The following is a 57,075-nucleotide window of genomic DNA, read 5'->3' on the forward strand; positions in this document are numbered from 1 at the left end:
TGTGGCAGCGCGCCTGCTCGCGAAAGCGTTCTGTCAGTCACTGAAATCGTGACTGAACTGACGCCTTCGCGAGCAGGCTCGCTCCCACAGGGTTTGGTATTTCGTTTGATCAGGCGTAGTAGTCGACGGCGCTGGAACCGATCACGCTGGTCACCGGAGCGGCCACCTCGGCAACGCCAGGGGTGAGCTCGTCATCCATTGAGTCGAGGCGGCCACCACGGGCGCTGGTGCGCCCGCTCTGGTTCTGCTGCGCCTGCTCTTGTCCCTGCTGCGAACCTCGGGACTGGTCGGATACGTTGACGTCGACCTGGCCCATGCCCTGCTGCGCGAACATGTCACGCAAGCGATGCATCTGCCCGTCCAGCGCTTCGCGAACACTGGGGTGAGCGCTCATGAACGTCACTTGGGTCTGCTGGTCGGGCACCATGTTCACCCGAATGTCGAGACGCCCCAGTTCAGCGGGTTGCAACTGGATGTCAGCCGCCTTGAGATTGGCGCTGGACAGGTACATGACCCGATTCACCACCTCCTCGGTCCAGCCACTCTGATGCATGGCGATCGGCTGGTTGACCGGTAAGGCATTGGCGGTTTTCGGCGTGGCGGCTTGCGTCAATGCCGCCAGACGGTTGGCGAAATCATCAACGCGGGTATCACTGCTGGCCGATTTCAGATCCTTGAGGCCGTCATCGATCAGGCCGCTGAACGCCTTCTCTCCACCCTGACTGGTGCTGTCCTTGCTGGTCTGCACATCGAGCATGTTGGCCATGCCGGCGGCAAAATTCTGCGCCAGGGTCTGCTCGCCATCAGCCTGAGCCTGGGCAGGCGTCGGTGCGGCTTTAGGCTGTGACTGGCTGGAGGCCGAAACGTGACCGCTCTGCTCCATGGCCATGCGCACGGCGGGCAGTGCATCAAGAGGATCGGCTTCAGGATCGAAATCGGTGTCGGCTGCAGCGACGGCCGCAGTCGCGGTCGATGCTGTTGTGACGATTGCGGCAACCGGTGCTTCGACTGGCGGTTGCGCGGGATCCGCGACGGGTGGCGTGGTCGGCGTGGTCGGCGCAGGCGCAATGACCGCGGGCTGCATCGCCTGCAGCAAGGCAGGATCGAGCGCCGGATCGACCGGCGCCGTCTCGGCAACCGGCGTCTGCGCGGTATCCGCCGTATCGTCGCTGGCGGCCTTGTCGTCGGTCTGTGCCGGTTTATCGGCGGGCAAGGATTTGCCGCTATCGGCAACCGCCGGTTCCGGGGCGGCAGATTTGTCGTCGGCTACATCTTTATTGCCGGCGCCATCCTGGGTCTTGTCCCGTACCGGTTTGACCGAACCATCAGCCATCCCTGCAGGCTTGTTCTGCGCCTGCTTGGCGTACACCTGGGAGAAGCTCGCGGCCTTGTCCCCGGGCTCAGCGGTCAGCGCCGTGGTTTTGGCGGAGGCGGCTTGAGTCTTGGCCTGCGTGGCGGCCTGAAGAAGCGAATTGGGGGTAACGGGCATTTAACGGTCTCCGCTGCACTGGGATCGTAGGTACAGTTGGGAGAGTTGACTGCAAAGGTCGCGCCAGTTTTGCCCGTTTGCAGTTAATAAGGCCGAACGGTCGCGATCGCAGAGAGCGCGCGCTGTCGCTCTTCTTCGTAAAGTGGCCGGACAAACGCGAATTCGCGGGTGATTTCAGCCATCAGCGTTTCAATGCCGGAAAGGTTTCGCGCTTTGGCCCGTTGTTCGAGGTCATGACACAGCTCAGCCAGGCGAATGGCGCCCATGTTGCTGCTGCTGCCCTTGAAACTATGGGCAGTCTCGAGAATTCGCGCGGCGTCGGTGACCACGGATAATTGCTGCAACCGCTCTTCGGAGTCTGCGAGGAAGGTATCGATCAATGTCGAAAACTCGTCCTCCATGACATCCCGCAACGCGCAGAGCACGTCCGGGTCAAGATGTAGGTCAGTCACTTGCTCACTCCTTGATCAAGAATGCGCGGATTATGCCAGAGCCTCCCAGAAAAACTCCACGCGGGCACTTCGACCATCGTCGGACCAATTGGCGTTACGCCCCAACTGGCGGATCAGACTGACCCCGCGACCCGACAAACGGACAGGATCCATGGGACGCTCCATCACTCGTTCAACATCGAATCCCTTGCCGCTGTCCTCCACGCGAATCACCAGGCGACCACCCTCGCCTTGCGGCGTGACCTGCAAATGCACCCGGACATAGCCCTCCTGCAGCTCGGCCAGGCGGGTATTTCGCTGCTGGTAATAACGGGCAAAACCCGCGACGTCGCGCTTGAGGCTGGAATCGAGCCCCAGCACGCCATGCTCAAGGGCATTGGAGTACAGCTCGGCCAGAACACTGTAGAGCGCCCCGCTCTGGGCCCTCAGACCGTGAACCTCCAGCAGCAGCTGCAACAGGTACGGCAGCGGATTGAACCGCTTGAGCGTGGCGGCGCGAAACTCGAAACTCAGCGACCAATCCAGCGGGCAGGACTGTCCGCTATCGGAATAGACCAGAGCGGGAGGACTCAGTTGAACGGGATCGAGCAAGCTGATCTCGACCATGCTGACATCGTCCCGGGCTTCGCCGCGAAAATCCCGCAGCGCCTGGTCGATTTCTTCGAATAACGCATCCGGCTGGCGATTGGCGGCAAAAACCTGCTGCAACCGCTGCACACCAAACAGCTGATCGCTGGCATCGCAGGTATCGATCACTCCGTCAGACAGCAGAAACACCCGATCCCCTAGCGCCATCGGAAACACTTCGGTGCTGTCATCAAATGTTTGCGGGCTCAACACACCCAGCGGCAGATGCCGCGCCGTCAGCGGCGTGCGCTCTCCGGTGGCCATGCTGTGCAGGTAACCGTCCGGCATGCCGCCGTTCCAGACCTCCACCGAGCGACGCTGAAAACTCAGGCACAGCAGCGTCGCACAACAGAACATGTCCACCGGCAGGATGCGCTTGAGCTTGGCATTCATCTCGCGCAGGGTTTCCGCCAGGCCATAGCCCTTGGCGGTCATGCCGTAAAAGACTTCGGCCAGGGGCATCGCACCGACCGCGGCCGGCAACCCATGGCCGGTGAAATCGCCGAGCAGCACATGCATGTCACCGGCCGGGGTGAACGCGGCCAGCAGCAGATCGCCGTTGAACAGCGCGTAAGGCGATTGCAGGTAACGGATATTGGGCGCATTCAGGCAGCCGGAGTGGGCCACCTTATCGAAAACGGCCTTGGCCACACGCTGTTCGTTGAGCAAATAGTCGTGATGCCGGACAATCTGGTCACGTTGCTGCAACACGGTTGCCTGCAACCGTCGCAGACGGTCCATCGCCTTGATCTTGGCGCCGAGGATCACCTGGTTGTACGGCTTCGCCAAAAAGTCGTCGCCCCCAACTTCCAGGCAGCGGGCCAAGGCTTCGCTTTCGGACAAAGAGGTCAGGAAGATAATCGGCACCAGGGTTTCCCCGGCCAGCTCCTTGATTTGCCGGGCGGCTTCGAAGCCATCCATCACCGGCATCATCGCGTCCATCAACACCAGTTGCGGACGTTGCCGGGCAAAGGCCTCGACCGCTTCGGCACCGTTGGCCGCCGTCAGCACCTGATGCCCCTGGCGCCGGACAATACTCGACAACAGCATGCGATCAGCCGCGCTGTCTTCAGCGATCAATATCGTCAGCGGTTCGAGTGCAGATTGCACGGCGTTCAACTGATGTCGAACAGTTTGTCGAAATTGGAGATGGCGAGGATTTTCCTCACGTCGGAACTGCTGTTGACCACGCGTATGTCGGAGTCGTCGCCGCCGGCGTGATCACGTAACAGGAGCAGCATGCCCAGTGCGGAACTGTCGAGGTAGGTCGCTTCTTTCAGGTCGATCACCACTTCGGCGAGATCCTTGTGCTCGTAGGATTCCCGAAACTCCTGATGCTTGGCGAAATCGAATCGTCCCTTGACCGATATCGTCAGTTTTTGTCCATCCGCAGAGACTTCTGTAACGACTGACATGTCATGGCTTCCTTGTCATTGGTAAACCTGCTTGTACAAGGTTTAGCATTTGGTAGAGGTTGGGGCAAGGCAGGAAATTTGTGGGAGCCTTGAGGGCCTCTTCGCGAGCAGGCTCGCTCCCACAGGTAACACGGCCGAATGGATTCAATACTGATCCTGCCGCGGCAGCCGCTGGGACAATTCATCCAGCAGCTTCTGCTCGCGCTTGTCCTCCAGCGCCCGCGCTTCGTCCATGTATCGTTGAACCAGTTTGCGCAAGCCTTCGACCCGGGCGAACGCCTGCTGCCAGGTGTCCCGCGCCTTGTTCAGGTTGTTCTGGTGCCAGGCCAGGCTTTGCCGCTGCTGATCGATGGCCGTGCCCAACTGCGCCAGGAAGCCTTGATAGCCCAGCAGCCATTGGCCTGATACGCCGCCGCTGCCGCGCACAATCCACTGCTCCTGATAATCGAGACGAAAGGCTTCGAGGTCGGCAAGCTTGCTCTCGGCCAGCCGCACCTGCCCCTGAAAGTGCCCCAGGCGCTGGACCGCGGTTTTCTCGGCTTTTTCGGCCATTTCCACCACGGGGGCCAGGCGCCCTGCCCGAGTCTGCGCCATGACCGGTTAACCGCCCGCCGCGGGCGCGAAGATCGACGCAAGGTACGCTTCGCTTTCGCCCAGGCTGATGCTGTCGTTCAGGCCCTGACGCAGGTATTTGACCAACTGCGGCTGCAGGGAGATCGCCAGGTCGGTCTCGCGATCACCACCGGCCACGTAGGCACCGACACTGATCAGATCCCGGCTCTGCTGATAGCGCGACCACAATTGCTTGAAATACTGTGCGCGGGTCATGTGCTCCGGCGACACCACCGCCGGCATGACCCGGCTGATGGACGCCTCGATATCGATGGCCGGGTAGTGACCTTCCTCGGCCAGTCGCCGCGACAAGACGATGTGCCCGTCGAGCACGCCTCGCGCCGAGTCGGCAATCGGGTCCTGCTGGTCGTCGCCTTCGGACAGCACGGTATAGAACGCTGTAATCGACCCGCCGCCCTTCTCGGCATTACCGGCCCGCTCCACCAGTTTCGGCAACTTGGCGAATACCGACGGCGGGTAGCCCTTGGTCGCCGGCGGCTCGCCGATGGCCAAGGCGATTTCCCGCTGGGCCTGGGCGAATCGGGTCAACGAATCCATCAGCAACAGGACATTCTTACCCTTGTCGCGGAAATACTCGGCGATGCGCGTGCAGTACATGGCCGCGCGCAGGCGCATCAGTGGCGCATCGTCCGCTGGCGACGCCACCACCACGGAACGCTTGAGGCCTTCTTCACCGAGAATGTGCTCGATGAATTCCTTAACTTCACGACCCCGCTCGCCGATCAGGCCGACGACGATAATGTCGGCCTCGGTGAAGCGGGTCATCATGCCCAGCAACACGGATTTACCCACGCCGGTACCGGCAAACAGCCCGAGCCGCTGGCCGCGACCGACCGTCAACATACCGTTGATGGAGCGGATGCCCACGTCGAGCGGCTCGCTGATCGGTTCACGCTTGAGGGGGTTGATGGTCGGACCATCCATCGGCACCCAGTCCTCGGCCTTCATTCCGCCCTTGCCATCGAGCGCGCGGCCCGCGCCATCCAGCACCCGCCCGAGCATGCTCATGCCCATTGGCAAGCGACCACTGTCCGACAGAGGAACGACGCGAGCGCCAGGGGCAATGCCAGCGACACTGCCGACCGGCATCAGAAAGACTTTGCTGCCGGAGAAGCCCATGACTTCGGCTTCGACCTGCACCGGGTGATAGCTGTCGTCGTTGATGACCATGCAGCGACTGCCCATGGCGGCACGCAAGCCCTCGGCTTCGAGGGTCAGGCCGACCATGCGCAGCAGGCGGCCTTCGAGGATCGGTGCGCCAGCCAGTTGCGTGGCCTCGGCATAACTGCCCAGGCGCTTGGCGAAACTGGTGCGTTCAAGGCGCATCGGGAACGTCCGGAGCCGCAGGTTTGCCATCGACCGGCAACTCAAGGCTCATGTCTGGCGCGGCCGGGTGCAAGGCCTGCTCGTGCAACTGGTCGAACAACTTGTCCATTACCTGTTTGACGCGGGTTTCGACCGTGGCATCGATACGGCTGTGTTCGGTCTCGACCCGGCAACCGCCCGGCAACAGCGACTCATCCTCGACGATGCGCCAGGTTTCTTCATGGCGTTCGCGCAGGGCTTTGACCTGTTCGAAATCCTGCGGATTGATGTACAGCCGCACATTGTTCACGCCCAACGGCAGCAGCTTGAGGGCTTCGCGCATGACGTGTTCGATCTGCGTGGAATCGATGGCCAGTTCGCGCTGAATCACCTGGCGGGTGATGTGCTGCACGAGGTCGACCAGGGATTTTTCAATCAGGGTGTCCTGCTCGGCGATGGGCTCGAACAGGTGTGTCATCAGCTGCTCCAGCCCCGCAATCTTGGGTGCCAGCGCTGCTTCGGCTTCCTGGCGAACCTTGAGCGTGGTGCTGTGGAAACCTTCACGTTCACCCACCGCGAAGCCTTCGTTGTAGGCTTCCTGGCGAATGCTTTCGAGCTCTTCGAGCGTCAGTGGCTGGACTTCCTCCAGCGGCACTTCTTCCATTTCCGGCGGTTCGGGTTCCGGCTCCGGCTCAGGCTCGGGTTCCGGCGGATCGAAGCTGGGCAGCGCCCAGGTATCGAACCCACTGACTTCCCCGGCCCGGATCAGGTCAGTGGGTTCATCGTCATGCTTGGCCATGGCGTTAGATCATTTCCTCGCCGCCCTTGCCGCCGAGCACGATTTCTCCGGCTTCGGCCATACGGCGGGCGATGGTGAGGATTTCCTTCTGCGCGGTTTCCACGTCGCTGACGCGCACCGGGCCCTTGGCTTCGAGGTCGTCGCGCAGCAGCTCGGCCGCACGCTTGGACATGTTCTTGAAGATCTTCTCCTTGACGTTTTCGTCCGAACCCTTGAGGGCCAACACCAGCACGTCGGAGGACACTTCGCGCAACAGAGCCTGGATACCGCGGTCGTCGACATCGGCCAGGTTGTTGAACACGAACATGAGGTCTTCGATCTGACCGGACAGGTCTTCGTCGACTTCGCGAATCGAATCCATGAGCTGGCCTTCGATCGAACTGTCGAGGAAGTTCATGATGTCGGCCGCGCGCTTGATGCCACCCAGAGTGGTGCGCGAGGCATTGGAATTGCCGGAGAACTGCTTCTCGAGAATCTGGTTGAGTTCTTTCAGGGCCGCTGGCTGCACGGTGTTCAGCGAGGAAACCCGCAGAATGATGTCCAGTCGCACCTTGTGGTCGAAGTTGCCGAGCACTTCGCCGGCCTGGTCCGGATCGAGGTACGCCACCACGATCGCCTGGATCTGCGGGTGCTCGTAACGGATGACGTCGGCGACCGCGCGCGGCTCCATCCACTTCAGGCTGTCGAGGCCGCTGGTGTTGCCACCCAGCAGGATGCGGTCGATCAGACCGTTGGCCTTGTCTTCGCCCAGGGCCTGGGTGAGCATTTTTCGCACGTAGTCGTCGGAGCCGACGCCCAGGCTGGTCTGGTCGCCGACGATGTCGACGAACTCGCTCATCACCTGCTCGACCTGCTCGCGGTGCACGTTACCCATCTGGGCCATGGCCACGCCCACACGCTGGACCTCTTTGGGCCCCATGTGGCGCAGCACCTGGGCGGCGTCGGTAGACCCCAGGGACAGCAGCAGGATCGCGGCTTTGTCGACCTTGGTCAGTTTGGCGGCAACGGCTCGGTTATCACTCATCTGCGTTAATCCACTCTTTCACGACCTGAGCCACACGACCCGGGTCTTCTGCCACCAGACTCTTGATTGCGTTCAACTGTGCATCATAGCCCTCGCTCGGGCTCGGCAGCAGGATGCTGGTCGGACCGCCGAGGCTGACCCGATCGTTGGCCAGTTCGCCGTCCAGGCCGCCCATGCCGCCCAGCTCGGCGTCGCTGCCAATGCCGGCCAGCTGCTTGTCTTTGCCGCCACCGGTGATGTTGTTGAGCACCGGACGCAGCACACCGAACACCAGCACCAGAATGAACAAGACACCCATCACTTGCTTGACGATGTCCCAGAACCACGGCTGGGAATAGAACGGAATGTCGGCAATCACTTCGCCACGGTCGGCGGAGAACGGCATGTTGATCACGCTGACGCTGTCGCCACGGCTGGCGTCGAAACCGACCGCGTCCTGAACCAGACGGGTGAAACGTGCCAATTCATCGGCGCTCCACGGCGCGCGAGTCGTTTCGCCATTGGCCGGGTTGACCTTGACCTGATCGTCCACCACCACCGACACCGACAGGCGATTCAGACGCCCCTGCTGCTGCTTGGTGTGGCTGATGGAGCGGTCGAGCTCGAAGTTCTTGGTCGATTGTTGACGCTTGTCCGCCGGGTATGGCGCCAGCATCGGCTGACCGGTGGCCGGGTCCATGATTTGCTGGCCGTTGGCATCGATCAAAGGCTGGCCGGGCTGCACCATGCCCGCCGACGCGGTGGCGCCGCCAGTGGTCTGCGGTGCGGACGCCGGCGAAGGTGGCTGGTTGCTCAAGGCACCCGGTACACCCTGCGGGCCATTGCTGGCGGTACGTTGTTCGTTGACCGACTGCTCGCTGCGCAGCGCCGGTTGGTCCGGGTTGAACTGCTCGGAGGTCGACTCGACGGCACTGAAGTCCACGTCGGCCGAGACTTCGGCCTTGTAGCGATCATTGCCCAGCACCGGTTGCAGGATGTTGTGCACACGCTGGGTGAGCATGCTTTCCATGCGGCGGCTGTAATCGAATTGCTTGCCGGCCATGGTCAGTTCGGAGTTCTCCGCCTGATCGGACAGCAGGTTGCCCTTCTGGTCGACCACAGTGATCTGCGATTTGCTGAGTTCGGGAACACTGGTCGCCACCAGGTTGATGATGGCCACGACCTGGCCAGGCTCCAGCGAGCGACCGGAATAGAGTTCAACCAGAACCGAAGCACTCGGCTTGCGCTCATCGCGCACAAACACCGAACTCTTCGGAATCGCCAGGTGCACGCGGGCACCCTTGACGTTGTTCAGGCTGGAAATGGTCCGGGCCAGTTCGCCTTCGAGTCCGCGACGGTAACGGGTGGCTTCCATGAACTGGCTGGTACCCAGGCCCTGTTCCTTGTCGAGGATCTCGAAGCCGATATTGCCGTCGCTGGGAGTAACACCAGCGGCCGCCAGTTTCAGGCGCGCACGGGACAGGTCGTCGGCCTTGACCAGCAAGGCACCGGAATTGGGTTCAACGTTGTAGGGAATATCGGCGGAGGCCAGGGTATCCATGACCTGCTTGGCGTCCATCCCGGCAAGGCTGCCGTACAGCGGACGGTAGTCCGGCTGCTGGGACCACAACACCACGGCAAAACCAATCGCCACGCTCGCGGCCAGGCCGACCAACAGGCCCACCTGACGCAACATGGTCATCTCGGAAAGGTTTTCCAGGAAGGACAATCCGAACAGCGGCGGTTTGCCCTCTGTCGGCGTGGTCTTGGCCGGAACGTTATCGGCGACTGCATCTGCCATGACTTATATCTCGCCCTTAAACCGGCATCTGCATGATGTCTTGGTAGGCCTGGACCAGTTTGTTACGCACTTGGGTCAATGCCTGAAAAGACACGCTGGCCTTCTGCGAGGAAATCATCACGTCCGTCAGGTCGACGCCGCTCTTGCCGATTTCGAAGGCATTGGCCAACTGACTGGAAGCCTGCTGGGTATCGTTCACTTTATTGACGGCCTGACCGAGCATGTCGGAAAAGCTGCTGCCATTCAGTTCAGGGACGGCGGCAGTCGATTTCGGCGCAGACATGGCATCCATTTGCATGGCGCGCATGTCCAGCATCAATCGATTGAATTCAATACCTTGGCTCATGGTCTCTCTCTTTGACGAAGCACGTCGTTGGCGGCACGCAATTTTTTGACACTAATCAACGGATACTGAGGTGTTAGCAACAAGGGTGCCAGCTCGCAGGCACCTTTTCAGAAAAGCCTTACAAACGTTTGCGCTATCGTTTACGTGGCAAACAGATAGCCTTCCACATCCATCCCGGCATCGCGCATTTGCGCCAGCTTGTAGCGCAAGGTACGCGGGCTGATGCCCAGCTTTTCCGCCGCCTCCTTGCGTCGCCCCCTCTCCGCGCGCAAGGTGTCGATGATCATCTGGAACTCGCGACGACGCAGGTCATCACCCAAGGCTCCCGCGGATTCGGCTTCGACCTCCACGGCTCGCACAGGCGCACTCGCTGGCGCCGATACCGGCAATGGCGCAAAGGTGACTGGCCCGGCCAGACAGAAGTCCCGGGGCTGGATCAAACCGCCCTGTTGCAGGATCAACGCACGCTGAATCGCGTTATCCAGCTCACGCACATTCCCCGGCCACGGGTAACCGATCAGGCACGCCTGTGCCTCGGGCGACAAGCGCGCCGCGGCATGCTTCATTTTATTGACGTGTTTGGTCAGCAGACGCTCGGCCAGTGGCAGGATATCGGCGGTACGTTCGCGCAACGGACGCCACGCCAGCGGAAACACTGACAGGCGATAGTAGAGGTCTTCACGGAAACGCCCCGCCGCCACTTCCCCGGCCAGGTCACGGTTGGTGGTCGCGACCACGCGAATGTCCAGGGTGATCGGCTTGCGCGCACCGACCCGCTCGACCTCGCGCTCTTGCAGCACCCGCAGCAACTTGGCTTGCAGGCCGAGGGGCATCTCGGAAATTTCGTCGAGCAGGATGGTCCCGCCATCGGCCTGCTCGAATTTACCGGCCTGCGCCGCGATGGCGCCGGTGAACGAGCCTTTTTCATGGCCGAACAGGGTGGCTTCCAGCATGTTGTCCGGGATCGCCGCACAGTTGATCGCAATGAACGGCTGACTGGCGCGATGAGAGTGCTGGTGAATGTAGCGCGCCAGCACCTCCTTGCCCGTCCCGGACTCACCGGAGATCAGCACCGTGGAGTCACTGCGGGCAACCCGGGCGGCCAGTTCCAGCAATTGGGCACTGGCCGGTTCGAAGGCCACCGGCCCCTCGTTGTCAACGGCGCCGAGACTGCCCAAGGCATGCCGGGCGACCAGATCGAGCAATGCCCTGGGCTCAAATGGCTTGACCAAATAGTCCGCTGCGCCCTGGCGCATCGCATCCACTGCCCGCTCCACGGCACCGTGCGCCGTCATCAGCAAAACCGGCAGCTGCGGCTGACGCGCCCGCAGCAAGCCGAGCAACTGATGGCCATCCATGCCCGGCATATTGACGTCGCTGACCACCAGATTGAACGCCTCGACGTCGACCGCAGTCAGGGCCTCCTCCGCCGAACCGACAGCTTTGTAATCGTGCCCGGCGAGCAACAGTGTGTCGGCCAATGCTTCGCGTAAAGCGCGGTCATCCTCGACCAGTAAAACCTTGATGCTCATGACGTTGACTCCACTCCCTGAGCGCTGCGTTTTTCATCGGAAAAAAGCGGCAGAATCACCTGCGCACAGGTGCCGCGCCCCAGTCGCGAACGCAACTGCAATTGTCCCTGATGGGCACGGGCTACCGCCTTGACCACGGTGAGCCCGAGTCCGGTTCCGGTGGCCTTGGTGGTGAAAAACGGCTCGCCCAGGCGCGCCAGTACGACGCCGTCGATACCGCTGCCGCTATCACTGACACACACACGCAAATGGCTGTCGCGGGTATACAGATGAACCTTCAGACGCGCATCACCGGCACTGGCCTGAATTGCGTTCTCGATGAGATTGAGGAGGGCTCCGACCAGCGTGTCGCGACTGCAGAGCAGCTCGCCGGCATGGCTGTCGCACTGCCAGCGAATGGGCAGGTCCTGCACGTGGGTCAGGGCCGCCGCCTGCAACGCCTGCATAAGCTGTCCAGGGGTTACCCGATCGGTCAGGGGCAGCTCGCCACGAGCGAATACCAGCATGTCCCGCACCTGATGTTCCAGCTCGTGCAAACGCTCCTTGAGGCGCCCGGCAAAACGCTGCTGGGTCTCCACCGGCAATTGCTGCTCAGTCAAATGACTGGCGTAGAGCAAGGCGGCAGACAACGGTGTGCGAATCTGATGGGCAAGCGACGCCACCATGCGGCCCAGGGAAGACAAACGCTCGTGGCGGGCCAGCTGATCCTGCAGGTGACGGGTTTCAGTCAGGTCATTCAAAAGCACCAGCTGACCCGGCTCGGCATCCAGCGAACGCGTGGCGATCGACAGGCGCCGACCATCCTTGAGGGAGACTTCATGACCATCGTCTTCGCGAGGCGCAAAACAGCGGGCAATGACGTGGCGCCACAACTCGCCTTCGAGCGGCAGGCCAAGCAACTCACAGGCCGCCGGGTTGGCTTCGCGCACGATGCCCTGGGCGTCGATGACGATGACGCCACCGGGCAACAGATCCAGGAGGTTTTGCAGACGGTTGGCCAGGCGTTCTTTTTCCGCCAGCTCCTGCATGCGCTGGGCACTGACCACGGCCAGCTCACCCTTGAGCTCGGTGACCCGGGCTTCGAGCATGCTGTAGGAACTGGTCAACTGGCTGGACATCTGGTTGAACAGGGCGAAAGCCTGCTCGAGGCCAAGCCGGCTTGCCTGCTCTACGGACGACGGTTGCCCCAGGGCATCCCCCAAGAAATCTGGAGCAGGAGACATCTGGGCGGATGGGGGCATGTTGTGCTCTCTCGCTTGGCTGACCGTCAGTGAAACGGAACGTTGCGAGGGATGTAGCAATACCCGTGCCTAAAAAAAACTGCTTACAAATGAATAGGTTGAAAAACAGGCGTCAATCATCCGCCTGTTCATCTCCGTCACGACGACTCATGCCGTACTTGCGCATCTTTTCCACCAGCGTGGTACGACGGATACGCAGCCGTTCGGCAGCGCGCGCCACAATGCCATTGGCATCATCCAGTGCCTGCTGGATCAACCCCTGCTCCAGACCACCGAGGTAGTCTTTGAGGTCGAGGCCTTCCGGCGGCAGCATGGCGCCAGCGGTGAAGTCCGGGGTATGGCCATTAATGGCCACGCGCTCTTCGAGATCACTGCGCAGGCTGTCGACCATTTGCTCGTCTTCGTCGTCGACGTAGCGGAATTTCTTCGGCAATTCGACCACGCCAATCACGCCGTACGGATGCATGATCGCCATGCGCTCCACCAGGTTCGCCAGCTCGCGGACGTTACCCGGCCAGCCGTGACGGCACAGGGACATGATCGCCGCGGAATTGAAACGGATCGAACCCCGCTTCTCGTGCTCCATGCGCGAGATCAACTCGTTCATGAGCAATGGAATGTCTTCAACGCGCTCGCGTAGCGGCGCCATCTCGATCGGGAAAACGTTCAGGCGGTAGTACAGGTCTTCGCGGAACGTGCCGATCTCGATCATGCTTTCGAGATTCTTGTGGGTCGCCGCAATGATGCGCACATCGACGCTTTGCGTCTTGTTGCTGCCCACGCGCTCGAAGGTGCGCTCCTGCAGCACGCGCAGCAACTTCACCTGCATCGGCAGTGGCATGTCGCCGATTTCATCGAGGAACAGGGTGCCACCGTTGGCCAGTTCGAAACGCCAGGCGCGACTGGTGATCGCCCCGGTGAACGCGCCCTTCTCGTGACCGAACAATTCGCTTTCCAGCAGCTCGGCCGGGATCGCCCCGCAGTTCACCGGTACGAACGGTGCCTCACGGCGCTTGGAATGGTAGTGCAGGTTGCGCGCAACGACTTCCTTGCCGGTCCCGGACTCTCCCAGGATCAACACGCTGGCGTCGGTGTCGGCGACTTGCTGCATCATCTGGCGGACATGCTGGATCGCACGGCTGGTGCCGACAAGGCTGCGGAAAAGATTGGGTTCGCGATGACGGCCGCGCTCGCGGGCCTGGTCGTACATCTCGCGATAGACCTGGGCACGGTGCAGCGAGTCGAGCAATTTGCTGTAGCTGGGTGGCATTTCGAGGGTCGAGAGCACCCGACGACGCTGGTCTTCCGGCAGGTCAATGGAAGAATTATCGCCCATTAGCAAAACCGGAAGGAACTCATCCCATGTCGAGAGTGTCTTTAACAAGCCCAGAAGTGCACCAGGAGCATTGACCGTCCCGATGAGGACACAGATTACTTCGCGACTAGATGACAATGAGCCGACAGCCTGCTGCCAGTCGTGGCTACCGCAGGGCAAATTTTCTTCGCCGAGAAAATTTAAAATCACCGCTAAATCGCGGCGACGGACGCTATCGTCATCTATCAGCAGAATTTTGGTTTCACGCCACATGCAATAGCAACTTCCCTAGTCAACTCAATGCCCAAAATGCGGGGGCAAGCTATACGCTTGCAGGCAGGATATGCCTGAAGACGACTGAAATCTGGAACCAGCCACTAGTTAAGTCAAAAAACCGTGCACAGTCAAATTTATGGCGCACTATGTTTGGATTAACTGGCGTCAATTAACCAAACAGATGGTAAACCTTTGATGCCTTTTGTGCATGATTGATCTGCGACATCTCGTCGACTATCGCCTGCCGCTCCCCCATCGTCGCCGTCAGCAACTCTTTGTAAACGGCCAGCAACCCTTCCAGATTAGTCCGCACCGCCTCTTCGTCGATCGGTGCTTCGGCGAGCACTTCATCGACGCATTCACGGCAGGTCGTATCCAACTCACCAATCGCGTCCCAATTGCGTGCTGCCAAGGCGTCGACCAAGGCTTCGCGGGTTTCTTCTATGCGTCGCAGTGCTTGACTCATGATGTCATCCTCGGCCATCAGGCCTGTGGGGTGGTGCCGGCGATAGCATCCCAACCGCTTTTCAGGGTTTCGAGCAGACCCGATACTTCGTCGATGATTTCGGCGTTGTTATCGCGATTGGCTTCCATCAGACGCGTCGTCATGTAGGCGTACAGATTATCGAGCTGCTGCAGCGAAGCCGGATCCTCGGTCTTTTCCGGGTTCAAGCCATCGCGCAGGCCGATGATGATGTCCACGGCCTTGCCCAGCATCAACCCCTTGAGTGCGACGTCGCCCCGCTCCAACGCGCCCTTGGCCTGGGCCATGCGGTCCAGCCCGCCCTCCATCAGCATCTGCACCAGGCGATGGGGGTTGGCTTCAGAGATCTGGGCATGGGAATTGACCTTCTGGTATTGGCGAAGGGCTCTCATGGGGTTCATGTTTCTACCTCGTGACAGACAACAGCTGAAAATTGGAATGCTCTGATCTTTATGTCGACTGAGCGACACATAACTTTAACGCGGACACCCCACCAATGAAAAAACCCAGGCGCTGTCTGACAGACGACCTGGGTTTTTTATGCCTGATGCGGATCAGTCCGACTTAGGATTATTCAGCGCATTGAGCGTGGTCATGATGCTGTCGCTCTGGGCGCGCAACCTGGCCACCAGGGAGTCCATCGCCGTGTACTTGGCGGTCAGGCTCGTCTGCAGGCTCACCATCCGCGCATCGAGAGCGTCCTGCTGCTTTTTCAGGTCAGTCAGGCTGTCGCTCAAGCTCGCCGAACGCGCGGCAAAAACCCCGGTGGTTTTCTGCGCGAAGGTGTCCGTGGCGGTCTTCATGCGCGCCAGCAAACCGGTATCGCCGGCAAAGATGCCGTTGATGTCGGCGGCATTGGTGAGCGCCGCAGCATCAAACACTTTGTCGTTGATCGACAGCAATCCGGTCTTCTGATCGGTCTGGACACCAAACTGAGCAAGGGACTTCATATCACCTGTGCCGCCCATGGCGTTCAACTCGGTACGTACCGACGACAACAGCGAACGCAGTGACGCGTCACCTGTCAGAGCACCCGCCGTCATTGTACCGTCGGCGTTGGTGGTGACCTGGGTCTCAGCGTTGGCAGCCTTGATCAGCGCGTTGTAGGTGTCGACAAAACCCTTGACCGACGACTTGAGCGTCGCCTTGTCGGCAGCTACGGTGATAGTGGCTGGCGTCGCCGCACCACCACCGGACGGCGTCGGAGAAACGCCTGTCAGCTTGAGGGTGATTCCGCTTACCGCATCGGCAATGGTATTGCTCTTGGACTCCATCGCCACGCCATCGAGCTTGTAGAGGGCATTCTGCGGTGTGGCGAGAACGGAGGTGCCAGTCTCCAGACCAGAGTTACCCGACAAAGTCAGGTCCGAACCGACACCGGTCTTGCTGGAGGTCAGCACCATCCGGGAACCGTTGGCATCGGTCAGGATGTTGGCGCTCAAGCCCTGGTTCGCGTACTGGGAGTTGATCGAGTCACGGACCTGCTGCAACGTCGCGCCGGCAGGAATGCTGACGTCGAAGGTGTCGCTGCCCTGCTTGATGCTCAGCGTGGTCGGCGACGCACCGGCGTTGATCACCGAAGAGGCGCCGTCGGCGTAGACCTTGGTGGAAATTTTCGATGAGGTCGCTAACTGGGTCACCAGCAGCGAGAAGCTGCCCGCTGCCGCACCGTTACTGGTGGTCACGGTGGCGACTTTTTCATCGGAAGACGTACCGTTCAACCCGCTGAAGCTGGAGGCGGTCTTCATGTTTTCCAACGCGCCACGGAAGGCATCCAGTGCCGCCTGGATTTTGCCGATCGACGACAGCGAGGTGGTTGCTTTCAGCGTCTGATTGTTGATTTGCGTCTGTTTTGGTGCTCTCTCGGAGTCCACCAAAGACTTCACAATCGCTTGGGTATCGATGTTCGAACCAATACCGCTAACCGATGTACCCGCCATCCTCTCTCTCCTTATCCAGTGGCTGCCGTTTTCTTGACCGCAATCGCGTTAAACGGCTACAGCAACAAAATTCATGCCAGCTCAGACTTTGTCGTCAAACAACAAACTGCTGGCGTCCGACAGGCTTTGGGCCAGTTTCAGTGCAGCTTCCGACGGGATCTGGCGAATCACGAGCCCCGTTTCGGTGGCGATGACCTTGACCACAACGCGGCCAGTGGAGTCATCAATGGAAAAATCCAGATTGCGCTGGGCAGCCTGGACGAACTCCTGAATATCGGTCACGGCCTTTTCAAGTTCGTCGCGCTTGGGCTCGGAACCCGGCTTAGCGACGTTTTCAGTCTTGGGCTGATCCTGTTTGGCAGTGACGGTCGGCGTTGCGCCCTGAGGGGCAACGGCAGGATAAGACAGGTTCAACTTGACGCTCATGTCCATGTTAAATCTCCTCATCGCTCAAAAGACAAAAGGGCACGTAAACGCGCCCTTCCGTCATTCACAAAGTGCCGGAATTAACCGAGCAGCTTCAGCACAGCCGATGGCAGCTGGTTAGCCTGGGACAGGATCGCGGTGGAAGCCTGTTGCAGGGTTTGCTGCTTGGTCAGCTGAGCGGTTTCAGCGGCGAAGTCAACGTCCTGGATCACGCCACGAGCAGAAGTGGAGTTGTCCGAGATGGAGCGCAGGTTGGCCACGGTGCTGTCGAAACGGTTTTGTACCGCACCGAGGTCAGCACGCTGGGAGTCGATAGCCGAGATCGCCTGGCTGATCACGTCGATGGCGTTCTGAGCGTTGGCTGCAGTAGTCACGTCAGTGGCGGCAACAGTGGTTTTGGCCGAGCTGGCAGTAGTAGCGGCACCGAACAGACCGGTCACACCAGCGCCGCTCATCGAGTAGCTGTTGGCGGAGTTCAGGGAAACAGCACCAGTCACCTGGATAGCGGTTGCAGCGGCAGCAACGCCAGCACCGAAGTTACCGGCACCGTCTTTGGCAGCAACAGTGATACCAGCGATTGCGCCAGCGTCACCACCGTTCAGGGTGATGTTCTCACCGGTGTCGGATTTAACCGACAGGGAACCTGCCTTGGCATCGTAGTTAACGCTGATGCCCAGTTTGGCGGCGTTGGATTTCAGTTGGTCAGCCAGTTCAGCGGTGGTGGTAACACCTACCATGCTTACTGCGGTACCGGTACCGACTTGAACGGTGAAGTTGGCGCTGGCTGGAGTAGCGGCCAGGATGGCTGCAGTGTTGACAGCAAATTTAGCTTCAGTGCTGGCGCTGGCAGTAACACCGCCAACGGCTGCGGTATTGATCTGTGCAGCGGTAGCCTTAGCCGAAGAACCTGCAGCAACGGTGAAGGTAGCGGTCTGGCCACCACCAACGAGCGTCAGGGCACCACCAGCGACACCAGTGGCGCTTGGCGCGATTGCCATGCTTTTCACTTGCTGGGAGCCAATGTTGTTAGCCGATACGTCGCCCAGAGTCATGTTGATGGTCTGGTTGGCGTTGGCGCCTACCTGGAACTGGGTAGTACCGAAAGAACCGTCCAGCAGGTTACGACCACCGAAGGTAGTGGTGGTGGAGATACGGGTCAGTTCGGCAGTCAGAGCAGCGTATTCAGCGTTGTTCGACTTACGGTCGTCATCGCTTGGCGAGCCGTTGGCGGAAGCCAGGGCCAGGGTACGCATTTTCTGCAGGATGTTGGTGGATTCTTGCATCGCGCCTTCAGCAGTTTGCGCGATGGAGATACCGTCACCGGCGTTCTTGATGGCTGCGCCCAGGCCGTTGATTTGGCTGGTCAGACGGTTGGAAATCTGCAGGCCAGCGGCGTCGTCTTTAGCGCTGTTGATACGCAGGCCGGAGGACAGGCGCTGCATCGAAGTTTGCAGATTGCCGGAAGCTTTGTTCAGGTTGTTCTGAACGGTCAAGGAAGCAAGGTTGGTGTTTACGGTTAAAGCCATGACGAAATCCTCGTTGGATGGATACTGCGGCTTCCGGCCCTGGCAACCGCCGGGTGTGGCCTAGAGAACCTACGTAATAGTTATCGTCGTGGGACCCGTTTGCTTGAGGGGTTTTTTTGAATTTTTTAGTGGCAGGGTGCCAGCCCTTTATTTTCAAGGGTTTAGAGCCAGAAAGCCGGCGCCAGAAAAACGAAAAACGCCCGGAAGCTTGAATTTCCGGGCGTTTTTTTTTGCCGTTCCGATCGAGTGGATCAGCCGCGATAGAGAATCGCCGAACCCCACGACAGGCCTACGCCAAAGCCGCTGATGGCCACACGTGTCCACTTCGAATCGAACACATGATTCTGCAACAGCAGCGGAATGCTCGACGACACCGTGTTACCGGTTTCCAGCATGTCCTTGACGAACTTCTCCGGCTCGCCTTCTTCGAAACGGCGCGCCACCGCATCGACGATGGCCGCACTGCCCTGGTGAATGCAGAAGGCGTCGATATCACTGGCCTGCAGATGCGATTCGTCCAGCAGCTCATGCAAATGCGCCGGGACTTTGAGCAAGGCAAAGTTGAAGACCTGGCGGCCATTCATGAAGAACACACCGTCGGTGACCTTCAGGTGCGGAGCACCGGAGCCATCAGTGCCGAACTTCGACTTGCCCAGTTGCCAGATCGGGTCTTCGCCCATCCAGGTCGCGGTGGCGGCATCGCCGAACAGCATGGTGGTATTGCGGTCTTCCGGATCGACGATCTTCGAATAAGGATCAGCGGTGATCAGCAGGCCGTTCTTCAGCCCTGCCGCTTCCATGAAGCCTTTGATCGCATAGATGCCATAGACATAACCGGAACAGCCCAGGGAAATATCGAACGCGGCAACGTGAGTCGGCAAGCCCAGCTTGTCCTGCACGATCGCAGCGGTGTGCGGCAATCCTTCTTCGTCACCGTTCTGGGTGACGACGATCAGGCAGTCGATGGATTCACGCTTGAGTTCGGGACTGGCGGCGAACAGCGCATTGGCGGCTTCGACACACAGATCGGAGGTTTCCTGATCGGCATCCATGCGCGGCAAAAACGCCGAACCGATCTTGCCAAGGATGAAGGTTTCGTCCTTGTCGAACTTTGCACCCTGGGCGTAGTTATCAACCCCGGCTGTCGGCACGTAACTCGCTATATTTTTTATGCCAATCATTATGGCTTCCCAATAATAAACAGCTGAACATCGCCGCTCGCTGAATCGAGGGCGTCTACAGTCGGGGCCAGGCCCCAGAAGAGCAAACGTCGGGATCCAAGCAAACACCTTGAACAGCCCGCCACCTTCACCGCCCGCAGACAGGATACAGTGAAGATGCGCGTTTTGACTGGCGGGTCACTCAGAGATCGGCGCTTTATTTGATTTTGTGGTCCGGATCCTGCCCGGCCCTGCCCTGCTTAATACAAAAAAAAGGCAAAAAAAAGCCAGCCCCCTATACCGGGGACTGGCTGCGAGCGGTCAGGACCGACTCAAAGCTTGTTGAACAGGCTCAGCTGGGAAACCTTGGCGAACGCCAGTTGCGCGGCCTGCAGCATGGTCTGCTGAAGGGTCAGGCGCGTCAGCACTTCCGCCGGGTCGATATCCCTGATTCCGCTCGTGGTCGACTCGTTGATCAGGCCGGTGCTCGTGTTCTGCTCGCTCTGCATATCCATCACATTACCCCGGGCACCGATCGCACCACGCGCCAGGTCGACCTGGTTCTTGGAGTTGTTCAGGTTGGCAATGGACGAAGCGATCGCGTCTGACAGAAAACGCTGTGCAGCCGGATTGCCATCGGTCGGCGCATCAAGTGCCGAACGCAGCTGGCTGATGGTGTCGAGGACGTTCTGGGTCTGGTGGGTATTAACAGCGATATCGAATTGATCACCCGCCGCCGGCGTCGGTGGCGTGCCGCCGAGGGTAAAGCTGACACCCGCCGCCGTTGCCACACCGGCCGTCACGGTTCCGGTGGTGACCGGTGTGCTGGTGCTGGTCAACGGGCGCGCATACAGCTCAAAGGTCCCGGGACCGGTGAACTTCAGGACCGCCCCGCCTTCCGGGAAGAAGCTTTTGTAATCGGCGGCGTTGGTTACTGCTGTCTGGCTGATGATGGCCGTCGATGTGTTGCTCGGCGCACGGTTGCTGACGAAGCTGTCCGGCTTGGCTGTCAGCTGGAAGCTGTGACCGGCGATCACGGCATCGGCACTGGCGGTGTCGGCTGGGTTGTCACCCGGCTGGAAAGTGATATCCAGCTTAAAAGTCACGCCACGGAAATTGATGTCGGAACCGCCTTTGGCGTTCGGGTCAAACGTGCCGCCCTGGGTCGATTCGGCGGTCACGTCGTTACCCAGGGCATCCGTGATCACATACTGGGTGCTGCTGGAAAATGACAGGGTGTAAGGCTGACCGTTGCGGAAGTTCGCATCGAAGTCCGGACCGGAGCTCACCAGGCCAGGCGACAGGGCAACACGCCCGTCATCGACGGCCGGCGCGGTCATGGTGGTCGAACTGCGGGCGGCATTGATTGCCTGCTGGAACACATCCCAACCGGTATCGTTCAGGCCCAGCGACATCGAGTCACCGATCTTCAGCTCCAGCTGGGTCTGGTCACCCTGGTAGCTGTAGGTGCCATCGCTGTTTTTCACAAAAGGCTGGGTGTTGTTGCTGGCGCCGGAGAAGATGTACTTGCCGTTGGCGTCCTTGCTGTTCATCAGGCTCAGCAATTGCTCTTCCGATTGCTTGAGCTCGGCCGCAATGGATTTACGGTCATCGTCGTTCAACGAACCGCCACCGGCACGCACGGCCAGTTCACTGACTTTCTGCAGCGTGTTGTTAATGGCGTCCAGCACGCTTTCTTCCTGCGCCTGGGCGGTGTTCAACGCGTTGATGTTGGTGGTGTACTGGCCCAACATGGCCTTTTGCTGGTCCAGTTGCAGCAACCGGGCCGCACCCACCGGATCATCCGAGGCGGTCGTGACCTTAAGGTTGCTGCTGGCCTGCTCGGCCGTTTTCATCACGTTATTGAGGTTGCGCGAATAGTTGGCAGCCGTCGTTGCGTAATACTGTGCGGTAGAAATGCGCATGTTCTACGGCTCCTTAAAGGGCATTGATCAGAGTGCTGAAAATTTCCTGCGCAGTCTTGATGATCTGCGAAGAGGCCGTGTAGTACTGCTGATACTTGGTCAGGTTGCCCGCCTCTTCATCGAGATCGACACCCGACAGCGAGTCACGGGCATTGCGTGCGCCGGTCACGATGGTGTCGGTAGCCGTGGCATCCATCTGACCCTGCTTGGTCAGGGAACCCACGGTTGTCACCAGACCACCGTAAGCCTCGGTAAAGCTCACGCCCGGACTGGTGGCGCTGGCACCGACCGTGGCTTTGGATTGCAGACCGAGCAGCGCCTGGGCGTTGCGGTTGTCGGTACTGCTGGCCGAGGTCATGCCGATGTTGAAGCTGTCACCCGATGCCGGGCTGCCGCTGACGGTCATCGCCACATTGAAGCTTTTGGCGTTGCCGCCGGCATCGGTGTAAGGCACGGCGATGTTCAGATCGTTGTTCTGGCCAGGCACGATGCTGCCGGTACCAATGCTGGTGCCCTTGGAGTCGAATACTTCATAGGCGTTGGCACTGGTCATCACCAGCCGAACCGGCATCGACGCCTTGACAGCCGATTGCAACTCCAGACGTTGAACTGGATCGTAGATATCCAAAGCCGTGCTGAGGTTCGGTTGGCTGACCGCACCGGTACCGTCGTTGCCCGAGGCTTTGGTCGACGTCAGCGGAGCGGCCGTGGCCAGGGTCTTGGTGTCGGTCATGACCGTGGCCATGTCCGCGGCAGCACTGCGGGTCGGGGTAATTTTGAACGTGTCGCCGGCGGCAACCGGACCGGCGTTCAGGCTCAGGCTGAAGCCATCGATGACCGGCGCAGGCGTCGCACCCAACGTGAAAGTGCCCATATCGGTGTTATCCGACAGGCGCTTCACGCTGTAACCGGTGGCACTGGTGAATGTCACCTGGTAATCGCTGCCCGCCAGCTTGCTGGTATCGCTGATGGTGACGTTCAGGTTGCCGGAGGCCGGGTTGTTGCTGGCGTTGGCAATGCTGCGCTGACTGATGGCCGCCGCACTGTTGATGTTATTGAACAGCGCTGCGCCGAAATTGCCGTTCTGGTCCAGACCCTGGCCCAACTGCTTGTTGACCTGATCGGCCACGACCATGGCGATGCGCCCCAGGCCATTGACCGCAGGCGTCAGCACTTCGTTGCGATAACGCACCAGGCCGCCCATCTCGCCACCGCTCATCACGCTGGTGATGTCGATCGACGAACCGTTGCGATCCATGATGATAGTGGAACGGGTCGGGTCGGCCGGGTCGGGGGCGACGCGCAATTTATTGACGACATCGCCCACGACCAGCGGCTGGCCACTGCCCAGGTAAATGTCGAGACGCCCCTCGGTTTCGGTCACCTGCGTACCAACCAGCTCGCTGAGCTGGCGAACGGTTTCGTTGCGCTGGTCCAGCAGTTCGTTGGGCGTGCCACCCGAACCGCTGACTTCGGCGATTTTTTTGTTGTACGCCGCAACGGTCGATGCCAGTTTGTTGACCTGATCGGCCATCGAACCCAACTGATCGTTGATGTAGGTGTTTTGCTGCGACAACTGCTGGGAGATGGCATTGAAGCGGCTGCTCAAGCCCTGGGCATTGGTCAGCAATGCCTGACGCGCGGCATTGTCGTTGGAGTTGCCGGCCAGGGTTTGCAAGGACGAGAAGAACGCCTGCAGTGATTTGGTTACGCCGGTACCACTGTCGGACAGCAACTTGTCGACCTGGGTGGCCTGGCCCAGATAAGCCTGCGCGTCGCTGTTGAGCGAGGTGGTGGTCTGCAACTGCGCATCGAGGTAGCTGTTGTACACCCGACGCACATCGGCCAGCGTGGTGCCGGTGCCGATGAACACATTGCCATACTGAATAGAATTCTTGCTGTTCTGTACAGTTTGTTGGCGCGAGTACCCGACGGTATCGACGTTGGAAATGTTATTACCGGTCGTCACCAGGGACGCGTGACTGGCGGACAATCCCGACATTCCGATGTTGAGCAAACTCATGGTTCAGTCCTTAAATATTCGTGGTAGCGCCCGCCGCGGCGTAGTTCTGGTAACTCGTCATCTGCCGGGCTATCTGCGAAATCTTGCTGGCGTAGTGCGGATCGGTTGCGTAACCGGCTTTTTGCAACTCGCGTACAAACTGTTCCGGGTTATCGGCTGACTTCACGACATCTTGATAGCGATCGTTGGATTGAAGCAGCGTCACCAGATCGTGGAAGCTGTCTTTATAAGAGGCGTAGGAACGGAACTCGGCCGTCTCCTTGACCATCGCGCCATTTCTGAATTCGCTGGTGATCGCCCGCGCCGAATCGCCCTTCCAACTGCTGCCGGTCTTGATGCCGAACAGGTTGTGACTGCTGCTGCCATCCTGAGCGCGCATGACCGATTTGCCCCAACCGGTTTCCAAAGCTGCCTGAGCCACCAGATAACGCGGATCGACGCCGATGCGGTCGGCAGCTTCCTTGGCCATCGGCAGCATGGTGTTGATGAATTCGTCGGCGGAGCTGAAGGCTTTTTTCGCGGGTGCCAGAGGAATCTGGGCGATGGCACGGCCATGAATCTGCAGGCCGGCGTTGCCAGTGGCCTGCGCATTGGCCAGCCAGTCGCCATTGAACAGCGGGCCCGCCCCCGACGAAACCGATGCGGCGCGCTCTGGCAATGGCGTCTTGTCGGCTGCCACAGCCGTTGTCGCATTGGTCGTCGTAGCGGAAGGCACCAGGCCGGCCAGTAACCGATCAGCCAGTTTCGGCGGCAACGCCAGCCGACGCTGATTGATCAGCGCCATGTCATTACGATGTGCGCCCTCGCCTGTCGGTGCCTTGACCGAGCGCGACGCCCACAACGGACGCTCGCCATTGACCCGCGACAACGGCCCGTTGAGCGCCGTCGTGCCAGCGGCCACTGGCGTCTGCACGGCGGCTTTCGCGGCCTCCTGCTTGGCAGCGGACAACGCCGCCGCCTCTCCCGGTGCCAGCGGTTTGTTCTTCGACATCTGCCGCATCAGCACGTCCGCCAGACCAATACCACCCCCTTCACGGGACATGGAAACGGCCAACTGCTGGTCGTACATTTCCTGGTATTGCTTGGCTTCAGGTGTATTGAGCGGGTTGTCCTTTCCCAGCGCTTCGGTGGCCGAACGCATGGACTTGAGCATCTCGCCAAGGAACAGCGATTCGAATTCCTGCGCAACCTTGCGCATGTTCGCGTCACTGTTCTTGTCGCCGACCTTGAGCTGGTTCAGCCGGTTCAGGTCGGAAAACGATCCGGAATCGCTGCTGCTGATCCGCCCGCTCTTGTACATATCCATGGTCGCCGTCCTCAGATCACGATCAGGTCGGCCTGCAAGGCGCCGGCCTGTTTCAATGCTTCGAGGATGGCCATCAAGTCACCCGGCGCCGCGCCGACCTGGTTCACCGCACGCACGATTTCGTCGAGGGTGGTGCCCGGGCCGAACTTGAACATTGGCTTGGCTTCCTGCTGGGCGTTGACCCGCGAGCGTGGCACGACTGCCGTCTGGCCATTGGACAAAGGACCGGGCTGACTGACGATCGGGTCTTCAGTGATGGTCACGGTCAGGCTGCCGTGCGTAACGGCGGCCGGGGAAACCTTGACGTTCTGACCGATCACGATGGTGCCGGTACGGGAGTTGATGATGACTTTCGCCACCGCCTGGCCCGGATCGATTTCGAGGTTTTCGAGGATCGACAGGTAGTCGACACGCTGGCTCGGGTCCAGTGGCGCCGTCACGCGAATCGAACCGCCATCGATGGCCTGGGCCACACCCGGGCCGAGCATGTCGTTGATCTTGTCGACGATGCGCTTGGCCGTGGTGAAGTCGGAACGGTTGAGGTTCAGGGTCAGGCTGTTGCCCTGGTTGAAACCACTCGGCACCGCCCGTTCGACCGACGCACCGCCAGGAATGCGCCCGGCCGACGGAACGTTGACGGTGATCTTCGAACCGTCACGACCTTCGGCATCGAAACCGCCGACCACCAGGTTACCCTGGGCCACCGCGTAGACGTTGCCGTCGATACCCTTGAGCGGTGTCAGCAGCAGCGTACCGCCACGCAAACTCTTGGAGTTACCAATCGACGAAACCGTGATATCGACCTGCTGACCCGGCTTGGCGAACGCCGGCAATTCTGCACTGATCGATACGGCCGCGACGTTCTTCAACTGCACGTTACCCGATCCCGGCGGTACCTTGATGCCGAACTGCGAGAGCATGTTGTTGAAGGTTTGCAGGGTGAATGGTGTCTGGGTCGTCTGGTCGCCGGTGCCATTAAGCCCGACCACCAGGCCGTAACCGATCAATTGGTTGGAACGTACGCCGGAAATGCTGGCGATGTCCTTCAGGCGCTCGGCTTGAACGCTGAAGGCTGCCGACATCATCAGGGCAGCAACGATGAGACTTTTGAAGTTCAACATGCTCAACTGGAAAGCCACCTAGAAAGGGAACAGCGGGCTGAGGAAGAAACGGTCGAACCAGCCTGGCTGACTCGCATCGGCAAACGAACCGGTGCCCGAATAGGTGATGCGCGCATCGGCGACCCGGGTCGACGACACGGTGTTATCGGTCGAGATATCGTCGGCGCGAACCAGCCCGGCAATCCGCACCAGCTCGTCACCGGTGTTGAGGGTCATCCACTTCTCGCCGCGCACCGCAATGATGCCGTTGGGCAGCACGTCGGCGACGGTCACGGTGATCGAACCGGTCAGGGTGTTGCCCTGGGCGGCCTTGCTGTCGCCCTTGGTCGCGCGATCGCCTTCATAGCTGGCGTCCAAACTCAGATCGCCACTGCCAAACGGGTTGTTGGTATTCGGGGTAGAGCCGAACAGCGAGCTCAGGCCGATACTGGCCTTGCTGTTCTTGCCGATTTGCGAGTTGGCATTCTTGCTGGCCTGGGTCTTCTCGTTCAGGGTGATGGTGATGATGTCACCGACCCGGAACGCCTTGCGGTCGCTGTAGAGGTTCTGTTCGAAACCTGCCTGATAGATCGAACCATTGTTCGCGGCCGCCGGCAGCGGCGTGCGCGGCAACACCGGAGCGTAATAAGGGTCATTGGGTTTGGGCGTCGCAGGCACACAGCCTGCGAGCGCGGTGATCCCACTCAGTGCCAGAACAGAGACGAAGCGTTTCATGACCCTTACCTCACGGTGTAGCAGGCGGTCACATGACCGCCACATAGACTTGATTACAGATTCTGCGTTACGAACGAGAGCATCTGGTCGGCGGTGGAGATCACCTTGGAGTTCATCTCGTAGGCACGCTGGGTGGTGATCATGTTGACCATCTCCTCAACGGTGCTGACGTTGGACGTTTCCAGGGTGTTCTGCAGCGTGGTACCGAAACCGGCCAGGCCCGGGGTGCCGACTTGCGGCGCGCCACTGGCGGCGGTTTCCAGGAACAGGTTGCTACCCACCGCTTGCAAGCCGGCCGGGTTGATGAAGTCGGCGGTTTGCAGGTTGCCGATCACCTGGGAAGCCGGGTTGCCGGCCACGGTGATGGACACGGTGCCATCCTTGCCCACGGTGAAGGTCTGGGCGTCGTTCGGAATGACGATGGCCGGCTCCAGGGCAAAGCCGCTGGCGTTGACGATCTGGCCGTTGGAGTCCAGGTGGAACGTACCGTCACGGGTGTAGGCCGTGGTGCCGTCCGGTTGCAGGATCTGGAAGAAACCACGACCGTCGATGGCCATGTCCAGCGGCTGCTCGGTGGTTTGCAGGCTACCGGCGTTGAAGTTTTTCTGGGTGCCGACGATGCGCACACCGGTACCCAGCTGCAGACCGGACGGCAGTTCGCTGTCCTGGGTCGACTGGGCGCCTGGCTGACGCTTGATCTGGTAGAGCAGGTCCTGGAACTCGGCGCGGTCACGTTTGAAACCCGTGGTCGACACGTTGGCCAGGTTGTTGGAAATGGTGGTCAGGTTGGTGTCCTGGGCGGACAGACCGGTTTTGGCAACCCATAGAGCCGGAAGCATTCGATTCTCCTCGTGCGCCTGTTTTACGGCGCGACGTTCTGATAATTAGCTGATCTGCAAGACCCGAGCCATGGCCTGGTCGTCTTCTTTGGCGGTGTTCATCATCTTGATGTGCAGCTCGAACTGCTTGGACAGGGCCAGCACCGAAGTCATCTCGTCCACGGCATTGACGTTGCTCGACTCAAGAAATCCCGATACCAGCTTGACGTTGGCATCGGCTTGCGCAGGCTGGCCGTCCTTGGTGTGGATCGAACCGTCCAGGCCCTTGGTCATGTTCTTGATGTCCGGGTTGACCAGCTTGATGCGATCGACTTCCGCCATGACGCGGGGTCCCTCGCCCATCGCACGAATGCTGATGGTGCCGTCCTCGCCCACTTCGATCTGCTGCTCGGGCGGCACGGCGATCGGGCCGCCATTGCCGATCACCGGCATGCCGTTGCCGGCGCGCAGCACACCCAGGGCGTCAACCACCAGGCTGCCGGTGCGCACATAGCTTTCACCGCCGTCAGGGTTCTGCACCGCCAGCCAACCGTTGCCTTGCACGGCCACATCGAGGTCGCGGCCGGTTTCCACCAGGGCGCCCGGGGAGAAGTCGGTGGCCGGGCGTTCCGACATCGCAAAGGCACGCGCCGGAAAGCTGTCACCGAACACCGGCATCGAACGTGCCTGCTCCAGATCTTTCTGGAAACCGTTGGTAGAGATGTTCGCCAGGTTGTTGGCATGAGCCTTTTGCGCCAGTGCATTCTGGCTGGCGCCGGTCATTGCCACATAAAGGTACTTGTCCACGCTCTTTCCTCTGCCTGCCGGACGTTTGCCGCCCACTGCTGTACTGATGAGCCATAAGCAATTTGCAGACCAACTTGATTTTGGCGGCGCAAGGCCCGGTAAACAAAGGACTTGAGGGAGTTGGAGAGGATTTTGGAAATGTGTCGGAGACGAAAAACCGGCGGTGTCATGCCGGTTGGTGGCAAGGCTTGACCTGGGTGCTGGCAGTGCTGGCCTCATCGCGGGCAAGCCCGCTCCCACAGTTTTTTGGGGGTCCACAAAATGCGTGGCCACTGAAGATCCCTGTGGGAGCGGGCTTGCCCGCGATGAGGCCGGTATAAACACAGCAAGCCTTCGCTAAGTCTCCGTCTTGCCAACCTCATACTCACGCAACTTGTTGGCAATGGTGGTGTGCGAAACCCCCAGCCGCTTGCCCAGTTGCCGGCTGCTTGGATGCTCGGAATACAACCGCTCCAGCACCGCTTTCTCGAAGCGCCCGACAATCTCGTCCAGCCCACCCTCCAGGGAAAAATCCCCCAGCGGCTGTCGCACGCCATAATCCGGCAAGCGAATATGCTCGGCCTTGACCGTCCCGCCGTCGCACAGGGAAACCGCCTGGAACAGCACGTTCTCCAACTGCCGGACATTGCCCGGCCAATGGTAATGACTGAGCCGATCCATGGCCGCCGGCGCCAGCTTGGGCAAGGGGCAACCGATCTGTCGGCTGGCCTGGTCGAGAAAGTGCTCCACCAGCGGCGGTAAACCGTCGAGGCATTCGCGCAACGGCGGGATATGCAGCGACAGCACATTCAAGCGGTGATACAGGTCCTGGCGAAACTCGCCGCGTGCGCACAGCTCGGACAGGTCGACCTGGGTCGCGCAGATCACCCGCACATCGAGATAAACCTCCTCATCGCTGCCGACACGCCGGAAGCAGCCGTCCTGCAAAAAGCGCAGCAACTTCACCTGCAAGCGCGGGCTCATTTCCCCGACACCGTCGAGAAACAGCGTCCCGCCCGCGGTCAGTTCCAGCAGCCCGAGCTTGCCTTCGGCCCGCGCCCCTTCGAAGGCACCGGGGCCGTAGCCGAACAGCTCGGTCTCGGCCATGGATTCGGGCAGGCCGGCGCAATTGAGCGCCATCAACGGCGATTGCCCACGCGGACTGGCCAAATGGCAGGCACGCGCCAACAGCTCCTTGCCCGTGCCCGTTTCGCCTTCTATTAATAGGGGCGCATCCAGCGGTGCCATGCGCCGGGCTTCTCGCACCACCGCCGCCATCACTTTCGAGCTTTGAAAGATGCTGTCAAAGCCACGCAACTCCTGCTTGCGCACGTTGTAGATGCGCTCGCCAACCCGATCGGCGCGGTGCAGCGTCAGCACGGCACCGGCCATGGCTTCGCTGTCGTCATGCTCCGATTGCAGCGGCGCGATGTCGGCCAGAAACACGTCACCCTTGACCTTGACCCGCAGCCCGTTGATCCGCGACTTGTTGGCGCGCACCAGTTCCGGCAAGTCAAAATCTTCGGCATAGCGCGACAGGGGAATTCCCGGCACTTCATCGACACGCACACCCAGCAACTGCGCCGCCGCGCGGTTGGCCGCAACAATGGATCCGCCCATGTCGATCGACAGCACCGGAAACTCCAGGGCGCCGAGCAAGGCATTGAGTTCCATGTGCCGACGCTCGCTGGGCATCAGTCCTACGCGCTTGACGCCGAAGACTCCGCCAATCGCCTCGAATTTCGGACGCAACGCCTGGAACTGAATGTTGATCAGGTTTGGACAGTGCAGGTAGATCGCATTGCCGTGCTCACCGCCCACCTCACCGCGAGCGACGTTGATGCCGTACTCCACCAGCAAATTGAGAATGTCGCGCAGGATGCCGATGCGGTTCTGGCAGTGGACTTTGATACGCATATAAGGGCCCGAAAAAACGGTGAATGAGGTGCGCAACCTGTGGGAGCGGGCTTGCTCGCGAAGAGGTATGTCAGTCGACATTTGTGATGTCTGGCACACCGCCTTCGCGAGCAAGCCCGCTCCCACAGGTGAATTGCAGTGCCTTCAGGGATTATTTTCTGCTGAAGCGCTCAGATAGTCGTCAAGATTATGTGACAGGCACGAGGCTTTTCAAACAAGGAAAACACAGCACCTGCGCCACAAAGGCCAATCCGTAACGTATTCTTTACAAAAATAATCAAGTTTTCCTGCGCATCACCGCAATCCCCTGCTGCAAAGGCGCAATCCTTGGGGTATTCCTAGGTCCATAGCAGCACATAACAAGAACGAATCCCCCTCGCAGGAGAGCAGCATGAAGCAGACGCAATACGTGGCTCGCGAGCCCGATGCGCAAGGTTTTATCGACTACACCGCTGAAGAACACGCGGTGTGGAACACGCTGATCACTCGCCAACTGAAAGTGATCGAAGGGCGTGCGTGCCAGGAATACCTGGACGGCATCGAAAAACTCGGTCTGCCCCACGACCGCATTCCGCAACTGGGCGAGATCAACAAAGTCCTCGGTGAAACCACCGGCTGGCAAGTCGCTCGCGTTCCCGCGCTGATTCCCTTCCAGACCTTTTTCGAATTGCTCGCCAGCAAGCAATTTCCAGTGGCGACCTTTATTCGCACCCGCGAAGAGCTGGATTACCTGCAAGAGCCGGACATCTTCCATGAGATCTTTGGCCACTGCCCTTTGCTGACCAACCCCTGGTTCGCCGAATTCACCCACACCTACGGCAAACTTGGCCTGCAGGCTTCCAAGGAAGAACGCGTGTACCTGGCGCGCCTGTACTGGATGACCATTGAGTTCGGCCTGCTGGAGACCCCGCAAGGCCGGCGCATCTACGGTGGCGGCATCCTGTCCTCACCAAAAGAAACTGTGTACTGCCTGTCGGACGAACCTGAGCATCAGGCATTCGATCCCTTGGAATGCATGCGCACGCCTTACCGCATCGACATCCTGCAGCCGCTGTACTTCGTCCTGCCGGACCTCAAGCGTCTGTTCGACCTGGCCCACGAAGACATCATGGGCATGGTCAAGCAAGCCATGCAGATGGGTCTGCACGCCCCCAAGTTTCCGCCAAAACCCAAAGCCGCCTGACCCGCTGCTTTTACGATCAAGTGAGTCTGTCAGAAAGCCACGCTTTGCTTTAGCGTGGTCACACTGACAGCTGATTTCCATTTATTCGATTTCAGGAATCCATCATGTCCACATTGAACCAAGCCCACTGCGAAGCCTGCCGCGCCGATGCCCCACAAGTCAGCGACGAAGAGCTGCCGATCCTGATCAAGCAGATCCCGGACTGGAACATCGAAGTACGCGACAGCATCATGCAGCTGGAAAAAGTCTTCCTGTTCAAGAATTTCAAACACGCCCTTGCGTTCACCAACGCGGTTGGCGAGATCTCCGAGGCCGAAGGTCACCACCCGGGCCTGCTGACCGAGTGGGGCAAAGTCACCGTGACCTGGTGGAGCCACTCGATCAAAGGCCTGCACCGCAACGACTTCATCATGGCCGCGCGCACTGACGAAGTGGCCAAGACTGCAGAAGGACGCAAGTAATGCACTTCGACGCCATTGGCCGGGTGCCCGGCGATCCGATCCTCGGCCTGATGGAGGCCTATGCGCAGGATCCGAACCCGCGCAAGTTCGACCTTGGCGTCGGTGTTTATAAAGACGCGCAGGGCCTGACGCCGATCCTTGAGTCGGTGAAGCTGGCCGAGGCGCGCCTGGTGGATGGCCAAAGCACCAAGACCTACATCGGAGGTCACGGCGAGCCCGCGTTCGGCAAGGTGATCAATGAGCTGGTGCTCGGTGCCAACTCGAAGCTGATCAGCGAGAAACGCGCCGGCGCCACCCAAACCCCGGGCGGCACCGGTGCGTTGCGCTTGAGCGCCGACTTCATCGCCCAGTGCCTGCCGGGCCGTGGCGTGTGGCTGAGCAATCCGACCTGGCCGATCCATGAAACCATTTTCGCCACGGCCGGGGTCAAGGTCAGTCACTACCCGTACGTGGGCAGCGACAACCGTCTCGACGTCGAGGCGATGCTGGCGGTGCTCAATGAAGTGCCCAAGGGCGATGTGGTGCTGCTGCACGCCTGCTGCCACAACCCCACCGGGTTCGATCTGTCCCATGAGGACTGGCGTCGGGTGCTGGAGGTGGTGCGTCGACGCGAGTTGCTGCCACTGATCGACTTCGCCTACCAGGGCTTTGGCGATGGCCTGGAACAGGACGCCTGGTCAACCCGGCTGTTCGCCGCCGAGTTGCCGGAAGTGCTGATCACCAGTTCCTGCTCGAAGAACTTCGGCCTGTATCGCGACCGCACCGGTGCACTGATCGTCTGCGCGAAAACTGCGGACAAATTGGTGGATATCCGCAGCCAACTGGCCAACATCGCCCGCAACCTGTGGTCGACCCCACCTGATCATGGCGCTGCCGTGGTGGCGACCATCCTTGGCGATCCGGCGCTCAAACAGCTTTGGAGCGACGAAGTGGAAGGCATGCGCCTGCGGATTGCCCAATTGCGCAGCGGCCTGCTGGAAGCACTGGAGCCTCACGGCTTGCGCGAGCGCTTTGCGCACATGGGGGTACAACGCGGGATGTTTTCCTACACCGGGTTGACGCCGGATCAGGTCAAGCAACTGCGCGATCATCACAGCGTTTACATGGTGGGCACCGGCCGGGCGAACGTGGCGGGGATTGATGCGACGCGTCTGGATTTGTTGGCTGAGGCAATCGCCAAAGTCTGCAAGTAACCTCTAGTACGCTGTAGACCCCTTGTGGGAGCGAGCGTGCTCGCGAAAGCGGTATTTCAGTCACATCGATGCTGGATGTGCTATCGCTTTCGCGAGCAGGCTCGTTCCCACAATTGTTTCGTCCTTCCCCATACAAACCTGTCTAGACAACCCCACTCGTCGAAACAAATGGATATAAAAGTCTGTTTGTCATTTCCCGTGCTGTATCCTGCCCAGGCTTTTTTAAAAGCGCGGATCTACCAGATCTATCAACAGACTTAGCGAGGAGCGCGACTATGCACGAGATTCCTAATCTCCCCTTCCCAAGCCTGCACGTACCTGAGCAGACGACCACGCAGCAAGCCGGTGCCCAACAGCCCGAGCGAAAAGAAGCCACTGACAGCCGCCAGGCTGACAGCGAAGACTGAAACACCCGCCGTACAGACCGTGTGGAAAGCGCTAACATGCGCTTTCCACACTGCCTGAACCGAGCCCCTCCCCATGACCGACGACTTTAGCGAAGCGCAAGCCAGCGTTCTGATCGGCACCACCGAAAAAATGATCGACATCTGGAATCGCCTCTCTCCCGAGAAACAAGCCACTTTGCTCGCCCGCTTCGGCAGTCAGGAGAATGCGTTGGCCGCCTTGGTCACCACGCAGCTGGTGGCACCCGCCAAGTCCTGACGAGCCCGTCTGGCAAATAGTTTTACTTTTTCACCATCCACGAACGCTGGCACCGTTATCATAAGCAGCCTATCTAATCCTGCTTTCCCGTGGACCTTTACCCATGTCTGAAAACCAGCGCCCCCTGGCGGTCACGCTGCAAGTTGTTTCCATCGTCCTGTTTACCTTTATCGGCTACCTGAATATCGGCATTCCCCTGGCGGTATTGCCGGGCTACGTCCACAGCGACCTGGGCTTCGGCGCGGTGATCGCGGGGCTGGTGATCAGCGTGCAATACCTGGCCACCCTGCTCAGCCGTCCCTATGCCGGGAAAATCATCGACAACAAGGGCAGCAAACTGGCGGTGATGTATGGCCTGGCCGGATGCGGCTTGAGCGGCGTGTTCATGCTGATTTCGGCGTGGACCCAGAGCCTGCCGATGCTGAGCCTGATCAGCCTGTTCATCGGCCGCCTGGTGCTCGGCAGCGCGGAAAGCCTGGTGGGTTCCGGTTCCATTGGCTGGGGGATTGGCCGGGTCGGCGCGGCGAACACCGCCAAGGTTATCTCCTGGAACGGCATCGCCAGTTACGGCGCACTGGCGGTCGGTGCGCCGCTGGGTGTGTGGCTGGTCAGTCAGTTGGGCTTGTGGAGCATGGGGGTGAGCATTGTGCTGCTGGCGGCTTTTGGCCTGATGCTGGCCTGGCCAAAGACCGCCGCACCGATCGTGGTCGGTGAACGCCTGCCATTCATGCACGTGCTCGGGCGGGTGCTGCCCCACGGTTGTGGCCTGGCATTAGGCTCTATCGGCTTTGGCACCATCGCCACGTTTATCACCCTGTATTACGCCACCCAGCACTGGGATAACGCGGTGTTGTGCCTGAGCCTGTTCGGCGCCAGCTTCATCGGTGCGCGACTGTTGTTCGGCAACCTGATCAATCGCCTGGGCGGCTTTCGCGTGGCGATTGCCTGCCTGTCGGTGGAAACCCTGGGCCTGTTGCTGCTGTGGCTGGCACCGGACGCGCATTGGGCGCTGGCGGGCGCGGCGTTGAGCGGTTTCGGTTTCTCGCTGGTGTTCCCGGCGCTGGGGGTTGAAGCCGTCAACCTGGTGCCGGCTTCCAGTCGCGGCGCAGCCGTCGGCGCTTACTCGCTGTTCATCGATCTGTCGCTGGGGATCACCGGGCCATTGGCCGGTGCGGTGGCCGCAGGGTTCGGTTTTGCGTCGATCTTCCTGTTCGCCGCATTGGCCGCCATCAGCAGCTTGCTGCTGTGCATTTATCTGTACCGGCAAGCACCGAAGCACCGCCAAGCCCGGGGCTAGAAATCCACCTTGCCGCGCCCGGCCTTGATGTTGCCGCGCTTGCTCTTGGATTCAAGCCTGCGGGTCTTGGAGCCGAGGGTCGGCTTGGTCGGGCGGCGTTTCTTCTCGACCTTGGTGGCACTGAGGATCAGTTCGGTCAGGCGCGCCAGCGCATCGGCGCGATTCTGCTCCTGGGTCCGATACTGCTGGGCCTTGATGATCAACACGCCTTCGCTGGTGATGCGACTATCGCGCAGCGCCAACAGCCGCTCCTTGTAGAACTCGGGCAAGGACGAGGCTGGAATGTCGAAGCGCAAATGCACGGCGCTGGAGACCTTGTTGACGTTCTGCCCACCCGCGCCCTGGGCGCGAATGGCGGTCAATTCGATCTCGGCATCGGGTAGATGCACGTTGTTGGAAATCACCAGCATGGAAAATCACTACCTCAGGTCTATGCGACATCTAAACAAAAATGCCCGTATCTGGCGATACGGGCATTTTTTGTTCAGCCAGGGCGCTTATTCAGCAGCCGGGGCCTCTGGCTTGCGGCGCTTGAGCGGGGCCATGCCGTCCTTGCTGACCAGGGAGTCGCTCTTCGGTCGATTGACGCTCTTGCGCTTGGTCGGGGTCTTGGCGGCGACTTTTTTCTTGTCGCCCTTGGCGTCGGTCTTTTTCTTCTTCACACCGACAGCCTTGCCCGAGGCCTTGACCTTTTTCGGTCCGCCGTAGGTGCCTTTGACTTCCTTGATGGTGCGGCGCTCGAAGCTCTGCTTGAGGTAGCGCTCGATGCTCGACATCAGGTTCCAGTCGCCGTGGCAGATCAGCGAGATGGCCAGGCCATCGTTGCCGGCACGACCGGTACGACCGATGCGGTGAACGTATTCGTCACCGCTGCGTGGCATGTCGAAGTTGATCACCAGGTCCAGGCCGTCGACGTCCAGGCCGCGCGCGGCCACGTCGGTCGCCACGAGGATTTTCACCCCGCCCTGCTTCAGACGATCGATCGCCAGCTTGCGATCCTTCTGGTCCTTGTCGCCGTGCAGCACGAACGCCTTGTATTCCTGCGCCACCAGGCGGCCGTAGATACGGTCGGCCATGGCCCGGGTGTTGGTGAAGACGATGGCCTTCTGATAGGTCTCGTTGGCCAACAGCCAGTTGACGATCTGCTCTTTGTGCTGGTTGTGGTCGGCGGTGATGATCTGCTGACGGGTGGTCTCGTTCAGCTGGCTGACCGCATTGAGCTGCAAGTGCTCAGGGTTGTTCAACACCTTGGCAACCATTTCGCGCAGACCCGAACCACCGGTGGTGGCCGAGAACAGCATGGTCTGCTGGCGGTTGGTGCACTCATCCACCAGACGCTGTACGTCTTCGGCGAAACCCATGTCGAGCATGCGGTCGGCTTCGTCCAGCACCAGCACTTCGACTTCCTTGAGGTCGAGGTTGCCGGCGTTGAGTTGCTCGATCATCCGGCCCGGTGTACCGATCAGGATGTCCGGCACCTTGCGCAGCATGGCGGCCTGGACCTTGAAGTCTTCACCACCGGTGATCAGGCCGGACTTGATGAAGGTGAACTGCGAGAAGCGTTCAACTTCTTTCAAGGTCTGCTGGGCCAGTTCGCGGGTCGGCAGCAGGATCAGGGTCTTGATGCTGACGCGGATCTTGGCCGGCCCGATCAGGCGATTGAGGATCGGCAAGACGAAGGCGGCGGTTTTGCCGCTGCCGGTTTGCGCCGTCACCCGCAGGTCACGCCCCTGGAGCGCCAGCGGAATGGCCGCTGCTTGCACAGGCGTTGGCTCGACAAATTTCAGTTCGGCCACGGCTTTGAGCAGGCGTTCGTGCAGGGCGAATTCGGAAAACACGGGTGCTACCTCGAAGAAATACAAAAAATCAGCTGCATAGGGTAACGGTTTCGAGCGCGAAGGCCGAGTTTCTTTATGCAATCGACCGCAAACAGTGGCTTTTTTATTGCCTGATTTGTCCCTGTCCGTAATACAAAGCGTCTTAAATGCTCTAATCGCCCGTCGCGTCTTACAGAAGAATCGTTTCTACCCATGGATATCAAACAGCTCTGGCTCAATGCCCAAGACCTTTGGGGCGCCCTCGATCAGCACCCGCTCCTGCATGCCAGCCTCGCCTTGACGCTGCTGTTGGTGATCGCCCTGCTGCTCGGACGAGTGGCACGCTACCTGATTCTGCATGCCAGCCGAATGCTCGGCCGCCAACCGGCCTTGCACTGGATCAACGACTTCCGCCACAACAAAGTGTTTCAACGCCTGGCACAGATGACGCCGTCGCTGGTGATCCAGTTCGGCCTGCACCTGGTGCCGGAGCTGAGTAAAACCGCGCTGGTGTTTCTCGGCAACGTGGCGCTGGCGTTCACCATCCTGTTCCTGATGCTGGCGGTCAGCGCCCTGCTCAATGCCCTGCTCGACATCTATGCCCGCACGGAGCACGCCCGCACCCGCTCGATCAAAGGCTACGTGCAACTGGCGAAAATGGTCTTGTACGTGTTTGGCGCGATCATCATCGTCGCCACCCTGATCGACCGTTCGCCACTGTTGCTGCTGTCGGGTCTGGGTGCCATGTCGGCGGTGATTCTGTTGGTCTACAAGGACACGTTGCTGTCGTTTGTCGCCAGCGTGCAGCTGACCAGCAACGACATGTTGAGGGTTGGCGACTGGATCGAGATGCCGCAGGTCGGCGCCGATGGCGATGTGGTGGACATCACCCTGCACACGGTCAAGGTGCAGAACTTCGACAAGACCATCGTTTCCATTCCGACCTGGCGCCTGATGTCCGAGTCGTTCAAGAACTGGCGCGGCATGCAGCAGTCCGGTGGCCGACGGATCAAGCGCAGCCTGTTCATTGACGCCAGCGGCGTGCGCTTCATCCGCGATGACGAAGAGCAAAAACTGTCCCAGGTGCATCTGCTGACTGACTACATCAGCCGCAAACAAGCCGAACTCAAGGCCTGGAATGAAGCCCAGGGCAACGTCGCGGCCATGTCGGCCAACCGTCGACGCATGACCAATATCGGGACGTTCCGCGCCTATGCACTGGCGTACCTCAAGAGCCACCCGGAGGTCCAGCCGAACATGACCTGCATGGTTCGGCAGATGCAGACCACGGCCCAGGGCATTCCGCTGGAAATCTACTGCTTCACCCGCACCACGGCGTGGGGTGATTACGAGCGGATCCAGGGGGATATTTTCGATTACTTGCTGGCGGTGCTGCCGGAGTTCGGGTTGAACCTTTATCAGCAGCCGAGCGGTACGGATCTGCGCGCCGGATTGTTGCCGGCGGTGCTGGGTGCGAGCCATATCCCAGAGCCGGAAAAACACATCATGTAACCCCTGAATCTCCTACTGTGGGAGCGAGCCTGCTCGCGAAGACGGAGTGTCAGGCAACAATTAAGTCGGCTGAAGCACCGCCTTCGCGAGCAGGCTCGCTCCCACAAGGGTTTAGTGTGCGACTGCCGGTTGGCGTATACCCAGCCGACTGATCCACACCGCCAGCAGAATCACCGACCCACCCAGCAGCAACCGCCCAAGCTCTTCATGCTGATTCCAGATCAGCAGATTGACCAGCAATCCCACTGGCACATGCAGGTTGTTCATCACCGCCAGTGTCCCGCCGTTGACCAGGCAGGCGCCTTTGTTCCACCAGTACAACCCCAACGCCGTCGAGACCAGCCCGAGGAACAGCAACACGCCCCACTGCAGTGGCGCTTCCGGCAGGAAGTTCTGTTTGCCAAACAGCAGGAATGCCGGCAATGCCACTGCCAACGCGCCTAGATAGAAATAGCCGAAACGCCGGTAATGCGGCATGTCGCTCGGATGTCGCGCCACCAGGTGCTTGTAGAGCACTTGTCCGGCGGCATAGGTGAAGTTGGCCAGTTGTAGCAACAGGAACCCCATGAAGAAGTCCGGGTTGATGCGGTCGAAGCGAATCACCGCCGCACCCGCCACCGCCACCAGTGCCGCGATCAATGCCCACGGATTGAAACGACGGTTCAGCGCATCTTCGATCAGGGTCACGTGCAACGGCGTGAGGATGGTGAACAGCAACACCTCCGGTACCGTCAGCACGCGAAAGCTCAAGTACAGGCAGACATAGGTCACGCCAAACTGCAAGGCGCCGATCAACAACATGCCGCGCATGAAGGCCGGTTCCACCGAGCGCCAGCGCGTCAACGGAATGAACACAAGACCCGCCAGCAACACGCGCACCAGCACCGCGAAGTAACTGTCGACATGACCGGCCAGGTATTCGCCGATCAAACTGAAGGAAAACGCCTGGATCAGCGTGACAAAAAGTAGATAGCCCATGCTCGCCTCGTTTCGAATGGCGGCGACGATAGCGGGTTTTGTCCTTTATCGCTAACCGTGAAACAACGCAAAACCTGTGGGAGCGGGCTTGCCCGCGAAGAGGCCGTATCAGTCGACATCAATGTTGAATGACAAACCGCAATCGCGGGCAAGCCCGCTCCCACAGGGTTTTGTGAAGACTTGGCAAATCCCGGGCAAAAAAAAGCCCGATCTCGCTAAGGCGTTCAATCGGGCTACGGCACTCAGGAGCAATAAGTGCAAAGGGAGGTCGATGCGCGTACAGGCTTGAAGGGTTGCGCCAGGTCACTAGACCATCCAGTGATTATCTGGCGATTAACATCAGGCCACCTGCGAAAGGCGGGCGTTAGCCTGGTTCAGGCCTTTCTCCTGGAAGCCGCCACCCAGGTTCATGCCTTCGGCGTGAATGAATGTCACATCATGGATGCCGATGAAGCCCATGACCTGACGCAGGTACGGTTCCTGGTGATCCGACGGGGCTCCTGCGTGGATACCGCCGCGAGCCGTCAGCACGTAGGCGCGCTTGCCACTGAGCAAACCCTGCGGGCCGGTTTCGGTGTATTTGAAGGTCACGCCAGCCCGCAGCACATGGTCGAGCCAGGCTTTCAAAGTGCTCGGGATCGCGAAGTTGTACATGGGCGCGGCCATCACCAGTACATCGGCGGCCAGCAATTCATCGGTCAACTGGTTGGAACGTTCCAGGGACAGCTGTTCGAGGTCGCTGCGTTGATCGGCGGGTTTCATCCAGCCGCCCAACAGGTTGACGTCCAGATGCGGCACCGGGTTGACGGCCACGTCACGGACGGTGATTTCGTCCTTCGGGTGAGCGGCTTTCCACTGGTTGATGAAGGTTTGGGTCAGTTGACGGGAAACCGAGTCTTGCTGACGGGCACTGCTTTCGATGATCAGAACGCGGGACATGGGATGTAGGCTCCATCTGAGAATGCTGTAAGGCGATGGAGTGAAGATTAAACATCATCGTATCGATCAAAAAGCGCAAATAACTGCTATAACCGATCAATAAATTCGTTTATAAGCGGAGCATGGCTCGTTGGCCTGCTCCGCTGGAAGTCATTTCGGCTTGCAGGTCATGCTGATGTACAGCTTGATGATTTTGCGATTGAACTTGGCTGATAGGTCGGCGCTTTTGCCGGCATCCAGATTGATCCTGCGGGTCTTGGGGGATTCAGGACCATTGCGAAACACCACCGCGCACTCGGCGGCGGTGTCACCGTAGTTGTTTACGGTAATCGAACCCATGTCGTAATCGGAGGCGTAGGTGGTGTAGTCGATCTTCAGGCCATTGAGTTCTTTTTGTACGTCGATCGGGTAAGCAAACGCAGTCAGCGGCAACATCGCCAGCAGCACAACACAGACTTTTTTCATTCAGCAGTCTCCAATAAGAACTGCGCAGCTTAGGACAACAGGAGCCCATCATGAAAGCGCCCCGCGTGACCCTTGATCAATGGCGAACGCTTCAGGCCGTGGTCGACCACGGCGGTTTCGCCCAGGCCGCCGAAGCGCTGCACCGCTCGCAATCGTCAGTCAGCTACACCGTGGCGCGCATGCAGGACCAGCTCGGCGTGCCGCTTTTGCGCATCGACGGCCGCAAAGCGGTATTGACCGAAGCCGGTGGCGTGCTGTTGCGCCGGTCCCGGCAACTGGTGAAACAAGCCAGTCAGCTGGAAGACCTGGCCCACCACATGGAACAGGGCTGGGAGGCCGAAGTACGCCTGGTGGTCGATGCCGCTTACCCCAGCGCCCGCCTCGTCCGCGCCCTGACCGCGTTCATGCCGCAAAGCCGCGGCTGCCGGGTGCGTCTGCGCGAGGAAGTGTTATCGGGCGTGGAAGAAGTGCTGCTCGAAGGCGTGGCCGACCTGGCCATCAGCGGATTCAGCATTCCCGGCTATCTGGGCGCCGAATTGAGTGACGTCGAGTTCGTCGCGGTCGCCCACCCCGAACACGCCTTGCACCGTCTCAACCGCGAACTGAATTTCCAGGACCTCGAAAGCCAGCTGCAAGTGGTTATCCGCGACTCCGGCCGCCAGCAGCCACGGGATGTCGGCTGGCTCGGTGCCGAACAACGCTGGACCGTCGGCAGCCTGGCCACCGCCGCCACTTTCGTCAGCAGCGGCCTGGGTTTCGCCTGGTTGCCCAGGCACATGATCGAACGGGAATTGCGGGAAGGCACGCTCAAACTGCTACCGTTGGACCAGGGCGGCAGCCGTAACCCGAGTTTTTTCCTGTACTCGAACAAGGACAAACCCCTGGGCCCGGCGACGCAGATTCTCGTCGAGTTGCTGCGCACCTTCGACACCGCGCCGCTGGACGCACCTTTCGCCGCCCCTGAACAAGCCTGACACGGAGTGTATGCATGGCCTATTTCGAACACGAAGGTTGCAACCTGCACTATGAGGAATATGGCCACGGCACGCCGCTGCTGCTGGTCCACGGCCTGGGCTCCAGCACGCTGGACTGGGAGAAGCAGATCCCCGCGCTGGCGGCCCGCTACCGGGTGATCGTCCCCGATGTACGGGGCCACGGGCGTTCCGACAAACCCCGCGAGCGTTACAGCATCGCAGGGTTCAGCGCCGATCTGGTCGCACTGATCGAGCACCTTAACCTCGGTCCGACCCATTATGTGGGCTTGTCCATGGGCGGCATGATCGGCTTTCAATTGGCTGTGGATCAGCCACATCTGCTCAAAAGCCTGTGCATCGTCAACAGCGCGCCGGAGGTGAAACTGCGCAACCGTGACGACTACTGGCAGTGGTTCAAGCGCTGGAGCCTGATGCACATCCTCAGCCTGCGCACCATTGGCAAGGCCCTGGGCGGCAAATTGTTTCCCAAACCCGAGCAGGCAGATTTGCGTCAAAAGATGGCCGAGCGCTGGGCAAAAAACGACAAACATGCTTATCTCGCCAGCTTCAATGCCATCGTTGGCTGGGGCGTTCAGGAACGACTTTCGAGAGTGTCCTGTCCAACCCTCATCGTCAGCGCCGACCGTGACTACACGCCGGTCTCGCTGAAAGAAAACTACGTAAAACTGCTGCCCGATGCGCGGCTGGTAGTGATCGCGGACTCGCGACATGCCACCCCGCTGGATCAGCCCGAACACTTCAACCAGACACTGCTCGAGTTTCTCACTGCAGTTGATACCACCCCACTCAGGATCACTGACCCATGCTGAAAAAAATCGCCCTCGCCGCTGGCTCCGTTCTGTTTGCCGCCAACCTGATGGCCGCGACGCCTGCCAAGGCGCCGCATGTCCTGCTGGAAACCACCAACGGCCAGATCGAAATCGAACTGGACCCGGTCAAGGCCCCGATCAGTACCAAGAACTTCCTTGAGTACGTGGACAGCGGTTTCTACAACAACACGATTTTCCACCGGGTGATCCCGGGCTTCATGGTTCAGGGCGGTGGTTTCACCCAGGCCATGCAACAAAAAGACACCAAGGCACCGATCAAGAACGAATCGAAGAATGGCCTGCACAACGTGCGCGGCACCTTGTCCATGGCTCGCACCTCGGTACCGGATTCGGCCACCAGCCAATTCTTCATCAACGTCAAGGACAACGATTTCCTTGACCAGGGCGACGGCTACGCCGTGTTCGGCAAAGTGGTCAAGGGCATGGACGTGGTCGACATCATCGTCAACTCGCCAACCACCGTGCGTGGCGGCATGAAAGATGTACCGGCTGATCCGGTGTTCATCAAGTCGGCCAAGCGCATCGACTGAGACTAAGCTGGACAGGGATGTCCGAGCCGTTGCCGGCTTTGCCGGCAACGCTCAAACCGTCAAAAGGAGTGCCCGTTCGCGGGTGGAAAACCGATGCTTTATCGCCGTTTTGAAAAACTGATCGACATCTTTCGCGATGCCCCGACAGCGGCTCCGCCGAATCGGGTCTGGCCTTTCTACACCTATTACCTCAAGCAGGTCTGGCCGAGTTTCGCCGCCCTGCTGGTTGTCGGCCTGTTCTCCGCTCTGGTCGAGGTGGCGCTGTTCAGTTACCTGAGCCGCATCATCGACTTGGCCCAGGGCACACCCAATGCCGATTTTTTCAAGGAACACGGCCTCGAACTGACCTGGATGGTGGTGGTTGCCCTGATCCTGCGCCCGGTATTCGTCGGCCTGCATGACCTGCTGGTGCACCAGACCCTCAGCCCCAGCATGACCAGCATGATCCTCTGGCAAAACCACAGCTACGTGCTCAAGCAGAGCCTGAATTTCTTCCAGAACGACTTCGCCGGGCGCATCGCCCAGCGCATCATGCAAACCGGCAATTCCCTGCGCGACTCGGCCGTACAGGCTGTGGATGCACTATGGCATGTCCTGATCTACGCCATCAGCGCCCTGGTGCTGTTCGCCGAAGCCGACTGGCGCCTGATGATCCCGCTGCTGACCTGGATCGCCGCCTTCATCGGTTCGCTTTACTACTTCGTGCCACGGGTCAAGGACCGCTCCGTGAGGTCCTCCGACGCACGCTCAAAACTGATGGGACGGATCGTCGACGGCTACACCAACATCACCACCCTGAAGCTGTTTGCCCATACCCACTACGAACAGCAGTACGCCCGCGAAGCGATCAAGGAACAGACCGAAAAAGCGCAAATGGCCGGTCGTGTCGTCACCAGCATGGACGTGGTCATTACCAGTCTGAACGGCCTGTTGATCGTCTGCACCACGGGGTTGGCCCTGTGGCTATGGAGCCAGTCCTTGATCACCGTCGGCGCGATCGCCCTGGCCACCGGACTGGTGATCCGTATCGTCAACATGTCCGGCTGGATCATGTGGGTGGTCACGGGCATCTTCGAAAACATCGGCATGGTTCAGGACGGTCTGCAGACCATCTCCCAGCCGGTTTCCGTCACCGATCGCGATCAGGCTGAACCGTTGGCCGTGGGCCGCGGCGAAGTCCGCTTTGAACACGTGGACTTCCATTACGGCAAACACAGCGGCGTCATCGGCGACCTCAACCTGACCATCAGGCCCGGAGAGAAAATCGGCCTGATCGGTCCGTCCGGCGCCGGTAAATCGACTTTGGTGAATCTGCTGCTGCGTCTCTATGACGTGGAAGGCGGGCGCATCCTCATCGACGGCCAGAACATCGCCGACGTCAGCCAGGAGAGCCTGCGCGAACGTATCGGCATGATCACCCAGGACACCTCCCTGCTGCATCGTTCGATCCGCGACAATCTGCTTTACGGCAAACCCGACGCCACCGATGCCGAACTCTGGGAAGCCGTGCACAAGGCACGGGCCGACGGTTTCATTCCCACGCTGTCGGACGCCGAAGGCCGCATCGGGTTCGATGCCCATGTCGGTGAGCGCGGTGTGAAACTCTCCGGTGGCCAGCGTCAGCGGATCGCCATCGCCCGGGTTCTGCTCAAGGATGCGCCGATCCTGATCATGGACGAAGCGACCTCGGCGCTGGACTCGGAAGTTGAAGCGGCGATCCAGGAAAGCCTCGAAACCCTGATGCAGGGCAAAACCGTGATCGCCATCGCCCACCGGCTCTCGACCATCGCCCGGATGGACCGGCTGGTGGTGCTGGAGAACGGCAAAATCGCCGAAACCGGCAGCCATGCCGAACTGCTGGCACTGGGCGGCTTGTATGCGCGGTTGTGGCAGCATCAGACAGGCGGGTTTGTCGGAATCGACTGAATTTCAGATCCCCTCCCCCTGTAGGAGCGAGCCTGCTCGCGATGGTCGTCAACGATGACGCGGGGTGCCTGACACCCCGTGGTCATCTCGGGTCCATCGCGAGCAGGCTCGCTCCTACAGGATGCCAGCGCTCAGGTTTGCCGATAAGGCAACGCCGTCCTCGCATCCTCGGCATAGGCCAGCACCCCCACCCGCTCCTGATGCAGGAAGTCTTTGACCGCAGCCTTCAAGCCAGGGTGTCGCAGGTAATGCCAGGAGTGGGTGATCACTGGTTCGAAGCCGCGAATCAATTTGTGCTCGCCCTGGGCACCAGCGTCGAAACGCTGGAAACCATTGGCAATCGCATAGTCCATCCCCTGGTAGAAACACGTCTCGAAGTGCAGGCGGTCAAACTCCGCCAGGCATCCCCAGTAACGACCGTAGAAACTGTCACCGCCCACTAGGCTGAACGCCATGGCCACCGGCCGTGAGCCTTGCTTGGCCAACACCACTCGAATCGATTGCGGCATGCGCTCGGCCAGCAGGCTGAAAAATTCCCGCGTCAGGTAGGGCCTTTGACGCCGCACCGCGTAGGTATTGGCATAGCAGGCATAGACGAAATCCCATTGCACCTGGGTCAGTTGCCGGCCTTCAAGCCATTCGAATTCAATCCCCTGCCCCGCCACTTGTTCGCGTTCCTTGCGCATCTGTTTGCGCTTGCGCGAGCTCAGGGCATCGAGGAAATCCTGGAAGTCCCGATAGCCGCGGTTCTGCCAGTGGTACTGACAGCCAATGCGTTGCAACCAACCCGGTTGCTCGGCCATTGCGGCATCGGTGAACGGGTCGGTGAAGTTGATGTGGGCGCTGGAGAGTTGTTCGATTTCCAGATAGCCCGGCAGGCTTTTCAACAGCTCGAAACCGTCCTCGACACTGGCGGCCAGTAGACGTGGACCGCTGACGGGACTGAATGGCACGGCCGTCAAGAGTTTGGGGTAGTAATCGATGCCCGCACGTGCACAGGCATCGGCCCAGGCGTGGTCGAACACGTACTCGCCGTAGGAATGCCATTTACGGTAACTGGGCAATGCGGCGATCAGTTGATCACCTTCGACATGCAGTAAATGTTCGGGCTGCCAGCCGGATTGGCGGCCGAGGCTGCCACTGTCTTCCAGCGCGCTCAGGAAGGCGTGACACAGAAACGGCTGCGTCTCGGGCACCAGGGCGTCCCACTTTGGCGGGGCGATTTCGGACAGACTGTGCAGACGTTGCAACGGCATCACCCTTCTCACTCATTCATAGCGTTAAACCCCCGCGAGTATCGCCTATCACCCTCCAAAGAACACCCGGAAATCGACGACAGCGCTCTAGCTCAATAGTTCGCGAAGACTTTGTATCGTCATCGACATGCCATCACATTGCCACTGCTCTGTCATAAACGATCGCGATACTGGCGCCTGTTTTTAGAGCGCCGGGTTATAGCACCGGCCACTGTTTTCCGTCCTTCAATGGTCGGTTGTGCCCTGGATGGCCCAGTCATCCACTCTCATCTTCGGAGATTGATATGCGTCTTGCTTCCACGAAAACTGCGGCGGCCTTGTGTGGCGGCCTGCTGCTGGCCATGAGCGTTCCAGCCAGCGCCGCAGTCGACGCCAAACTGCTCGACATGCTCAAGGCAAACGGCTCGATTACCAACGCGCAGTACAGCGAATTGCAAGCCGAGCTGGCCAGGGATCAGAAAGAACAGCAAATCGCCCGTCAGGCTCAGCAAGAGACCAACGAGCAAATCGCGGCCACTGCGAAGAAGACCAATGAACTGAGCACCTTCGACCAGAAACTGGCGTGGGCCGCCAAGACCCAATTCAAGGGCGACGTTCGTTTCCGTCAAGAGACGGTCAAGAACGATGGCGTTCCAAACAACAAAGACCAGGATCGCCAACGCATTCGTGTCCGCCTGGGCGCCTACAGCGAAATCAACCCACAAGTCGACACCGGTATCCGTATCGCCACCGGCAACAACGACGACCCTCGCTCCACCAACCAGAGCCTGGACAACTACTTCGACAAGAAGCAGATCTGGCTGGACCAGGGTTACGTCGACTACCACCCCGACGCCATCAAGAACCTGCACGTGGTTGGCGGCAAGATGCCACAGCAATGGGTGAGCATGGGCGACGTCATCTGGGATAGCGACATCAGCCCGGAAGGTCTGTCGCTGTCGTACAAGTACCCGCTGAGCGGCAGCACCGAGCTGTTCGGTAGCGCCGGTCACTACACCCTCAAGGACAACGTTGACGGCGACGGCGTGCAGTTCAAACACGACCTGCGTCTGTACGCTGGCCAGTTGGGCACGCGCTTCGCCATCACCGACAACCTGAAATTCACCCTGGGTGGCAGCGTCTACGCCTACGACAATGATAACGACATCACCCCGGTCGCCGGCGTCATCCCAGGGCAGCTGGCCATCAACGGCAACAGCCCGAACGAACAGTTCAAACTGTACGAAGGCTTTGGTCAGCTCGACATCGGCGGCCTGCCAATGCCGCTCTCGCTGTACGGTCAGTACGTCAACAACAAAGATGCCAGCAACGATCAGGACACCGCCTGGCTGGCGGGCGTCAAGACCAAGTTCTACGGTTTCGCCCTGGACTACAACTACCGCGACGTGCAGCGTAACGCTGTGGTTGGCGCCTTCACCGACTCCGACTTCGCCAACGGTTTTACCGGTTCGCGCGGCAGCAAGCTGAAAGTGAGCTACGAGCTGGACAAGAACTTCGCCCTCGGCGCGACGTACTTCATGGCTAACTCTGACCAGACCAATGCCAGCATCAACAAGAAGGATTCGGACATCAACACCCTGCAACTGGATGCTGAAGCCAAGTTCTGATTTCCCGCCACACGACTCGGGCAAGGAAGCCCGAGCCGCTTTTACAGCCTGGCGTTGGTCTGACGGTCCCCATCTCCGTCCGCCGGACCAACGCGAGTCTGTTTCATCCCCGGTGCAATCCCGCCTGAAATCAGCGACGGTCTTCGACCCGCGCCTGAGTCTTGCTCCAGTCCGTCAACAAGCTGTACGCCACCGCCAGCAACGTCGGCCCGATGAACAGGCCTATGAAGCCGAATGCGATCAACCCGCCGAACACCCCCAGCAGCACAATCACCAACGGTAGATTCCCGCCACGACTGATCAGGTATGGCTTGAGGACATTGTCTACGCCACTGATGATGAATGTGCCCCAGATGCCGAGAAACACCGCAAAGCCGTACTCCCCTTTCCAGACCAACCAGGCCGTGGCGGGAATCCACACCAACGGCGGCCCCATCGGAATCAGGCTGAGCAGGAACGTCACGATGCCGAGCACCAGCGCCCCCGGGACCCCGGCGATCAGGAAGCCGATCAGCGCCAGGATGGCCTGGGCCGCCGCTGTCCCGATCACCCCGTTCACCACTCGCTGCACCGTGCCTGCCACCAGTTCGATGTAATACCCGGCTCGGTGGCCGATCAGACGCTCCAGCAGGCTATGAACAAACGCCGCCAACCGGGGGCCGTCACGGTAGAAGAAGAACACGAAGACAATGCTCAAGGTCAGCTCGAGAATACCGCCGCCGATCTGCGCACTGCGCGCCAGCAACCAGTTGCCGACCTGCCCGAAGTAAGGCTTGAGCGAAACCATCATCGCTGCGCCTTGCTGATCGACGCTGTTCCAGATCGCGGTCAGGCGCCCGCCCACCAGCGGAATGCTGCCCAGCCAGACGGGTGCTTCCGGCAGGCCATCGACCTGCACATCCTTGATGAACGCCACGGCATCACGCACATGATCCGCCAGGTTGAATCCCAGCCACACCAATGGCGCTGCCACCAGCACCATCCAGCCCACCGTCAAAACCGCTGCTGCCAGGGATTCACGGCCATTGAGCCAACGGGTCAGCAGGCGCATCAGTGGCCAACTGGCAAACGCCAGCACCGCGCCCCAGAACAACGCCGACCAGAACGGCGCCATCACCCAGAAACTCGCGCCAAACAGCACCAGGAGCAGGATCTGCACCAACAGCCGATCGTTATTGATCATTTGAAATCCCGAATAAATCAGTCAGCAAAAGAGTAGGCGAACGCATGGATAGCGTTCACCTGATAAAGCTTAACGCAGCAGCTGGATGTGCAGGCCAGAGCCTTCGATGCTGCCGGTTTCCATTCGCGCGGCCCGCACGCCCTGGTCGATCAACGCCTGACGCCAGGCTTCGGCATTGGGCCCGGAAACGCTGATCCGCAGCGTCGTGTCCAGGTTCAGGCCACGGGAAATCAACCGCAGCCAGGTGTCATCTGGCGCATTGATCAGCTTGGGGAAGTCGAGTTCGCCGGTGCTTTTGAGTTCGCGCAACAAGGTCGCGGAGGTTGGCAGCAAATCCCCCAACGGCGCAGCGGCGTCGAACTGTTCAACGTGCAAGTAGGCTTTGCGGTTGCCGCGAGTGATGCTGTAAAGCGCCACCAATGTGTTGTCTTTCGGTGCCGCCAGGCGTAACAGCAAATACGCCTGTTCATTGTCGGCGCCGTAGAGCTTGGCGTTGCCGAATACCTCATTGGCCCACAAGCTGCTTTCGCCGCAATCACGGGCCTGGCACCAGAACAGCAACTGGGCATCCTGTTTCTGCAAGGCTTCCCGGGCAGCCGTGAAGGCTTGCGTCGCCGAATGCTCCGGCGGCAGTTCGTAAGTCACCGAGGTGGCATTGCCACGAGCGCTGACCTGACCATCGAAGCGCAACTGGCCGCTGATCTTGCGAATCGAACCGAGAGGATAAATCCGCTCGAGTTCAGCCGCAGGGCGATAGTCGACGATCTGCGCATCGACCATGCGCGGCACGATCGGCAGGTCCTGACTGCCTGGAACATCAGCGGCAAACGATAGGGAACTGAAACTGCACAGCGCCAATAGACTGAGAGAACGCATCGATAGGCTCATCGGATCAGCATGGCCTGGGCACCCTTGACGACGCTGGCGTCATCGGCGCGTTCTGGAACCTGCAAACCACGCTGTACTGCCGGCCGCGCCTCCATGGTTGCCATCCAGCGTTGCAACGCCGTCAGGCCCTCCACCGATACGCCGGACCACTCGTAGCCCCGCACCCAGGGGAAGGTCGCAATGTCGGCAATGCTGTATTCGCCGGCCAGGAATTCAACGCTTTGCAGTCGCGTGTCGAGCACCTCGTAGAGGCGACGGGTTTCATGCTGATAGCGGTCAATGGCGCCCTGGAGCTTTTCCGGAAAGTAACGGAAAAACACGTTGGCCTGCCCCTGCATCGGTCCGATGCCCCCCATCTGGAACATCAGCCACTGCAACGCCACCGAGCGCCCCTTCGGGTCGGCAGGCAAGAGTTTGCCGGTCATTTCAGCGAGGTAAATCAGGATGGCGCCGGATTCGAACACGGCGAAATCGCCATTGGCGCGATCGACAATCGCCGGAATCCGGCCATTGGGGTTGATCTTGAGAAAGTCCGCGGACTTCTGTTCCTTTTTGTCGAAACTCAAGGCGTGCACTGTGTAGGGCAAGCCGAGTTCCTCGAGCACGATAGAGACCTTGTGGCCATTCGGGGTCGCAGCGGTGTACAGATCTATCATGGTTGTCTCCCATTTCAACCCGCCCAGCCTCGACAGTTGCCTGGCGCAAGTCAAGGAACGGCGAAGAACCTATTGAAACAGTCTGCGACAAGATCGGCACCGGACTCGTCATTCAGGTGCAAATGATGACCACCTGGCAGCTGTTCACGGCTAAAGGGTAGACGCTCCAGCAATTCGGGATGTTTGGCGAGCATGCCGTCGGCGGCAACCACCAGTTTTGCGGGACAAGTGACACGCTGGACAAAGGCCATGGCTTGTTCAGTGGTCAGGCGCAGCGGCGATGGCAGCGTGAGGCGATTGTCGGTGCGCCAGGTGTATCCCCCCGGCACTGGCATCAAGCCCCGTTGGCCCAACAGTTCGGCGGCTTCGCGACTGACCGCCACCAGCCCTTTCATTCGAGCCTCGATGGCCCGCTCCAGGGTGTTGTAGACCGGCTTGCGCTTCTCCCGCAGATCCAGCTGCGCCTGCAGGGCCATGCCCATGCGTTCAGCGGCATTTTCGCCCTTGTCTGTAGGAGGAATGACGCCGTCGATCAATGCCAGATGCGTGACGCGCTCCGGCAGCGACCCGGCAATGATCAGGGAAGCGATCGCCCCCATGGAGTGCCCCATGAGCGCAAACCGCTTCAAGCCCAGTTGCTCGGCGACTTGCAGCACATCGTGGGCATAGTCCCACATCGCGTAGCCGGCACCCACCGGACGATGCCCGGAGTGACCATGCCCGGCCATGTCCAGCGCGATGATGCGCAAACCTTTGAGCTTCGGCGCCAGTCGGGCAAAGCTGTTGGCGTTGTCGAGCCAGCCATGCAGGGCAATCACCGGCAAACCGTCTTCGGGGCCGAACAAGTGCGCTGCCAACTCGATGTGCGGCAGGCTCAGGAGAACTTCTTCGACGACGTTGCTCATGCGCAATCCTGCTGGCGACCGTCCCAGCGACTGAAGAGGTTTTTCAACATCGCCGCTGTGTCCTGGGGGCGCTCGAGGGGAAACATGTGGCCACCGGGCATGGTGAGGGATTCGCCCAACGGCATGCGGCCGACCGAACTGGCGTGATAGCGCATCACCACCCGACTGTCGTGCCCGCGAACCAGTGCCAGCGGCACCTTCAACTGCCCGGTGCGTCCGGGGCTGGTGTGGGGTACGCCACGGTAGATGCTGATTTCCGTGGCCGGATCGAAACGCAGGCGCAACTTGTCGCCGACCTGCTGTAAACCGTATTGCAGGTAGGCGTCGAAACACTCCGGATCGAAGCCGCGGAACAGGGTTTTGCCGGAAAAATAGCGGCGGGCACTGTCGAGATCGGCGAACTCTTCCCGTCGACCCAACGTACGGCCAGCTGGCGTCAGCTTATCGATGAACCCGAAGCGCTTGGCGGCACGGATGACCCATTGATCAGCGCGGGTCAGCACCGGCGAATCGAGCATGACCACGCCTCGATACAGCTCGGGGCAACGCAACGCGGCGTGCAGGTGCAGTACGCCACCGAAGGAGTGGCCGACGCCCCACACGGGCTCGGATTGCTGGCGCAGGTGGTGGATCAGCTCATCCACCAGGTTGTACCAGTTATCGTCCGCCGGGAAACGCGGGTCATGGGCATGCTGCTCCAGATGCGTCACCTGATACTCGGGCGCCAGCGCCGCGAACAACTTGCCGTAGGTACCCGAAGGAAATCCATTGGCGTGGGCGAAAAATATCTGTTGCGACATAACCGGCAAATCCATGAGCGAGAACAGGCGTTGATTGTCCGTAAGACCGCGTCCTACAGCAATGACCGTAACTGACAGGAATGATGACAGTCCGGCCATGCGAATGCCGCCCCTTGTACTGTAGGAGCGAGCTTGCTCGCGATGGACTCCAGCGCACCGCGTCAATCCTGCAGCCCCGCGTTATCGTTAACGACCATCGCGAGCAAGCTCGCTCCTACAGGGGTTCGTTGGTCAGCGTGCCGGCGGCTTTTCCCCCAATGGCACCACCGCCATGGTCAACCGCGACACACAACTGGCCTTGCCTTCATCGCTGGTCAAGCGAATGTCCCAGACATGGGTCGTGCGGCCAATGTGGATCGGCCTGGCCACCGCCGTCACCCTTCCACTGCGCAGGCCGCGAAGATGGTTGGCATTGATTTCCAGGCCCACGCAGTAGAACTTGCTGGCATCGATGCACAGGAAACTGGCCATGGAGCCGACGGTTTCAGCCAGCACCACCGAGGCGCCGCCATGCAGCAAGCCGTAAGGCTGATGGGTGCGATGGTCAATGACCATGCTCGCGGTCAAGGACTCCTCATCTACGGCTTCGAAGCGGATATCCAGCACTTCGCCGATGGTGTTTTTCTGGAAAGCATTCAACTGTTCGATGTTGGGGGTGGTGCGCCACAGACTCATCGCCGATTTTCCTTGTTGGTTTTATTCGTGTCTCAATCCTGCCACAGCACCGCTTCGCTGCGCTCGCTCCATTCTTCGAAGCGGGCCCCGTAGGCCGCCTCGATCACGTTGCGCTTGATTTTCAGGGTCGGTGTCAGGAAGCCGTTTTCCACCGCCCAACTGTCTTTGACCACCACCAGACGCCGCAAGCGTTCGTGCTTATCGAGCGCACCGTTGACCTCTTCCAGCAGTTTTTCCAGGCTGGAGTGGAGTCCGGCGCGCGCACTTCCTCCCGCGTCCTGTTGCCCCACGGCCGAGAGCACGCACAAGCCCAGCGGTGCACTCAAGCCATCGCCCACCACACAGACCTGCTCGATGCGTGAATGCACCGCCAGGCGATTTTCGATGGGCGCCGGTGCCACGTACTTGCCTTTGCTGGTCTTGAAAATTTCCTTCAGGCGCCCGGTCAGGCGCAGGTTGCCTTCGGCGTCTTGCTCGCCTTTGTCGCCGGTGCGCAGGAAGCCATCCTCGGTAATGGTGTCGGCGGTTTTCTGCGGCTCCTTGAAATACCCGAGCATGGTCGCGCCACTGCGCACCTGGACCTCGCCCGAGTCGTCGATCCGCACTTCGACTTCGGGGCATGGCTTGCCGATCCAGCCTTCCTTGTACTGGCCCGGTAGGCAAATGTGCGAGTAACCACAGCTTTCGGTCATACCGTAGACCTCCAGTACATCCAGCCCAAGCTTTTGGTACCAGCGCAGCAACGTCAGCGGTACCGGCGCCGCACCGGACAAGGCCACCCGCAAGGCGTCCAGCCCCAACCCCGCCAGGACTTTGTGTCCGACCCGCTTGCCAACGATTGGCAGGCCAAGCAGGAAGTCGAGGCGTTTCGCCGGGATTTTGCTGTACACCCCCATCTGGAATTTGGTCCAGATGCGCGGCACGCCAAACATCGCCGTCGGCCGGGCACGCCGCAGATCGTCGAGAAAGGTGTCGAGGCTCTCGGCAAAGAACACGGTCTGCCCGGTATAGATCGACGCCAGCTCGACGAACATGCGCTCGGCAACGTGGCACAACGGCAGATACGACAGCAGTCGATCCGACTCATTGAGTCCGAACAGTTGCGTGCCGTGGGTGGTGGCGAAGCCCAGATTGCCAAAGCTATGCATCACGCCTTTGGGCATTCCGGTGGTTCCGGAGGTGTAGATGATGGTCGCCAGTTTATCGGCGCCGGGTTTGGGGTCGTCCTGGATCGGCGTGCTGCATTGCAGATCAGCCCAGCTGAAATGGAAGTCGCCCGGCGGATGCAGCGGCAGGCTGATGGTCACCAGGTCCGGGCTCACCCCGCGTGACATGCCGGGCCAGTCGTCGAGCTTGCCGATAAAGGCCAGTGCCGCTTCCGAATGGTCCAACACCTGGGCGACGGACTCGGCAGTGAGATTCGGGTACAGCGGCACCGAGACATGCCCGGCCATCCAGATCGCCAGGTCGGCAATGATCCAGTGCGCGCAGTTTTTTGAAATCAGGGCGATGTGACTGCCTTGGGGCAATTCCCGCGCCCGCAACCAGTGCGCCGCGCAGCGGGCCTGATGGCCGACGTCGGCCCAGGTCAGCGTTTCGACCTGCCCGCCGCCGATGGGCTGGACCATGAAGCGCTGGCGGGGATGACGGGCCTCACGCTCGTAGAAAACGTCCAGCGGCAAACGAAAAGCAGCAGACATGCGACTCGCTCCTTTGTTTTTGGTCTGGAGCAAGCGTAGCCAACCAAGCAAGTGCTTGGTTAGCTATTTCATACAATTTTTTCAAACACCGATACCCCTGTGGGAGCGAGTCCGCTCGCGAAAGCGGTGTATCAGCTACATTGACGGTGACTGACACTCCCCCATCGCGAGCAGGCTCGCTCCCACAGTTGATCGGTGGCGCTCCTGAAAGCAGAGTTATGGGTGCTTGATGCTGTTGAGCTTCATCGCGCCGATCACCAGTTCATTGCTTTCTAGTTCGGCCAGGCCTGCGGTACTGACCCTTTCCGGTGGATAGCCAGCGCCGTGTTGCAGGTAGCTGATCAGGTGCCCAACCAGTGGGTTATGAGAAACCAGCAGCACATTGGTCACTGACTTCAATTGATCGGTAACCCTGTCAGGATCGAAATCCGGGGTCAGCCAGTCGACGGTGCGGATGTCCGGTTCGAAACCCAGCGTGTCCTTTACCAGGTGCGCGGTCTGCTGCGCTCGCGCGTAGGGACTGGCATAGATCGCAGTCAGCGGCTGGCCAACCAGGTTGGCCGTGGTGCGCAGTACTTCTGCACGACCGTTGGCCGTTAATTCCCGCTCCGAATCGTGGGGTTTGGAACCGTGAGGTTCGGCTTCACCATGACGCAATACCCAGAGTTTCATAGCTTGGGTTCCTCATCTCGGGCCGGATGCGGGGCTGGCGCCACGACGTGCGGTGCCTCACCTTCCGGCGTACGCGGCGTTGGCCAATCGGCGAACGGCCAGGGCTTCTGGTCGCTGTGGAAACTGCCGAAACGACCGATCTGCGCCAGAAACTGGCTCAGGCTGTCGCCGAAGTTCATCAGGCTGGCGCTCGGGGCGCCATAGATCAAACGATAGATCAACTGCACCAGCACCACGGCGCCAAGGATGAATTGCGCCACCTGCCAGACCAGCACAAAGACGATCATCCACAACACCCGCAGCAGGATGGATTCGTATTTGGCTTCTACTTTTTGATCGCTCATGTCTCGCTCCGTTCCTGTTGCGTTGAGGGCTCAGTTGAAGCCGCTGGTGGAAATAAAGTCGACGTCGGTTTTCGGTTCGCCGCGCATCAGCAGCCCGATCACCTGTTCAAGCGTGCGCCCTTCGAACAGGATCGCGTGCAGCCCGGCGACCAGCGGCATGTACACGCCGACTTCCTGGGCCTTGGCCTTGAGCACCTTGAGCGTATTCACGCCTTCGGCCACTTCGCCCAAACGATTGACCGCCTCTTCCAGGCTCAAGCCCTGGCCGAGGGCAAACCCGACCTGATAGTTGCGGCTTTTCGGCGACGAACAGGTCACGATCAAATCACCAACGCCCGCCAGGCCGAGGAAGGTCATCGGGTTGGCCCCCTGATTCACCGCGAAGCGGGTCATCTCCGCCAGCGCCCGGGTGATCAGCATGCTCTTGGTGTTTTCGCCCATGTCCAGCGCCACCGCCATACCGGCAATGATCGCGTAGACGTTTTTCAAGGCGCCGCCCAGCTCCACCCCAAAACGGTCGGCGCTGGCGTATACGCGAAAGGTGCGGCCATGCAGCACGGCCTGAACCCGTGTGCAGAGTTCTTCGTCCTCACTGGCGACCACGGTGGCCGTCAGCGCGTGTTCGGCAATTTCACGCGCCAGGTTCGGCCCGGACAGCACACCGATGCGCGCTTGCGGGGCGATCTCCTCGAGGATCTGGCTCATCAGCTTGAAGGTGTGGGCTTCGATGCCTTTGGTCAGGCTCACCAGCATCTTGCCGCGCAGCAACTCGGCGTGCGGGGCCAGCACCGAACGCAAGGCGCTGGAGGGCAGTGCGACGAAACTCAGGTCGCAGGCTTCCAGGGTGGCTTGCAGGTCAGTGACCGCCGTCACGCCGGGCAAAATCTTGATGCCTTGGAGGTAACGCGGGTTTTCGCGATTGACCCGAATGGCCTCGGCCTGTTCGGGGTCACGCATCCATTGCAGGACCTGATGTCCGTTTTCGGCCAGCAGGTTAGCCACGGCGGTACCAAAACTTCCGCCTCCCAGGACCGCAATCGGGCGCTGTTCAGTCATATGCAATCCGTTAATCCATACCAGTGGCAATCCCGGCATTATACGGAGCGCCCCAGTGGCGGCCAGCCCCCGCGTCAATTACTGGCGCCTGGGGGAAGAATTGCAATAAAACCGAGGAAAATGCAGACATCTTGACTGGAAAAGTCATTCCGCTCGGTTAACAT

Annotated in this window: 54 protein-coding genes and 1 pseudogene; 12 read left to right on the top strand and 43 right to left on the bottom strand. The window is 60.1% G+C overall.

The window, feature by feature from the left end:
- Window positions 1-109 precede the first annotated feature (109 nt).
- The 27 genes from HNQ83_RS11905 to HNQ83_RS12035 form a co-directional block, all read right to left on the bottom strand.
- The gene (locus tag HNQ83_RS11905) at window positions 110-1,489 is read right to left on the bottom strand and encodes a flagellar hook-length control protein FliK (protein ID WP_175389132.1); all 1,380 of its coding nucleotides are present in this window, start codon (window positions 1,487-1,489) and stop codon (window positions 110-112) included.
- An 83-nt stretch (window positions 1,490-1,572) separates the two neighbouring features.
- Window positions 1,573-1,941: an Hpt domain-containing protein gene (locus HNQ83_RS11910; protein WP_175389133.1), complete on the bottom strand. Its 369-nt coding sequence runs from the start codon at window positions 1,939-1,941 to the stop codon at window positions 1,573-1,575.
- Window positions 1,942-1,971: 30 nt separating this feature from the next.
- Window positions 1,972-3,678, bottom strand: coding sequence for a SpoIIE family protein phosphatase (locus tag HNQ83_RS11915; protein WP_175389134.1), 1,707 nt, complete (start codon window positions 3,676-3,678; stop codon window positions 1,972-1,974).
- A gap of 5 nt (window positions 3,679-3,683) precedes the next feature.
- Window positions 3,684-3,983, bottom strand: coding sequence for an STAS domain-containing protein (locus HNQ83_RS11920; protein ID WP_175389135.1), 300 nt, complete (start codon window positions 3,981-3,983; stop codon window positions 3,684-3,686).
- A 144-nt stretch (window positions 3,984-4,127) separates the two neighbouring features.
- Window positions 4,128-4,577 (bottom strand): flagellar export protein FliJ, encoded by a 450-nt coding sequence (gene fliJ, locus HNQ83_RS11925; protein ID WP_095195720.1) that lies wholly within the window; start codon window positions 4,575-4,577, stop codon window positions 4,128-4,130.
- A 6-nt stretch (window positions 4,578-4,583) separates the two neighbouring features.
- A complete protein-coding gene (fliI, locus tag HNQ83_RS11930) occupies window positions 4,584-5,942 on the bottom strand; it encodes a flagellar protein export ATPase FliI (protein WP_175389136.1) in 1,359 nt (452 codons plus the stop codon).
- Window positions 5,932-6,720 carry a flagellar assembly protein FliH gene (gene fliH, locus HNQ83_RS11935; RefSeq protein WP_175389137.1) on the bottom strand — a complete coding sequence of 263 codons (789 nt, stop codon included), beginning with the start codon at window positions 6,718-6,720 and terminating at the stop codon, window positions 5,932-5,934. The genes fliI and fliH overlap by 11 nt, the downstream gene beginning before the upstream one ends.
- A 4-nt stretch (window positions 6,721-6,724) precedes the next feature.
- A complete protein-coding gene (fliG, locus tag HNQ83_RS11940) occupies window positions 6,725-7,744 on the bottom strand; it encodes a flagellar motor switch protein FliG (RefSeq protein ID WP_095195723.1) in 1,020 nt (339 codons plus the stop codon).
- Window positions 7,737-9,524: a flagellar basal-body MS-ring/collar protein FliF gene (fliF, locus tag HNQ83_RS11945; RefSeq protein ID WP_175389138.1), complete on the bottom strand. Its 1,788-nt coding sequence runs from the start codon at window positions 9,522-9,524 to the stop codon at window positions 7,737-7,739. The genes fliG and fliF overlap by 8 nt, the downstream gene beginning before the upstream one ends.
- Before the next feature lie 16 nt (window positions 9,525-9,540).
- A complete protein-coding gene (gene fliE / locus HNQ83_RS11950) occupies window positions 9,541-9,870 on the bottom strand; it encodes a flagellar hook-basal body complex protein FliE (protein ID WP_175389139.1) in 330 nt (109 codons plus the stop codon).
- 140 nt (window positions 9,871-10,010) lie between these two features.
- Window positions 10,011-11,402, bottom strand: a complete 1,392-nt coding sequence (locus HNQ83_RS11955) for a sigma-54 dependent transcriptional regulator (protein WP_175389140.1) — start codon at window positions 11,400-11,402, stop codon at window positions 10,011-10,013.
- Window positions 11,399-12,625 carry a PAS domain-containing sensor histidine kinase gene (locus tag HNQ83_RS11960; RefSeq protein ID WP_372241896.1) on the bottom strand — a complete coding sequence of 409 codons (1,227 nt, stop codon included), beginning with the start codon at window positions 12,623-12,625 and terminating at the stop codon, window positions 11,399-11,401. The genes HNQ83_RS11955 and HNQ83_RS11960 overlap by 4 nt, the downstream gene beginning before the upstream one ends.
- Window positions 12,626-12,755: 130 nt before the next feature.
- A complete protein-coding gene (locus tag HNQ83_RS11965) occupies window positions 12,756-14,231 on the bottom strand; it encodes a sigma-54 dependent transcriptional regulator (protein ID WP_175389142.1) in 1,476 nt (491 codons plus the stop codon).
- A gap of 172 nt (window positions 14,232-14,403) precedes the next feature.
- Window positions 14,404-14,700, bottom strand: coding sequence for a flagellar protein FliT (fliT, locus tag HNQ83_RS11970; RefSeq protein ID WP_175389143.1), 297 nt, complete (start codon window positions 14,698-14,700; stop codon window positions 14,404-14,406).
- Window positions 14,701-14,717: 17 nt separating this feature from the next.
- Window positions 14,718-15,119 carry a flagellar export chaperone FliS gene (fliS, locus tag HNQ83_RS11975; protein WP_175389144.1) on the bottom strand — a complete coding sequence of 134 codons (402 nt, stop codon included), beginning with the start codon at window positions 15,117-15,119 and terminating at the stop codon, window positions 14,718-14,720.
- A 153-nt stretch (window positions 15,120-15,272) separates the two neighbouring features.
- Window positions 15,273-16,658 (bottom strand): flagellar filament capping protein FliD, encoded by a 1,386-nt coding sequence (fliD, locus tag HNQ83_RS11980; RefSeq protein WP_175389145.1) that lies wholly within the window; start codon window positions 16,656-16,658, stop codon window positions 15,273-15,275.
- A gap of 81 nt (window positions 16,659-16,739) precedes the next feature.
- Window positions 16,740-17,090, bottom strand: coding sequence for a flagellar protein FlaG (locus tag HNQ83_RS11985; protein ID WP_175389146.1), 351 nt, complete (start codon window positions 17,088-17,090; stop codon window positions 16,740-16,742).
- A 74-nt stretch (window positions 17,091-17,164) separates the two neighbouring features.
- A complete protein-coding gene (locus HNQ83_RS11990) occupies window positions 17,165-18,610 on the bottom strand; it encodes a flagellin (protein ID WP_175389147.1) in 1,446 nt (481 codons plus the stop codon).
- A 251-nt stretch (window positions 18,611-18,861) separates the two neighbouring features.
- Window positions 18,862-19,791, bottom strand: coding sequence for a ketoacyl-ACP synthase III (locus tag HNQ83_RS11995; protein ID WP_175389148.1), 930 nt, complete (start codon window positions 19,789-19,791; stop codon window positions 18,862-18,864).
- A 311-nt stretch (window positions 19,792-20,102) separates the two neighbouring features.
- Window positions 20,103-21,695, bottom strand: a complete 1,593-nt coding sequence (locus HNQ83_RS12000; RefSeq protein ID WP_175389149.1) for a flagellar hook-associated protein 3 — start codon at window positions 21,693-21,695, stop codon at window positions 20,103-20,105.
- 13 nt (window positions 21,696-21,708) lie between these two features.
- Entirely contained in the window at window positions 21,709-23,718 is a 2,010-nt protein-coding gene (gene flgK, locus HNQ83_RS12005) for a flagellar hook-associated protein FlgK (protein ID WP_175389150.1), read from the bottom strand.
- A gap of 10 nt (window positions 23,719-23,728) precedes the next feature.
- A complete protein-coding gene (flgJ, locus tag HNQ83_RS12010; protein ID WP_175389151.1) occupies window positions 23,729-25,024 on the bottom strand; it encodes a flagellar assembly peptidoglycan hydrolase FlgJ in 1,296 nt (431 codons plus the stop codon).
- An 11-nt stretch (window positions 25,025-25,035) separates the two neighbouring features.
- The gene (locus tag HNQ83_RS12015) at window positions 25,036-26,145 is read right to left on the bottom strand and encodes a flagellar basal body P-ring protein FlgI (protein WP_175389152.1); all 1,110 of its coding nucleotides are present in this window, start codon (window positions 26,143-26,145) and stop codon (window positions 25,036-25,038) included.
- Window positions 26,146-26,163: 18 nt separating this feature from the next.
- A complete protein-coding gene (gene flgH, locus HNQ83_RS12020; protein WP_175389153.1) occupies window positions 26,164-26,859 on the bottom strand; it encodes a flagellar basal body L-ring protein FlgH in 696 nt (231 codons plus the stop codon).
- A 53-nt stretch (window positions 26,860-26,912) separates the two neighbouring features.
- Window positions 26,913-27,698, bottom strand: coding sequence for a flagellar basal-body rod protein FlgG (flgG, locus tag HNQ83_RS12025; protein ID WP_175389154.1), 786 nt, complete (start codon window positions 27,696-27,698; stop codon window positions 26,913-26,915).
- 45 nt (window positions 27,699-27,743) lie between these two features.
- The gene (locus HNQ83_RS12030; protein ID WP_175389155.1) at window positions 27,744-28,484 is read right to left on the bottom strand and encodes a flagellar basal body rod protein FlgF; all 741 of its coding nucleotides are present in this window, start codon (window positions 28,482-28,484) and stop codon (window positions 27,744-27,746) included.
- Window positions 28,485-28,820: 336 nt separating this feature from the next.
- Window positions 28,821-30,380: a sigma-54-dependent transcriptional regulator gene (locus HNQ83_RS12035; RefSeq protein ID WP_175389156.1), complete on the bottom strand. Its 1,560-nt coding sequence runs from the start codon at window positions 30,378-30,380 to the stop codon at window positions 28,821-28,823.
- 391 nt (window positions 30,381-30,771) lie between these two features.
- On the opposite strand from HNQ83_RS12035, the gene phhA reads away from it, so the two are divergent.
- The 6 genes from phhA to HNQ83_RS12060 all read left to right on the top strand — a co-directional run bounded on the left by phhA (window position 30,772) and on the right by HNQ83_RS12060 (window position 35,177).
- The gene (gene phhA / locus HNQ83_RS12040; RefSeq protein WP_175389157.1) at window positions 30,772-31,563 is read left to right on the top strand and encodes a phenylalanine 4-monooxygenase; all 792 of its coding nucleotides are present in this window, start codon (window positions 30,772-30,774) and stop codon (window positions 31,561-31,563) included.
- 104 nt (window positions 31,564-31,667) lie between these two features.
- Window positions 31,668-32,024 carry a 4a-hydroxytetrahydrobiopterin dehydratase gene (locus HNQ83_RS12045; RefSeq protein ID WP_003222798.1) on the top strand — a complete coding sequence of 119 codons (357 nt, stop codon included), beginning with the start codon at window positions 31,668-31,670 and terminating at the stop codon, window positions 32,022-32,024.
- The gene (locus HNQ83_RS12050) at window positions 32,024-33,217 is read left to right on the top strand and encodes an amino acid aminotransferase (protein ID WP_175389158.1); all 1,194 of its coding nucleotides are present in this window, start codon (window positions 32,024-32,026) and stop codon (window positions 33,215-33,217) included. Before HNQ83_RS12045 ends, HNQ83_RS12050 begins: the two co-directional genes overlap by 1 nt.
- Window positions 33,218-33,492: 275 nt before the next feature.
- Window positions 33,493-33,624, top strand: a complete 132-nt coding sequence (locus HNQ83_RS31165; protein WP_256668953.1) for a hypothetical protein — start codon at window positions 33,493-33,495, stop codon at window positions 33,622-33,624.
- A gap of 73 nt (window positions 33,625-33,697) precedes the next feature.
- The gene (locus HNQ83_RS12055; protein WP_175389159.1) at window positions 33,698-33,880 is read left to right on the top strand and encodes a hypothetical protein; all 183 of its coding nucleotides are present in this window, start codon (window positions 33,698-33,700) and stop codon (window positions 33,878-33,880) included.
- Between the two features lie 103 nt (window positions 33,881-33,983).
- The gene (locus HNQ83_RS12060) at window positions 33,984-35,177 is read left to right on the top strand and encodes an MFS transporter (protein WP_175389160.1); all 1,194 of its coding nucleotides are present in this window, start codon (window positions 33,984-33,986) and stop codon (window positions 35,175-35,177) included.
- Here the strand turns inward: HNQ83_RS12060 and arfB are convergent.
- Window positions 35,174-35,587 (bottom strand): alternative ribosome rescue aminoacyl-tRNA hydrolase ArfB, encoded by a 414-nt coding sequence (gene arfB / locus HNQ83_RS12065; RefSeq protein ID WP_175389161.1) that lies wholly within the window; start codon window positions 35,585-35,587, stop codon window positions 35,174-35,176. The genes HNQ83_RS12060 and arfB overlap by 4 nt on opposite strands.
- Window positions 35,588-35,674: 87 nt before the next feature.
- Window positions 35,675-37,015: a DEAD/DEAH box helicase gene (locus tag HNQ83_RS12070; RefSeq protein ID WP_095195744.1), complete on the bottom strand. Its 1,341-nt coding sequence runs from the start codon at window positions 37,013-37,015 to the stop codon at window positions 35,675-35,677.
- A 192-nt stretch (window positions 37,016-37,207) separates the two neighbouring features.
- On the opposite strand from HNQ83_RS12070, the gene HNQ83_RS12075 reads away from it, so the two are divergent.
- Complete coding sequence (locus HNQ83_RS12075) at window positions 37,208-38,506, top strand: mechanosensitive ion channel family protein (RefSeq protein WP_175389162.1); 1,299 nt, start codon at window positions 37,208-37,210, stop codon at window positions 38,504-38,506.
- A 111-nt stretch (window positions 38,507-38,617) separates the two neighbouring features.
- On the opposite strand, the gene HNQ83_RS12080 is transcribed toward HNQ83_RS12075, so the two are convergent.
- The 3 genes from HNQ83_RS12080 to HNQ83_RS12090 all read right to left on the bottom strand — a co-directional run bounded on the left by HNQ83_RS12080 (window position 38,618) and on the right by HNQ83_RS12090 (window position 40,888).
- Window positions 38,618-39,484 carry a carboxylate/amino acid/amine transporter gene (locus tag HNQ83_RS12080; protein ID WP_175389163.1) on the bottom strand — a complete coding sequence of 289 codons (867 nt, stop codon included), beginning with the start codon at window positions 39,482-39,484 and terminating at the stop codon, window positions 38,618-38,620.
- Window positions 39,485-39,823: 339 nt separating this feature from the next.
- Complete coding sequence (locus HNQ83_RS12085) at window positions 39,824-40,423, bottom strand: FMN-dependent NADH-azoreductase (RefSeq protein WP_175389164.1); 600 nt, start codon at window positions 40,421-40,423, stop codon at window positions 39,824-39,826.
- A gap of 150 nt (window positions 40,424-40,573) precedes the next feature.
- A complete protein-coding gene (locus HNQ83_RS12090; RefSeq protein WP_175389165.1) occupies window positions 40,574-40,888 on the bottom strand; it encodes a 3-phosphoglycerate kinase in 315 nt (104 codons plus the stop codon).
- Window positions 40,889-40,938: 50 nt separating this feature from the next.
- On the opposite strand from HNQ83_RS12090, the gene HNQ83_RS12095 reads away from it, so the two are divergent.
- From HNQ83_RS12095 to HNQ83_RS12110, 4 genes and pseudogenes are all read left to right on the top strand, one after another.
- Window positions 40,939-41,862 (top strand): LysR family transcriptional regulator, encoded by a 924-nt coding sequence (locus tag HNQ83_RS12095; protein WP_175389166.1) that lies wholly within the window; start codon window positions 40,939-40,941, stop codon window positions 41,860-41,862.
- 14 nt (window positions 41,863-41,876) lie between these two features.
- Window positions 41,877-42,682: pseudogene (locus tag HNQ83_RS12100) on the top strand (alpha/beta fold hydrolase).
- 3 nt (window positions 42,683-42,685) lie between these two features.
- Complete coding sequence (locus HNQ83_RS12105; protein ID WP_175389168.1) at window positions 42,686-43,243, top strand: peptidylprolyl isomerase; 558 nt, start codon at window positions 42,686-42,688, stop codon at window positions 43,241-43,243.
- 93 nt (window positions 43,244-43,336) lie between these two features.
- The gene (locus HNQ83_RS12110; RefSeq protein ID WP_175389169.1) at window positions 43,337-45,169 is read left to right on the top strand and encodes an ABC transporter ATP-binding protein; all 1,833 of its coding nucleotides are present in this window, start codon (window positions 43,337-43,339) and stop codon (window positions 45,167-45,169) included.
- Window positions 45,170-45,300: 131 nt separating this feature from the next.
- Here HNQ83_RS12110 and HNQ83_RS12115 read toward each other — a convergent pair whose 3' ends face one another.
- The gene (locus HNQ83_RS12115; RefSeq protein WP_175389170.1) at window positions 45,301-46,425 is read right to left on the bottom strand and encodes a GNAT family N-acetyltransferase; all 1,125 of its coding nucleotides are present in this window, start codon (window positions 46,423-46,425) and stop codon (window positions 45,301-45,303) included.
- Between the two features lie 284 nt (window positions 46,426-46,709).
- Here HNQ83_RS12115 and HNQ83_RS12120 point away from each other — a divergent pair, with 284 nt between their 5' ends.
- Entirely contained in the window at window positions 46,710-48,032 is a 1,323-nt protein-coding gene (locus tag HNQ83_RS12120; RefSeq protein ID WP_175389171.1) for a putative porin, read from the top strand.
- Window positions 48,033-48,162: 130 nt separating this feature from the next.
- Here HNQ83_RS12120 and HNQ83_RS12125 read toward each other — a convergent pair whose 3' ends face one another.
- The 10 genes from HNQ83_RS12125 to HNQ83_RS12170 form a co-directional block, all read right to left on the bottom strand.
- Entirely contained in the window at window positions 48,163-49,215 is a 1,053-nt protein-coding gene (locus HNQ83_RS12125; RefSeq protein WP_175389172.1) for an AI-2E family transporter, read from the bottom strand.
- Window positions 49,216-49,284: 69 nt separating this feature from the next.
- On the bottom strand, window positions 49,285-50,091 hold the full coding sequence (locus HNQ83_RS12130; RefSeq protein WP_175389173.1) for a DUF4892 domain-containing protein: 807 nt from the start codon (window positions 50,089-50,091) through the stop codon (window positions 49,285-49,287).
- 8 nt (window positions 50,092-50,099) lie between these two features.
- Window positions 50,100-50,759: a glutathione S-transferase family protein gene (locus HNQ83_RS12135; RefSeq protein ID WP_175389174.1), complete on the bottom strand. Its 660-nt coding sequence runs from the start codon at window positions 50,757-50,759 to the stop codon at window positions 50,100-50,102.
- Window positions 50,760-50,809: 50 nt separating this feature from the next.
- On the bottom strand, window positions 50,810-51,664 hold the full coding sequence (locus tag HNQ83_RS12140; protein ID WP_175389175.1) for an alpha/beta hydrolase: 855 nt from the start codon (window positions 51,662-51,664) through the stop codon (window positions 50,810-50,812).
- Window positions 51,661-52,464 (bottom strand): alpha/beta fold hydrolase, encoded by an 804-nt coding sequence (locus HNQ83_RS12145; RefSeq protein WP_175389176.1) that lies wholly within the window; start codon window positions 52,462-52,464, stop codon window positions 51,661-51,663. Before HNQ83_RS12145 ends, HNQ83_RS12140 begins: the two co-directional genes overlap by 4 nt.
- Before the next feature lie 231 nt (window positions 52,465-52,695).
- Window positions 52,696-53,139 (bottom strand): hotdog fold thioesterase, encoded by a 444-nt coding sequence (locus HNQ83_RS12150; RefSeq protein ID WP_175389177.1) that lies wholly within the window; start codon window positions 53,137-53,139, stop codon window positions 52,696-52,698.
- A gap of 32 nt (window positions 53,140-53,171) precedes the next feature.
- A complete protein-coding gene (locus HNQ83_RS12155) occupies window positions 53,172-54,839 on the bottom strand; it encodes an AMP-binding protein (protein WP_175389178.1) in 1,668 nt (555 codons plus the stop codon).
- 216 nt (window positions 54,840-55,055) lie between these two features.
- The gene (gene sixA / locus HNQ83_RS12160) at window positions 55,056-55,511 is read right to left on the bottom strand and encodes a phosphohistidine phosphatase SixA (protein ID WP_175389179.1); all 456 of its coding nucleotides are present in this window, start codon (window positions 55,509-55,511) and stop codon (window positions 55,056-55,058) included.
- Window positions 55,508-55,855 carry a DUF4389 domain-containing protein gene (locus HNQ83_RS12165; protein WP_175389180.1) on the bottom strand — a complete coding sequence of 116 codons (348 nt, stop codon included), beginning with the start codon at window positions 55,853-55,855 and terminating at the stop codon, window positions 55,508-55,510. Before HNQ83_RS12165 ends, sixA begins: the two co-directional genes overlap by 4 nt.
- 30 nt (window positions 55,856-55,885) lie before the next feature.
- Window positions 55,886-56,911, bottom strand: a complete 1,026-nt coding sequence (locus HNQ83_RS12170; RefSeq protein ID WP_175389181.1) for an NAD(P)H-dependent glycerol-3-phosphate dehydrogenase — start codon at window positions 56,909-56,911, stop codon at window positions 55,886-55,888.
- Between the last annotated feature and the right edge of the window lie 164 nt (window positions 56,912-57,075).

The sequence above is a fragment of the Pseudomonas sp. C2B4 genome, assembly GCF_013359695.1.
Classification (GTDB): domain Bacteria; phylum Pseudomonadota; class Gammaproteobacteria; order Pseudomonadales; family Pseudomonadaceae; genus Aquipseudomonas.

Bases quoted from the DNA above. Each gene is read 5' to 3' on its own strand.
- HNQ83_RS11905 (WP_175389132.1), bottom strand. From the start codon at position 1,489: ATGCCCGTTACCCCCAATTCGCTTCTTCAGGCCGCCACGCAGGCCAAG.
- HNQ83_RS11920 (WP_175389135.1), bottom strand. From the start codon at position 3,983: ATGTCAGTCGTTACAGAAGTCTCTGCGGATGGACAAAAACTGACGATA.
- fliJ (WP_095195720.1), bottom strand. From the start codon at position 4,577: ATGGCGCAGACTCGGGCAGGGCGCCTGGCCCCCGTGGTGGAAATGGCC.
- fliI (WP_175389136.1), bottom strand. From the start codon at position 5,942: ATGCGCCTTGAACGCACCAGTTTCGCCAAGCGCCTGGGCAGTTATGCC.
- fliH (WP_175389137.1), bottom strand. From the start codon at position 6,720: ATGGCCAAGCATGACGATGAACCCACTGACCTGATCCGGGCCGGGGAA.
- fliG (WP_095195723.1), bottom strand. From the start codon at position 7,744: ATGAGTGATAACCGAGCCGTTGCCGCCAAACTGACCAAGGTCGACAAA.
- fliF (WP_175389138.1), bottom strand. From the start codon at position 9,524: ATGGCAGATGCAGTCGCCGATAACGTTCCGGCCAAGACCACGCCGACA.
- fliE (WP_175389139.1), bottom strand. From the start codon at position 9,870: ATGAGCCAAGGTATTGAATTCAATCGATTGATGCTGGACATGCGCGCC.
- HNQ83_RS11955 (WP_175389140.1), bottom strand. From the start codon at position 11,402: ATGAGCATCAAGGTTTTACTGGTCGAGGATGACCGCGCTTTACGCGAA.
- HNQ83_RS11960 (WP_372241896.1), bottom strand. From the start codon at position 12,625: ATGTCTCCTGCTCCAGATTTCTTGGGGGATGCCCTGGGGCAACCGTCG.
- HNQ83_RS11965 (WP_175389142.1), bottom strand. From the start codon at position 14,231: ATGTGGCGTGAAACCAAAATTCTGCTGATAGATGACGATAGCGTCCGT.
- fliT (WP_175389143.1), bottom strand. From the start codon at position 14,700: ATGAGTCAAGCACTGCGACGCATAGAAGAAACCCGCGAAGCCTTGGTC.
- fliS (WP_175389144.1), bottom strand. From the start codon at position 15,119: ATGAACCCCATGAGAGCCCTTCGCCAATACCAGAAGGTCAATTCCCAT.
- fliD (WP_175389145.1), bottom strand. From the start codon at position 16,658: ATGGCGGGTACATCGGTTAGCGGTATTGGTTCGAACATCGATACCCAA.
- HNQ83_RS11985 (WP_175389146.1), bottom strand. From the start codon at position 17,090: ATGGACATGAGCGTCAAGTTGAACCTGTCTTATCCTGCCGTTGCCCCT.
- HNQ83_RS11990 (WP_175389147.1), bottom strand. From the start codon at position 18,610: ATGGCTTTAACCGTAAACACCAACCTTGCTTCCTTGACCGTTCAGAAC.
- HNQ83_RS11995 (WP_175389148.1), bottom strand. From the start codon at position 19,791: ATGATTGGCATAAAAAATATAGCGAGTTACGTGCCGACAGCCGGGGTT.
- HNQ83_RS12000 (WP_175389149.1), bottom strand. From the start codon at position 21,695: ATGCGCATTTCTACCGCACAGTATTACGCAACGACGGCTGCCAACTAT.
- flgK (WP_175389150.1), bottom strand. From the start codon at position 23,718: ATGAGTTTGCTCAACATCGGAATGTCGGGATTGTCCGCCAGTCACGCG.
- flgJ (WP_175389151.1), bottom strand. From the start codon at position 25,024: ATGGATATGTACAAGAGCGGGCGGATCAGCAGCAGCGATTCCGGATCG.
- HNQ83_RS12015 (WP_175389152.1), bottom strand. From the start codon at position 26,145: ATGTTGAACTTCAAAAGTCTCATCGTTGCTGCCCTGATGATGTCGGCA.
- flgH (WP_175389153.1), bottom strand. From the start codon at position 26,859: ATGAAACGCTTCGTCTCTGTTCTGGCACTGAGTGGGATCACCGCGCTC.
- flgG (WP_175389154.1), bottom strand. From the start codon at position 27,698: ATGCTTCCGGCTCTATGGGTTGCCAAAACCGGTCTGTCCGCCCAGGAC.
- HNQ83_RS12035 (WP_175389156.1), bottom strand. From the start codon at position 30,380: ATGCGTATCAAAGTCCACTGCCAGAACCGCATCGGCATCCTGCGCGAC.
- phhA (WP_175389157.1), top strand. From the start codon at position 30,772: ATGAAGCAGACGCAATACGTGGCTCGCGAGCCCGATGCGCAAGGTTTT.
- HNQ83_RS12045 (WP_003222798.1), top strand. From the start codon at position 31,668: ATGTCCACATTGAACCAAGCCCACTGCGAAGCCTGCCGCGCCGATGCC.
- HNQ83_RS12050 (WP_175389158.1), top strand. From the start codon at position 32,024: ATGCACTTCGACGCCATTGGCCGGGTGCCCGGCGATCCGATCCTCGGC.
- HNQ83_RS31165 (WP_256668953.1), top strand. From the start codon at position 33,493: ATGCACGAGATTCCTAATCTCCCCTTCCCAAGCCTGCACGTACCTGAG.
- HNQ83_RS12055 (WP_175389159.1), top strand. From the start codon at position 33,698: ATGACCGACGACTTTAGCGAAGCGCAAGCCAGCGTTCTGATCGGCACC.
- HNQ83_RS12060 (WP_175389160.1), top strand. From the start codon at position 33,984: ATGTCTGAAAACCAGCGCCCCCTGGCGGTCACGCTGCAAGTTGTTTCC.
- arfB (WP_175389161.1), bottom strand. From the start codon at position 35,587: ATGCTGGTGATTTCCAACAACGTGCATCTACCCGATGCCGAGATCGAA.
- HNQ83_RS12075 (WP_175389162.1), top strand. From the start codon at position 37,208: ATGGATATCAAACAGCTCTGGCTCAATGCCCAAGACCTTTGGGGCGCC.
- HNQ83_RS12080 (WP_175389163.1), bottom strand. From the start codon at position 39,484: ATGGGCTATCTACTTTTTGTCACGCTGATCCAGGCGTTTTCCTTCAGT.
- HNQ83_RS12085 (WP_175389164.1), bottom strand. From the start codon at position 40,423: ATGTCCCGCGTTCTGATCATCGAAAGCAGTGCCCGTCAGCAAGACTCG.
- HNQ83_RS12090 (WP_175389165.1), bottom strand. From the start codon at position 40,888: ATGAAAAAAGTCTGTGTTGTGCTGCTGGCGATGTTGCCGCTGACTGCG.
- HNQ83_RS12095 (WP_175389166.1), top strand. From the start codon at position 40,939: ATGAAAGCGCCCCGCGTGACCCTTGATCAATGGCGAACGCTTCAGGCC.
- HNQ83_RS12105 (WP_175389168.1), top strand. From the start codon at position 42,686: ATGCTGAAAAAAATCGCCCTCGCCGCTGGCTCCGTTCTGTTTGCCGCC.
- HNQ83_RS12110 (WP_175389169.1), top strand. From the start codon at position 43,337: ATGCTTTATCGCCGTTTTGAAAAACTGATCGACATCTTTCGCGATGCC.
- HNQ83_RS12115 (WP_175389170.1), bottom strand. From the start codon at position 46,425: ATGCCGTTGCAACGTCTGCACAGTCTGTCCGAAATCGCCCCGCCAAAG.
- HNQ83_RS12120 (WP_175389171.1), top strand. From the start codon at position 46,710: ATGCGTCTTGCTTCCACGAAAACTGCGGCGGCCTTGTGTGGCGGCCTG.
- HNQ83_RS12125 (WP_175389172.1), bottom strand. From the start codon at position 49,215: ATGATCAATAACGATCGGCTGTTGGTGCAGATCCTGCTCCTGGTGCTG.
- HNQ83_RS12130 (WP_175389173.1), bottom strand. From the start codon at position 50,091: ATGCGTTCTCTCAGTCTATTGGCGCTGTGCAGTTTCAGTTCCCTATCG.
- HNQ83_RS12135 (WP_175389174.1), bottom strand. From the start codon at position 50,759: ATGATAGATCTGTACACCGCTGCGACCCCGAATGGCCACAAGGTCTCT.
- HNQ83_RS12140 (WP_175389175.1), bottom strand. From the start codon at position 51,664: ATGAGCAACGTCGTCGAAGAAGTTCTCCTGAGCCTGCCGCACATCGAG.
- HNQ83_RS12145 (WP_175389176.1), bottom strand. From the start codon at position 52,464: ATGTCGCAACAGATATTTTTCGCCCACGCCAATGGATTTCCTTCGGGT.
- HNQ83_RS12150 (WP_175389177.1), bottom strand. From the start codon at position 53,139: ATGAGTCTGTGGCGCACCACCCCCAACATCGAACAGTTGAATGCTTTC.
- HNQ83_RS12155 (WP_175389178.1), bottom strand. From the start codon at position 54,839: ATGTCTGCTGCTTTTCGTTTGCCGCTGGACGTTTTCTACGAGCGTGAG.
- sixA (WP_175389179.1), bottom strand. From the start codon at position 55,511: ATGAAACTCTGGGTATTGCGTCATGGTGAAGCCGAACCTCACGGTTCC.
- HNQ83_RS12165 (WP_175389180.1), bottom strand. From the start codon at position 55,855: ATGAGCGATCAAAAAGTAGAAGCCAAATACGAATCCATCCTGCTGCGG.
- HNQ83_RS12170 (WP_175389181.1), bottom strand. From the start codon at position 56,911: ATGACTGAACAGCGCCCGATTGCGGTCCTGGGAGGCGGAAGTTTTGGT.